This is a genomic window from Streptomyces angustmyceticus (genome assembly GCF_040701845.1).
Lineage (GTDB): Bacteria > Actinomycetota > Actinomycetes > Streptomycetales > Streptomycetaceae > Streptomyces > Streptomyces angustmyceticus_A.
Map to the genome: position 1 here is coordinate 229,147 of NZ_JBFBHQ010000007.1, position 56,922 is coordinate 286,068.

48 protein-coding genes and 2 pseudogenes (2 of these 50 cut by a window edge) are annotated in these 56,922 nt (G+C 71.8%); 25 read left to right on the forward strand and 25 right to left on the reverse strand.

Features of this window, described 5'->3' with window-relative positions; translation table 11 throughout:
• From AB0411_RS18885 to AB0411_RS18905, 5 genes are all read right to left on the reverse strand, one after another.
• Window positions 1-336: the beginning of an FtsX-like permease family protein gene (locus AB0411_RS18885; protein ID WP_437042522.1), read on the reverse strand. 2,124 nt of this gene lie to the left of the window's left edge; 336 of the gene's 2,460 nt are visible here — the first part of the coding sequence; its start codon is at window positions 334-336; its stop codon lies beyond the left edge, outside the window.
• On the reverse strand, window positions 333-1,022 hold the full coding sequence (locus AB0411_RS18890) for an ABC transporter ATP-binding protein (RefSeq protein WP_366418417.1): 690 nt from the start codon (window positions 1,020-1,022) through the stop codon (window positions 333-335). The genes AB0411_RS18885 and AB0411_RS18890 overlap by 4 nt, the downstream gene beginning before the upstream one ends.
• The gene (locus tag AB0411_RS18895; protein ID WP_366418418.1) at window positions 1,019-1,543 is read right to left on the reverse strand and encodes a PadR family transcriptional regulator; all 525 of its coding nucleotides are present in this window, start codon (window positions 1,541-1,543) and stop codon (window positions 1,019-1,021) included. The genes AB0411_RS18890 and AB0411_RS18895 overlap by 4 nt, the downstream gene beginning before the upstream one ends.
• A gap of 134 nt (window positions 1,544-1,677) precedes the next feature.
• Window positions 1,678-1,944 (reverse strand): hypothetical protein, encoded by a 267-nt coding sequence (locus AB0411_RS18900; protein WP_366418419.1) that lies wholly within the window; start codon window positions 1,942-1,944, stop codon window positions 1,678-1,680.
• A gap of 64 nt (window positions 1,945-2,008) precedes the next feature.
• A complete protein-coding gene (locus AB0411_RS18905) occupies window positions 2,009-2,980 on the reverse strand; it encodes an SPFH domain-containing protein (RefSeq protein ID WP_366418420.1) in 972 nt (323 codons plus the stop codon).
• A 308-nt stretch (window positions 2,981-3,288) separates the two neighbouring features.
• On the opposite strand from AB0411_RS18905, the gene AB0411_RS18910 reads away from it, so the two are divergent.
• Entirely contained in the window at window positions 3,289-5,571 is a 2,283-nt protein-coding gene (locus AB0411_RS18910; protein ID WP_366418421.1) for a transglycosylase domain-containing protein, read from the forward strand.
• A 68-nt stretch (window positions 5,572-5,639) separates the two neighbouring features.
• Here the strand turns inward: AB0411_RS18910 and AB0411_RS18915 are convergent, their stop codons facing one another.
• From AB0411_RS18915 to AB0411_RS18935, 5 genes are all read right to left on the reverse strand, one after another.
• Entirely contained in the window at window positions 5,640-7,103 is a 1,464-nt protein-coding gene (locus AB0411_RS18915; protein WP_366418422.1) for a catalase, read from the reverse strand.
• A gap of 200 nt (window positions 7,104-7,303) precedes the next feature.
• Window positions 7,304-9,895 (reverse strand): SpoIIE family protein phosphatase, encoded by a 2,592-nt coding sequence (locus tag AB0411_RS18920; RefSeq protein WP_403147005.1) that lies wholly within the window; start codon window positions 9,893-9,895, stop codon window positions 7,304-7,306.
• A 90-nt stretch (window positions 9,896-9,985) separates the two neighbouring features.
• A complete protein-coding gene (locus AB0411_RS18925; RefSeq protein ID WP_366418423.1) occupies window positions 9,986-10,669 on the reverse strand; it encodes a class I SAM-dependent DNA methyltransferase in 684 nt (227 codons plus the stop codon).
• 211 nt (window positions 10,670-10,880) lie between these two features.
• Window positions 10,881-11,624, reverse strand: a complete 744-nt coding sequence (gene fomD / locus AB0411_RS18930) for a cytidylyl-2-hydroxypropylphosphonate hydrolase (protein WP_366418424.1) — start codon at window positions 11,622-11,624, stop codon at window positions 10,881-10,883.
• Window positions 11,625-11,763: 139 nt separating this feature from the next.
• The gene (locus AB0411_RS18935; protein ID WP_366418425.1) at window positions 11,764-13,176 is read right to left on the reverse strand and encodes a class II fumarate hydratase; all 1,413 of its coding nucleotides are present in this window, start codon (window positions 13,174-13,176) and stop codon (window positions 11,764-11,766) included.
• A 303-nt stretch (window positions 13,177-13,479) separates the two neighbouring features.
• Here AB0411_RS18935 and AB0411_RS18940 point away from each other — a divergent pair, with 303 nt between their 5' ends.
• From AB0411_RS18940 to AB0411_RS18950, 3 genes are read left to right on the forward strand one after another with little or no spacing between them, the layout of a single operon-like run.
• The gene (locus tag AB0411_RS18940) at window positions 13,480-14,238 is read left to right on the forward strand and encodes a hypothetical protein (protein ID WP_366418426.1); all 759 of its coding nucleotides are present in this window, start codon (window positions 13,480-13,482) and stop codon (window positions 14,236-14,238) included.
• A complete protein-coding gene (locus tag AB0411_RS18945; RefSeq protein WP_366418427.1) occupies window positions 14,238-14,918 on the forward strand; it encodes a DUF4166 domain-containing protein in 681 nt (226 codons plus the stop codon). Before AB0411_RS18940 ends, AB0411_RS18945 begins: the two co-directional genes overlap by 1 nt.
• Complete coding sequence (locus AB0411_RS18950) at window positions 14,915-15,559, forward strand: TetR/AcrR family transcriptional regulator (RefSeq protein WP_366418428.1); 645 nt, start codon at window positions 14,915-14,917, stop codon at window positions 15,557-15,559. Before AB0411_RS18945 ends, AB0411_RS18950 begins: the two co-directional genes overlap by 4 nt.
• Before the next feature lie 187 nt (window positions 15,560-15,746).
• Here the strand turns inward: AB0411_RS18950 and AB0411_RS18955 are convergent, their stop codons facing one another.
• Window positions 15,747-16,082, reverse strand: a complete 336-nt coding sequence (locus AB0411_RS18955) for a hypothetical protein (RefSeq protein ID WP_366418429.1) — start codon at window positions 16,080-16,082, stop codon at window positions 15,747-15,749.
• Between the two features lie 265 nt (window positions 16,083-16,347).
• Window positions 16,348-18,021 carry a fumarate hydratase gene (locus AB0411_RS18960; protein ID WP_366418430.1) on the reverse strand — a complete coding sequence of 558 codons (1,674 nt, stop codon included), beginning with the start codon at window positions 18,019-18,021 and terminating at the stop codon, window positions 16,348-16,350.
• 270 nt (window positions 18,022-18,291) lie between these two features.
• Between AB0411_RS18960 and AB0411_RS18965 the strand changes: the two are divergent.
• Window positions 18,292-18,930 (forward strand): annotated as a pseudogene (locus AB0411_RS18965) (DUF1707 SHOCT-like domain-containing protein); the annotation flags it as partial.
• A gap of 379 nt (window positions 18,931-19,309) precedes the next feature.
• Window positions 19,310-19,669: a WhiB family transcriptional regulator gene (locus AB0411_RS18970; RefSeq protein ID WP_366418431.1), complete on the forward strand. Its 360-nt coding sequence runs from the start codon at window positions 19,310-19,312 to the stop codon at window positions 19,667-19,669.
• Window positions 19,670-19,817: 148 nt separating this feature from the next.
• Here AB0411_RS18970 and glpX read toward each other — a convergent pair whose 3' ends face one another.
• Entirely contained in the window at window positions 19,818-20,849 is a 1,032-nt protein-coding gene (gene glpX / locus AB0411_RS18975; protein ID WP_030981453.1) for a class II fructose-bisphosphatase, read from the reverse strand.
• Window positions 20,850-21,112: 263 nt separating this feature from the next.
• Here glpX and AB0411_RS18980 point away from each other — a divergent pair, with 263 nt between their 5' ends.
• On the forward strand, window positions 21,113-21,622 hold the full coding sequence (locus AB0411_RS18980) for a DUF4245 domain-containing protein (protein ID WP_403147237.1): 510 nt from the start codon (window positions 21,113-21,115) through the stop codon (window positions 21,620-21,622).
• A 75-nt stretch (window positions 21,623-21,697) separates the two neighbouring features.
• Here the strand turns inward: AB0411_RS18980 and AB0411_RS18985 are convergent, their stop codons facing one another.
• The 4 genes from AB0411_RS18985 to AB0411_RS19000 form a co-directional block, all read right to left on the reverse strand.
• Window positions 21,698-22,291, reverse strand: coding sequence for a malonic semialdehyde reductase (locus AB0411_RS18985; protein WP_366418432.1), 594 nt, complete (start codon window positions 22,289-22,291; stop codon window positions 21,698-21,700).
• Window positions 22,292-22,485: 194 nt separating this feature from the next.
• On the reverse strand, window positions 22,486-22,779 hold the full coding sequence (locus tag AB0411_RS18990) for an exodeoxyribonuclease VII small subunit (RefSeq protein WP_366418433.1): 294 nt from the start codon (window positions 22,777-22,779) through the stop codon (window positions 22,486-22,488).
• Between the two features lie 29 nt (window positions 22,780-22,808).
• Window positions 22,809-24,044 carry an exodeoxyribonuclease VII large subunit gene (xseA, locus tag AB0411_RS18995; protein WP_366418434.1) on the reverse strand — a complete coding sequence of 412 codons (1,236 nt, stop codon included), beginning with the start codon at window positions 24,042-24,044 and terminating at the stop codon, window positions 22,809-22,811.
• A 109-nt stretch (window positions 24,045-24,153) separates the two neighbouring features.
• Window positions 24,154-25,623 carry an APC family permease gene (locus AB0411_RS19000; RefSeq protein WP_366418435.1) on the reverse strand — a complete coding sequence of 490 codons (1,470 nt, stop codon included), beginning with the start codon at window positions 25,621-25,623 and terminating at the stop codon, window positions 24,154-24,156.
• Window positions 25,624-25,706: 83 nt separating this feature from the next.
• Here AB0411_RS19000 and AB0411_RS19005 point away from each other — a divergent pair, with 83 nt between their 5' ends.
• Window positions 25,707-26,738: a 4-hydroxy-3-methylbut-2-enyl diphosphate reductase gene (locus AB0411_RS19005; protein WP_366418436.1), complete on the forward strand. Its 1,032-nt coding sequence runs from the start codon at window positions 25,707-25,709 to the stop codon at window positions 26,736-26,738.
• Between the two features lie 86 nt (window positions 26,739-26,824).
• The gene (gene ppgK / locus AB0411_RS19010) at window positions 26,825-27,706 is read left to right on the forward strand and encodes a polyphosphate--glucose phosphotransferase (RefSeq protein ID WP_366418437.1); all 882 of its coding nucleotides are present in this window, start codon (window positions 26,825-26,827) and stop codon (window positions 27,704-27,706) included.
• A 61-nt stretch (window positions 27,707-27,767) separates the two neighbouring features.
• Here ppgK and AB0411_RS19015 read toward each other — a convergent pair.
• Window positions 27,768-28,286, reverse strand: a pseudogene (locus AB0411_RS19015) (DUF6542 domain-containing protein); the annotation flags it as partial.
• Window positions 28,287-28,633: 347 nt separating this feature from the next.
• Here AB0411_RS19015 and ychF point away from each other — a divergent pair.
• Window positions 28,634-29,722 carry a redox-regulated ATPase YchF gene (ychF, locus tag AB0411_RS19020; RefSeq protein ID WP_366418438.1) on the forward strand — a complete coding sequence of 363 codons (1,089 nt, stop codon included), beginning with the start codon at window positions 28,634-28,636 and terminating at the stop codon, window positions 29,720-29,722.
• Window positions 29,723-29,903: 181 nt separating this feature from the next.
• Here the strand turns inward: ychF and AB0411_RS19025 are convergent, their stop codons facing one another.
• Window positions 29,904-30,644: a carbonic anhydrase gene (locus AB0411_RS19025; protein ID WP_366418439.1), complete on the reverse strand. Its 741-nt coding sequence runs from the start codon at window positions 30,642-30,644 to the stop codon at window positions 29,904-29,906.
• Window positions 30,645-30,993: 349 nt separating this feature from the next.
• Here AB0411_RS19025 and AB0411_RS19030 point away from each other — a divergent pair, with 349 nt between their 5' ends.
• Complete coding sequence (locus AB0411_RS19030) at window positions 30,994-32,085, forward strand: class I SAM-dependent methyltransferase (RefSeq protein WP_366418440.1); 1,092 nt, start codon at window positions 30,994-30,996, stop codon at window positions 32,083-32,085.
• Between the two features lie 49 nt (window positions 32,086-32,134).
• Here AB0411_RS19030 and AB0411_RS19035 read toward each other — a convergent pair whose 3' ends face one another.
• Window positions 32,135-32,881: a PIG-L deacetylase family protein gene (locus tag AB0411_RS19035; RefSeq protein ID WP_366418441.1), complete on the reverse strand. Its 747-nt coding sequence runs from the start codon at window positions 32,879-32,881 to the stop codon at window positions 32,135-32,137.
• A 335-nt stretch (window positions 32,882-33,216) separates the two neighbouring features.
• Between AB0411_RS19035 and AB0411_RS19040 the strand changes: the two genes are divergently transcribed.
• The 6 genes from AB0411_RS19040 to AB0411_RS19065 all read left to right on the forward strand — a co-directional run bounded on the left by AB0411_RS19040 (window position 33,217) and on the right by AB0411_RS19065 (window position 40,608).
• Window positions 33,217-33,969 (forward strand): GntR family transcriptional regulator, encoded by a 753-nt coding sequence (locus AB0411_RS19040; RefSeq protein WP_152104556.1) that lies wholly within the window; start codon window positions 33,217-33,219, stop codon window positions 33,967-33,969.
• 256 nt (window positions 33,970-34,225) lie between these two features.
• Entirely contained in the window at window positions 34,226-35,917 is a 1,692-nt protein-coding gene (locus AB0411_RS19045) for an APC family permease (RefSeq protein WP_366418442.1), read from the forward strand.
• 229 nt (window positions 35,918-36,146) lie between these two features.
• Complete coding sequence (locus AB0411_RS19050; RefSeq protein ID WP_086721904.1) at window positions 36,147-36,326, forward strand: SPOR domain-containing protein; 180 nt, start codon at window positions 36,147-36,149, stop codon at window positions 36,324-36,326.
• Window positions 36,327-36,378: 52 nt separating this feature from the next.
• Complete coding sequence (locus tag AB0411_RS19055; protein WP_366418443.1) at window positions 36,379-36,819, forward strand: (deoxy)nucleoside triphosphate pyrophosphohydrolase; 441 nt, start codon at window positions 36,379-36,381, stop codon at window positions 36,817-36,819.
• Between the two features lie 491 nt (window positions 36,820-37,310).
• Window positions 37,311-37,772: an ATP-binding protein gene (locus AB0411_RS19060; protein WP_366418531.1), complete on the forward strand. Its 462-nt coding sequence runs from the start codon at window positions 37,311-37,313 to the stop codon at window positions 37,770-37,772.
• A gap of 160 nt (window positions 37,773-37,932) precedes the next feature.
• Window positions 37,933-40,608: a SpoIIE family protein phosphatase gene (locus AB0411_RS19065; RefSeq protein WP_403147026.1), complete on the forward strand. Its 2,676-nt coding sequence runs from the start codon at window positions 37,933-37,935 to the stop codon at window positions 40,606-40,608.
• Between the two features lie 65 nt (window positions 40,609-40,673).
• On the opposite strand, the gene AB0411_RS19070 is transcribed toward AB0411_RS19065, so the two are convergent.
• The 4 genes from AB0411_RS19070 to AB0411_RS19085 all read right to left on the reverse strand — a co-directional run bounded on the left by AB0411_RS19070 (window position 40,674) and on the right by AB0411_RS19085 (window position 44,681).
• Window positions 40,674-41,471, reverse strand: a complete 798-nt coding sequence (locus tag AB0411_RS19070) for a succinate dehydrogenase/fumarate reductase iron-sulfur subunit (RefSeq protein WP_366418445.1) — start codon at window positions 41,469-41,471, stop codon at window positions 40,674-40,676.
• Entirely contained in the window at window positions 41,468-43,411 is a 1,944-nt protein-coding gene (locus AB0411_RS19075; RefSeq protein WP_366418446.1) for a fumarate reductase/succinate dehydrogenase flavoprotein subunit, read from the reverse strand. Before AB0411_RS19075 ends, AB0411_RS19070 begins: the two co-directional genes overlap by 4 nt.
• A gap of 35 nt (window positions 43,412-43,446) precedes the next feature.
• A complete protein-coding gene (locus AB0411_RS19080) occupies window positions 43,447-44,274 on the reverse strand; it encodes a hypothetical protein (protein WP_366418447.1) in 828 nt (275 codons plus the stop codon).
• Window positions 44,275-44,381: 107 nt separating this feature from the next.
• Entirely contained in the window at window positions 44,382-44,681 is a 300-nt protein-coding gene (locus AB0411_RS19085; RefSeq protein ID WP_366418448.1) for a hypothetical protein, read from the reverse strand.
• A gap of 404 nt (window positions 44,682-45,085) precedes the next feature.
• On the opposite strand from AB0411_RS19085, the gene AB0411_RS19090 reads away from it, so the two are divergent.
• The 8 genes from AB0411_RS19090 to AB0411_RS19125 all read left to right on the forward strand — a co-directional run bounded on the left by AB0411_RS19090 (window position 45,086) and on the right by AB0411_RS19125 (window position 55,917).
• Window positions 45,086-47,482 carry an ABC transporter family substrate-binding protein gene (locus AB0411_RS19090; RefSeq protein ID WP_366418449.1) on the forward strand — a complete coding sequence of 799 codons (2,397 nt, stop codon included), beginning with the start codon at window positions 45,086-45,088 and terminating at the stop codon, window positions 47,480-47,482.
• 186 nt (window positions 47,483-47,668) lie between these two features.
• On the forward strand, window positions 47,669-49,573 hold the full coding sequence (gene typA, locus AB0411_RS19095) for a translational GTPase TypA (protein WP_366418450.1): 1,905 nt from the start codon (window positions 47,669-47,671) through the stop codon (window positions 49,571-49,573).
• A 186-nt stretch (window positions 49,574-49,759) separates the two neighbouring features.
• A complete protein-coding gene (locus AB0411_RS19100; RefSeq protein WP_366418451.1) occupies window positions 49,760-50,092 on the forward strand; it encodes an antibiotic biosynthesis monooxygenase family protein in 333 nt (110 codons plus the stop codon).
• Window positions 50,093-50,264: 172 nt separating this feature from the next.
• The gene (locus AB0411_RS19105; RefSeq protein ID WP_366418452.1) at window positions 50,265-51,884 is read left to right on the forward strand and encodes a peptide ABC transporter substrate-binding protein; all 1,620 of its coding nucleotides are present in this window, start codon (window positions 50,265-50,267) and stop codon (window positions 51,882-51,884) included.
• A 27-nt stretch (window positions 51,885-51,911) separates the two neighbouring features.
• Window positions 51,912-52,835 (forward strand): ABC transporter permease, encoded by a 924-nt coding sequence (locus tag AB0411_RS19110; protein ID WP_366418453.1) that lies wholly within the window; start codon window positions 51,912-51,914, stop codon window positions 52,833-52,835.
• Entirely contained in the window at window positions 52,828-53,814 is a 987-nt protein-coding gene (locus tag AB0411_RS19115) for an ABC transporter permease (protein ID WP_366418454.1), read from the forward strand. The genes AB0411_RS19110 and AB0411_RS19115 overlap by 8 nt, the downstream gene beginning before the upstream one ends.
• An 11-nt stretch (window positions 53,815-53,825) precedes the next feature.
• The gene (locus AB0411_RS19120) at window positions 53,826-54,866 is read left to right on the forward strand and encodes an ABC transporter ATP-binding protein (RefSeq protein ID WP_366418455.1); all 1,041 of its coding nucleotides are present in this window, start codon (window positions 53,826-53,828) and stop codon (window positions 54,864-54,866) included.
• Complete coding sequence (locus AB0411_RS19125) at window positions 54,853-55,917, forward strand: ABC transporter ATP-binding protein (protein WP_366418456.1); 1,065 nt, start codon at window positions 54,853-54,855, stop codon at window positions 55,915-55,917. Before AB0411_RS19120 ends, AB0411_RS19125 begins: the two co-directional genes overlap by 14 nt.
• Window positions 55,918-55,976: 59 nt before the next feature.
• On the opposite strand, the gene AB0411_RS19130 is transcribed toward AB0411_RS19125, so the two are convergent.
• Window positions 55,977-56,922 carry the 3' portion of an ABC transporter ATP-binding protein gene (locus AB0411_RS19130; RefSeq protein ID WP_366418457.1) on the reverse strand. Its footprint extends 194 nt past the window's final position, so the window shows 946 of its 1,140 coding nt (coding positions 195-1,140); the start codon falls outside the window, past its right edge — the gene reads right to left on this strand; its stop codon occupies window positions 55,977-55,979.

Here is a 56,922-nt window from a genome sequence, read left to right on the forward strand (position 1 = left end):
CGGGTGGACCTGGCCCAGGTTCTCGCGGGCCTTCTCCCGGCCGTGCCAGGCGTCCAGCAGGGGCGGCACGGAGGAGCAGAGCAGCAGCACGGCCACGCCCAGGGCGACGCCGGTGGCGGTCAGCGCGGTACGGATCCAGCCCTCGCGGCCGCCGCCGGCCGCGAACCGCATCCCCATCACGAGGTCACGGGCCCAGGCCCGGGGACCGGTGGGCGCGGACGGGCCGCGGGCGGCGGACGGGGCAGGGGACGTGGACGGCCCCCGGGCGGCGGACGGGGCGGTGGTGCGGCCGCCGCCACCGGGGTTGCCACCGGTGTGCGGGCGCGGCCGGCTCATATCAGGCCCGCCTGCATGTCCTTCACTCTGCCGTCGCGGACCACGACCTCCCGGTCGGAGTAGGCCGCGACGCGGGCCTCGTGGGTGACCAGGACGACCGCGGCGTTGGTGTCCCGGGCGGCGTCGGTCAGCAGGTTGAGGACGCGTTCGCCGTTGAGCGAGTCCAGGGCGCCGGTGGGCTCGTCGGCGAAGACGACCCGGGGCCGGGTGACGAGGGCGCGGGCGACCGCGATCCGCTGGCCCTGGCCGCCGGAGATCTCCCCGGGCCGCCGGCCGTGCACCGTCTCGACCTCCAGCCGCTCCAGCCACTCGTGGGCCCGGCGTTCGGCTTCCTTGCGCTTGGTGCCGTTCAGCCGCAGCGGCAGCGCGACGTTCTCCAGCGCGGTCAACTCCGGCACCAGCTGCCCGAATTGGAAGACGAAGCCGAAGTCGGTGCGGCGCAGGGCGCTGCGCTGGGCGTCGCTCAGCGCGGTCAGGGAGTGCGGGCCGTAGTGGACGGTGCCGGAGTCCGGGCTGATGATCCCGGCGAGGCAGTGCAGCAGGGTCGATTTGCCGGAGCCGGAGGGGCCCATGACGGCGACGACCTCACCGGGGTGGACGGAGAACTCGACGCCGTCCAGCGCCGGAGTCTGCCCGTAGGTCTTGCCCAGGCCTTCCGCCGCGAGCAGGGAGCCCTCCGGCGTCACGGGCGGACCGCTTCGGCCAGGTTGTCGAGCCGGGCGGCGGTCAGCTCCAGCCAGCGCAGATCGGCTTCGAGGTGGAAGAGCGCGTGGTCGCAGATCAGCTGGTCGGCGAGGTCGCCGGAGCGCTTGCGCTCGGTCAGTCCGCGCATCAGCCGCAGATGCTCGGCGCGCTGGGTGTCCAGCAGCTGGGCGGCGTTGCGGTCGGTCAGCAGGGCCAGGACGATCTTGGTGTAGAGCGTCGACTGGAGGTACGGCTCGGGCTTCTCCGGACGGGCCAGCCACTGGGCGACATCGGTGATCCCGGCGTCCGTGATCGCATACCGCTTGCGCTCGGGTCCGGCACCGGCCTCCACGGCGTCCACCTCGACCAGGCCGTTCTTCAGCAGCCGGGACATCGTGGAGTAGACCTGCCCGTAGTGCAGCGGGCGGTCCTGTCCGAAGTGCTCGTCGAAGGCCCGCTTGAGGTCGTAGCCATGGCGGGGGCCGGACTCCAGGAGGCCCAGCAGCGTATGACCGATTGACATGCGGGTCACTCTACTCGGGGGTGTACCGGTGGTGTATACGTGCCCGGTATAGAGCAGACCGCGTACCGCACGGCCCCGGCCGCCGCCGCGGTGACCGGCACGGATCCGGTGCCCGGCGACAGAGGCCCCGCTGCCTACTCGTCCCTCGGTTCCTTCGGCGGCCGCCCCCGTCGTGGCATCGCCCCCGCCCCGCGGGGCAGCCGGCCCGCGTCCGACAGGGCCTTGCGGAGCAGGAACTCGATCTGCGCGTTGGCGCTGCGCAGTTCGTCGTCGGCCCAGCGGGCCAGCGCGTCGTGGATCAGCGGGTCCAGCCGCAGCAGCACCTGCTTGCGCCGCTGCGGCCGTCGCGCGGGGGCCCGCCCGCTCTCGGCGTCGGGCCCCTTCGGGGTGTCGGCGCTCATGCCGGGGCCCCGCTCCGCCCGGCCCCGCCCGTGCCGGGCGCGCGCCGTGTCACGGTGTGCCCGCTCACTGGTAGAGGGAGCCCGTGTTCAGGACCGGCTGGGCGGCCCGGTCGCCGCACAGCACCACCATCAGATTGCTGACCATGGCCGCCTTCCGCTCCTCGTCCAGCTCGACGATGCCCTGCTCGCTGATGCGTTCCAGCGCCTGCTCGACCATGCCGACCGCGCCCTCGACGATCTGCTGGCGGGCCGCGACCACCGCGCCGGCCTGCTGCCGCTGCAGCATCGCGGAGGCGATCTCGGGGGCGTAGGCGAGGTGGCTGAAGCGGGACTCGATGATCCGTACGCCGGCGGCCTGGACCCGTGCGGTCAGCTCCAGGGCGAGCTTCTCGGTGATCTCCTCGGCGTTGCCGCGCAGCGACAGGGCGTCCTCGTCGTGTGCGTCATAGGGGTACTCGATGGCGATGTGCCGGACGGCCGCCTCGGTCTGGGTGGCGACGAACTCCAGGAAGTCGTCGACCTCGAAGAGCGCCTGGGCGGTGTCCTCGACCTGCCAGACCACGATCGAGGCCAGCTCGATCGGGTTGCCGTAGGCGTCGTTGACCTTGAGGACCGCGGTCTCGTGGTTGCGCACCCGGGTGGAGATCTTCCGGGCGGTGGTGAGGGGGTTCACCCAGCGCAGTCCGTCGGTGCGGATGGTGCCGACGTACCGTCCGAAGAGCTGGATGACCCGGGCCTCGCCGGGCGCGACCATCTTCACGCCGGTCATGCAGAAGAACGAGCCGAGCAGCAGCGCGACCCCGGCGATGATCATCGGCACGCCGGCCGCCTTGTCGCCGCCGTCGCCGAGTATCCCGCCGACGATGATCAGGGCGATGCCCAGTGCCACGCCGAGCACGGTCAGCAGCAGGGCGAGGCCGCCCGGAATGCTGTGCGCCGGGGTCTCGCGGACCTGCGGGCGGGGCATCTCGGGGGCGTCGACGGCGAGGTCGTCGCCGGGTCCCGCGGAGCGGTCGGCCGGTGTCTGATCGGACATGGAATCCCCGTTTCTCCCCGTACGGCACGTGATGTCTGCCGCAATGGGTGATGTCACTGGTCTAGCAAAGTGATAGCACTTTAAGCCCTGGCGCAGCGAGGTGTCCAGTGCTCGTACGGGGGTCCGCCGACGGAAAGATCCCAGGTGGGGGCGTGGCGACGCAGAACACCCACCCCTTGGTTCCGCAAGGCCGGGTGCTGTTTGTCACGTCGGGAAAAGCCTTGATCGATGAGTATTTGTTGACAGATGCGGTGTTAGCTTCAACAGCTGAGTTAGCTGGGGGCGGAACGACTGGAGTTGCTGAAGCGATGGGCCGAGCGGACGCGAGACGGGCGCGACAGGGGAGCGCCCGCCGGGCCAAACAGAAGGACAAGAAGTCCGGCATACGCCGCTTCTTCACCTGGAAGAAGCTCCTCGGGGCCTTCCTCGGGGTGTGCCTGCTGGGCATCCTCGGCTTCATCGGCCTGTATCTGTACGTGGACATCCCCAAGGGGAACAACGACGCCAAGCTGCAGAGCAACGTCTACAAGTACGCCGACGGCAAGGTCATGGCGCGCACCGGTCTGCGCAACCGGGAGAACGTCCCGCTCAGCCGGATACCCAAGGACGTGCAGCGCACCTTCGTCGCCGCGGAGAACAAGACCTTCTACGACGACTCCGGCGTCGACCTGAAGGGCACCCTGCGCGGCGTCCTGAACACCCTGCGGGGCCAGGGCAAGCAGGGTGGTTCGACGATCACCCAGCAGTACGTCAAGAACTACTACCTGAGCCAGGAGCAGACGGTCTCCCGCAAGCTCCAGGAGATCGTCATCTCGCTCAAGGTGGACAACAAGTACGGCAAGGACGACATCCTCGCCGGCTACATCAACACCAGCTACTACGGCCGCGGCGCCTACGGCATCCAGGCCGCCGCCCAGGCCTACTACGGTGTGGACGTCGAGAAGCTGACCGTCTCGCAGGGCGCCTACCTGGCCTCGCTGCTCCAGGCCCCGAACCAGTACGACTGGACCCTGGCGACCGAGGCCGGCCGGAAGCGGGTCAAGGAGCGCTGGGCCTACACCCTCGACAACATGGTCGAGATGAAGTGGCTCTCCCCGGAGGACCGCCGCAAGCAGACCTTCCAGGTGCCGAAGGACCCCAAGCCGCTGAGCGGGGTGAGCGGCCAGACCAACTACCTGGTCGAGCAGGCCAAGCAGGAGCTCTTCGCCCAGGGCGTCGACGAGAAGCAGTTCGCGGCCGGCGGCTGGACGGTCACCCTCGGCATCGACAAGAACAAGCAGAAGGCGCTGGAGCGGGCCGTCAAGCGCAAGCTCCTCGCCGACCTCGACCCCAAGAAGCGCAAGGTCGACGCGGACGCCCAGCTCGGCGCCACCTCGGTGGACCCCAAGACCGGTCGCATCGTGGCGATGTACGGCGGCGAGGGCCCGCCCAAGCACTACCGGAACAACGCCACCCGCACCGACTACCAGGCGGCCTCCACCTTCAAGCCGCTGATCCTGGCCTCCGCGATGGAGAACAACGCGGTCACCCAGGACGGCGTCCCGATCAACCCGGACACGGTCTACGACGGCCGCAACCGCCGTCCGGTCGTCGGCGGCACCATCCCCTTCGCGCCGCCCAACGAGGACGAGCAGCAGTACGGGAAGATCAGCGTCCAGACGGCGACCAACAACTCCGTCAACGCGGTCTTCGCGCAGATGGGTGCGGACGTCGGCCTGGAAAAGGTCAAGGAGACCGCGGTCAGCCTCGGCATGGCCGACACGATGGACGTCAAGCCCGCCATGACCCTGGGCACCATGGGCGCCAGCCCGCTCCAGATGGCCGGGGCCTACGCCACCCTCGACAACCACGGCAAGAAGGTCACCCCGACGCTGGTCACCCAGGCCTCGCACAGCGTCAACGGCGCCGAGACCAAGGTCCCGCTGAAGAACCCGATCGGCGACCAGGTGCTCAGCCGCAAGACCGCCGACACCGTCACCTCCGTGCTGACGGGCGTGGTCAACGACGGCACCGCCTCGCAGGCCGTGAAGAACACCGCCTACAAGGCGGCGGGCAAGACCGGCACCTCCGACGACGACAAGTCGGCGTGGTTCGTGGGCTACACGCCCAAGCTGGTCACCGCCGTCGGCATGTTCGGCGAGTCCCCGCAGGGCGGCCGGCAGGTCACCCTCAAGAACGCCGGCGGCGACGGCCGGGTCAACGGCGGCGGCTACCCGGCCCGGGTGTGGGCGGACTACACCGAGGCGGCGCTGAACGGCAACACCGGCGCGGACTTCGAGCTGGACACGGAGCTGGGCGCCGGGGTCCCGCCGACCATCACCCCGACGCCGAGCCAGTCGACGTCGCCCAGCCCGACCCCGTCCGAGACGCCGAGCGGTTCGCCGTCACCGACCCCGTCGAAGCCGAGCGGCACCCCCTCGCAGTCCCAGAGCGGCCGGCCCAGCCCGCCCGGCCCGTCCGGCTCCAGCTCCGGCCCGCCGAGCGGCGGCGCGGACGGCGGTGCCGGCGGCGGCAACGGCGGCCCGGCCGGTGGCGAGGGCGGCACCGGCGACGGCGGGAACCGCACCGACAGCCTGCCCGGCTTCGACTGACGTGCCCGGCACCGCGGCCCCCACCTCGGCAGAGGCGGGGGCCGCGGTGCGGTACGGAGCGGTGGCGCTCAGCCGCCGTTCACCTTGTGGGCGATCCGGTCGCCCACGTTCTTGTCGATGTTGCGCCAGTACTGCAGCGCCCGGTCCAGCACCGGACGGCTGACGCCGTTGAGCAGGTGGCCGGAGACGTTGCCCACGAGCCGGTCGCGGGCCGCGTCGTCGAGTACCTGGCGGACCATCGTGCCCGGCTGGCCGAAGTCGTCGTCGTCCCGGCGCAGCGTGTAGGCCTCGCGGACCATCTGCCCGCCGGTCTCCCAGCCCGCGGGCTCCCCGTAGCGCAGGGTGTCCGCCGCCGGGCCGCCGTAGCTGTTCGGCGCGTAGGGCCGGGCCGCGCGGGAGGGCTCGTACCGCATCGGGCCGTCCTTCGCGTACGAGTGGACGGGGACGTGCGGCCGGTTGGGCGGCAGCTGCGCGTAGTTCGGGCCGATGCGGTACCGGTGGGTGTCCGCGTACGAGAACAGCCGGCCCAGCAGCATCTTGTCCGGCGACGGGCCGACCCCCGGCACCATGTTGGACGGTTCGAACGCCGCCTGCTCGATGTGGATGAAGTAGTCCTCGGGGTTCTTGTTGAGCGTCATCCGCCCGACCTCGATCAGCGGGTAGTCGCCGTGCGGCCACACCTTGGTCAGGTCGAACGGGTTGAACCGGTAGTCCGGGGCGTCGTCGAACGGCATGACCTGCACATACAGCGTCCACGACGGGGCGTTGCCGCCGTCGATGGCCTCGAACAGATCACGGCGGTGATAGTCGCCGTCCTCGCCGGCGATCCGGTCCGCGTCCTCCTGGGTGAGGAAGTCGATGCCCTGGTCGGTCTTGAAGTGGTACTTGATCCAGAACTTCTCGCCGCCGGCGTTGACCCACATGTAGGTGTGCGAGCCGTAGCCGTTCATGTGGCGGTAGGTCTTGGGGATGCCGCGGTCGCCCATCAGCCAGGTGACCTGGTGGGCGGACTCCGGGGACAGCGTCCAGAAGTCCCACTGCATGTCGTTGTCGCGCATCCCGTTGTCCGGGCGGCGCTTCTGGGAGCGGATGAAGTCCTGGAACTTGATCGTGTCACGGACGAAGAAGACCGGGGTGTTGTTCCCCACCAGGTCGTAGTTGCCGTCCTCGGTGTAGAACTTCAGGGCGAAGCCACGGGGGTCGCGCCAGGTGTCGGGGGAGCCCTGCTCACCCGCGACGGTCGAGAAGCGCGCGAGCATCTCGGTGGTCTTTCCCGGCTGGAAGAGGTCTGCCTTGGTGAACTGGCTCACGTCATTGGTGACTTGGAAGAAACCATAGGCGCCGGCGCCCTTGGCGTGCACCACCCGCTCGGGGACCCGCTCGCGGTTGAACTGGGCCATCTTCTCGATGAGGTAGTGGTCCTGGAGCAGGATGGGGCCGTCCGGGCTCACGGTCAGCGAGTGCTCGTCGCTCTCCACCGGGACGCCGGCGTTGTTCGTCGTGCGCGGGACGTTGTGCGCGGTGCTGGTCATGGAGGAGTGCCTCCTGTTTCGACGACGGGAAGTAGGGGTCGGTCGGTCCCGAAGCGGGGCAGCCCGAATTGGGGCGGTCAGTCCCTTACATCCACCCAAGCAGTCAACTACCCCGACGGCACGTCGGCAAGAGTTGGACCCCGTCCGGTCTCAGACGGGGTCCAACATGTGGGATGCGCGGCGCGCCGGGGCCGCCGGCGTCAGCGGCGCACCGCCCCCGGCGGCATCGACAGCTCGAACCAGACGACCTTTCCCATGCTCAGACGGGTCGCGCCCCAGCGCCGGGCCATCCGGTTGACCAGGTACAGGCCGCGCCCGCCCTCGTCCGACGGCCGGGCCTGGCGCAGCCGCGGCAGCTGCGGGACGTCGTCGCCCACCTCGCAGCGCAGTACGTCCGTTCGCAGCAACCGCAGCGTGATCGGCCGCTCCGCGTACCGCACCGCATTCGTCACGACCTCGCTGACCAGCAGCTCCAGTTGGTCGGTCAGCTCCTCCAGACCCCAGCGCGCCAGCGCCCGCCGGGCCAGCCGGCGGGCCTGCCCGGCCGTCTGCGCCTTCGGGTCCAGATACCAGTACGCGACATCGCTCGGCGCGATCCCGTCGAACCGGGCCGCCAGCAGCGCGATGTCGTCATCGCGGTCGCCGGGGCCCAGCATGTCGAGGACCTCGTCGCACATCGGCTCCAGCGGCGGCGGGTTGGGCCCCGTCAGCCGGGCCGTCTCCGCCAGCCGCTCCCGCAGCTGCTCGATCCCGGTCCACACGTCCCGGATCCGCGACTCGACCAGGCCGTCGGTGTAGAGGACCAGGGTGGCGCCCGCCGGGGCGTCCAGCTCCACCGCCTCGAAGTCCACCCCGCCGACCCCGATCGGCGCGCCCGACGGCACCCGCAGCACCTCGGCGCGCCCGCCGCGGTGCAGCATCACCGGCGGCGGATGCCCGGCGTTGGCGATGGTGATCCGGTGCGCGACCGGGTCGTAGACCGCATACATGCAGGTCGCCATCCGGTCCGTGCCCAGCCGCTGGGCCTGCTCGTCGAGGTGGTGCAGCACCTCCTGCGGCGGCAGGTCCAGCCCCGCCAGCGTCTGCGCGGTCGTGCGCAACTGGCCCATGATCGCGGCCGAGGTCATCGAGTGCCCCATGACGTCGCCGACCACCAGCGCCACCCGGCTGCCCGGCAGCGGGATCGCGTCGTACCAGTCGCCGCCCACCCGCGCCGTCTCGGCGGCCGGCAGATAGCGGCTGGCCAGCCGGACGCCGGTGGGCTGCGGCAGCGAGTCCGGCAGCATGGTGCGCTGCAGCGCGTCGGCGATGTACGCCTCACGGCCGTAGAGCACCGCCTTGTCGACGCCCAGCGCGGTGTGCGTCGCCAACTGCGCGGCCACCAGCAGATCGTCCGGCTCGAACGCCGGGCGGTCCGGGCGGCGCAGGAACACCGCCGCGCCGATCACCCGGCGGCGGCCGCGCAGCGGCGCCAGGATCACCCGGTGGCCGCCGGGCAGCCGCGGATCCGGCCCCAGCAGCTCCGGCAGCGCCGTCCGCGCCGCCTGGGCCTCGCCGAACAGCGGCCGTACGCCCCGCAGCACCTCCGCCAGCGGGCCGCCGGGCTCCACCTCGGCCAGCTCCGCCGCGCTGCCGCCCATCGCCGGGCCCAGATCGGGCTGCGCGGGCAGCACCGGCAGCCGGCCGCCGTTGGTGTCCGGCTCCTCCGGGATCCGGTCGGTGCGCCGCAGCCGCAGCACCACCGGGCCGGTGGGGCGCTCGTCGCCCACCGGCAGCGGATCGCGCAGGTAGACGAGGATGGCGTCGGCGAACGTCGGCACCGTCGCCCGGCACAGCCCGAGCACGATCTCGTCCAGGTCGATACCGCGGGCGATCCGCCGCGTCGCCGCCCCGATGAACCGCAGCCGGTCGCCGCCCGCCTGCCGGGCCGCGGCCACCTCGCCGCTCTCGCCCGGATGCGCCGAGCGGGCCGGCGGCACGGGCGGCGGGCCCTGCGGCGCACCGGCCGGGCCGGGCACCTGGGAGGCGGTGACCTCCCCGGCCGCCGGACGCGACACTTCGCCATGGGCACCCGGCCCGGCGGACCGGCCGCCGTGCGGCGCCGCCGGCTGTCCCGGCACCGTCCCGCCCGGGTCGCCGGCGTGCGGCCGCGACCGCCCGCCGCCGCCCTCCCGCGGCCGTCCGATGCCCTCGCCGCCGTGCCGCGGGCGCTGCCCGTGGTGCGGCTCCTCGCCCGGCTCCGGCGCCTCGGCGCGGCCCACCGCGCCCTGCGCCGTCCGCCGACCGGCACGGGCCGTCTCGCGCCCCGCGTCCGCCGCTCCGCCCGGCCGTCCTTGCGCAGGCATGGCCACCTCCCCGTACGTGTCGCCGTACGCCTCCCCGTACGGGAGCGAGACGTCCCGTGCGGCGGCATGGCCGCTGCTGTGAGCGGCGCTGTGATCACTGGTGCGCCCGCCGGTGTGGCCCGCCGCGGCGCCGTCCGCGTCCGCCGACGGGTCCCGCCGCGCCGCGCCGTGGTCCACGGCCGGCTCGTCCTCGTGGCGGCCCGCCGGCGGACCGGCCGAGGCGGCGACGGCGACCCCGGCGAGGCCTATGTCGTCACCGCCGCGCACCGCGAACCCGGCGCCGGGCGACGGGGCGAACCCCGCCGCCGCGGGCTGCTGCAGGGCGCTGCGCGGGTCGGGGACCGCGCCGAACGACGCCGTCCCTGCCGGCCCCCGCGCGGGGGACGCCGAGGGCGCGGCGGTCGGGGCCGACCGTCGCGATTCGTGGGAGGTGGGGTGCTCCGTCACGCGTGGGATTCCATCCGTCCGGGGCTGTGCGCCGAACGCGCCGCGTTATGAGCGCGCCGCCCGTACGGGACGCGCCCCACGCGCTGCGTCTCAGGCGCGTCGCAGGTGCAGAAAGAGCTGGATCTCGGGTGGTACGTCCGTACTCGACGGGGCGTATGCGTAGGCATCCTCCCCGACGACGTCGAAACCCGCGTCGTGCACGACCCGGCGCAGGTCGTCCCGCAGGTAACCCGATACCCGGATCGAGTTGCCCAGGAACGGAATGGTGAAGTCGTCCACATCCGCCTCGACCATGGACAGGGCCAGCAGCCCCTCCGGTCGTAGCAGATCATGGAGCAGGCCCAGTGCGTAAGGGATTTCCGCACGGGGCAGCATCAGAAGCGAGAAATAGGCGGCGACACCGTCGAAGGAGCCGGGGCCGCCGAGCCGGCCGCCGCGCAGATCGGCGATGTCCAGCCGGTGGAAGTCGGCGCCCGGGACGTTCGCCCGGGCCAGGGCGATCATCGAGGGGGAGAGGTCGATTCCCACGACGCGGTGTCCGGCGTCCGAGAGTTGACGGGCGGTCGGCAGGCCCGTGCCGCATCCGAGATCCAGGACGCGCGAGCCGGCGGGCAGGGTGTCGGCCAGCCAGGTGCCCGAGGCGAGCTGGCCCTCCTTGTGGGGAAAGGCGTCGTCGTACCGGTCGCCGATGGCGTCGAACGCCTCGGCCTGGCCGGCCCGGTCCAGTGCTAACCGGTGCAGCCCTTCGTATTCGTCGTAGTGAGTCGCGCTCACGACCTCGCCCCTCCTGCGACCGCGGTCAAGTTCGTTTTCCCGTTCTGGAGTTGCGCCTGTGCAGTCTTGCGGAGGACGATCCTACGTTTGAAGACCCGGGGCACAGCAAGGGGGCTCGGCCCCGCTCCTCGCCCCGCAGGATCGTGCTGTGCCCATAGGCGCACCTTTCCACGGTTCGCCCCCTTCAGTCGCCCGTTTTCCCTTCGCTCCCTCACGACCGCAAACGATCCGGTGCGCGGTCCCAGTCGTCCGGGAGCCCGGGGACGTCCCAGGCCGGGTCGGGGCGCCAGTCCTCCCAGCCGTCGGCGTACGGCGCCCGCCAGGCCGTGATCTGTGCGATCGCGGCCCGGCCGGCCGATCTGACCTCGGAGGCCTGTGCGTCCGTCATCAGCCCGTCCCGCTGCGCCTGCGCGAACTCGTCCTCGTCCCGCCACTCCCAGTGCCGGTCCGGATAGACGCAGATGTCGAGGAAGTGGTCCTCGGAGTCAATGCCGCCCGACCAACGGCGCCGCGGCTCCTCCAGATTGACGTACCAGTTCTTGAACTGCCAGCCGCGCTCCCAGAACAGCCACACCGACCACGGGTCGCCGGGCCGCGCCAGCTTCAGCACGCCGGTGCCGAACCACTGGTCGTGCACGGTCCGGCGCGGTTTGGTGTAGCGGGTGGACAGCGGCTCGCGGTGCACCGGGGTGCCGTCGGCGAGCATCGGCTTGATGCAGGGCGTGCCCGGCGCCATCCACACCGCGAGCAGCTCGTCGGTGTCCTGGACAACGGTCATCGGGCGGCAGATGTGGAACCGTCCGGCGTCGGCGTTGTCGCGGTAGCGCCACAGGACGTGGTCCCCCGGCGCCCAGTGCGACGCTCCCGTCGCACCACCCGCCGCCTGCCCCGCCCCGGCCGTCCCGCGTCCGCCGGGCGTCTCGCCTTCCGTCGTGTCCACCATGTCCGCTGTCATGCGCAGATCTTAGAGGCGCGGCACGACGCGCGCCGTGACATGAGACGCACCGGGCGTTACGGGCAGGATAATGCGGGCCGCCCCCGCGACCCGCGCCCGCAACAGGAGTGCCGGCGCGGGCGGCGAGGGGCCGGCCGGTTCAAGGACGCGTCATCCGCAGCACGTCCAGCGCCTCGTCCAACTGCTCCTCGCTCAGCAGCCCCCGCTCGACATAGCCGCCCTCCAGGACCACCTCGCGAATGGTCTTCCGCTCGGCGAGCGACCTCTTGGCGACCTTCGCGGCCTCCTCGTACCCGAGGTACTTGTTGAGCGGGGTGACGACCGACGGCGACGACTCGGCGTACTCCCGGGCCCGTTCCGCGTTCGCGGTGATCCCGTCGACCGTGCGGTCCGCCAGCAGCCGCGCCACATTGGCCAGCAGCCGCATCGATTCGAGCACATTGCGCGCGATGACCGGCAGCATCACGTTCAGCTCGAAGTTGCCGGCCGCGCCCGCCGCCGCCACCGTCGCGTCATTGCCGGTGACCTGCGCGGCCACCATCAGCACCGCCTCCGGGATCACCGGGTTGACCTTCCCCGGCATGATCGAAGAACCCGGCTGCAGATCCGGCAGCGCGATCTCCGCGAGCCCGGTCCGCGGCCCCGACGCCATCCACCGCAGATCGTTGGCGATCTTCGTCAGCCCGACCCCGATCGTCCGCAACTGCCCGCTGGTCTCGACGATCCCGTCGCGCGCCCCCTGCGCCTCGAAGTGATCGCGCGCCTCGGTCAGCGGCAGCCCCGTCACCCGCGCCACCTCCGCGATGACCGCGGCCGAGAACCCCGGCGGGGTGTTGATGCCCGTCCCCACCGCCGTGCCGCCCAGCGGCAGTTCCGCCAGCCGCGGCAGCGACGCCCGCAGCCGCTCGACGCCGTACCGCACCTGGGCGGCATAGCCGCCGAACTCCTGCCCCAGCGTCACCGGCGTGGCGTCCATCAGATGCGTCCGCCCCGACTTCACGACCTCGGCGAACTCCGCCGCCTTGCGCTCCAGCGCCTCCGCCAGATGCTCCAGCGCCGGGATCAGATCGGTCAGGACCGCGGACGTCGCCGCGATGTGGATCGACGACGGGAAGACGTCGTTGGACGACTGGCTGGCGTTGACGTGGTCGTTGGGATGGACCTCCCGGCCCAGCCGCTCGCTCGCCAGCGTCGCGACGACCTCGTTGGTGTTCATGTTCGACGACGTGCCCGACCCCGTCTGGAACACGTCGATGGGGAAGTGGTCGTCCCACTGCCCCTCCGCGACGGCCGCGGCGGCCTCCTGCACGGCCTCCGCGATGTCCTTGTCCAGCACCCCCAGCTCGCCGTTCACCTTGGCCGCCGCGCCCTTGATCCGCGCCAGCGCCTCGATGTGCGCCCGCTCCAGCCGCTGCCCCGAGACCGGGAAGTTCTCCACCGCACGCTGCGTCTGCGCCCGCCATTTCGCATGCGCGGGCACCCGCACCTCCCCCATGGAGTCGTGCTCGGTCCGAAAGCCGCCGGAGTCGCCGAATGCGCCGTTGTCACTCATACCTATGTCAGTGCCCGGGAACCCCGATCTGTTCCCGGGCACCGGCCGGATGTCACCTGGCTGCGGGGCAGTGGCCCTTCGGCGGGCCGGATCAGGCGGAGGTGACCGCCCGTCATCCCGGCCGCGCGCCGCCCGCTCCGGCGGCGCGCTCGGTTCCGCTTCACGGCGGCCGGCGCGATGGCCCACCGCCGTGGGAGCCGGTGCGGGGCAACCTGCCTTGCCGTACCCGCGCTTGAGCGACTGCTCAAAACGCTCTACGCTGCGTTTGAGCAGTCGCTCAAACGCGTGGGAGGGGGATGTCGCATGGGGTTGTACGTGGAGGCCCGCATACGTGCCGGGATCGGTGAGGTGTGGGACCGGAGCCAGGAGCCGCAGCAGCATCAGCGCTGGGACCTGCGGTTCGGTGAGATCGACTATCTGCCGTGCGCGCCGGGGGAGCCGCAGCGCTTCCGGTACGCCACCCGCGTGCTGCCGTGGCTCGCGGTCGACGGCACCGGCGTCTCTGCCGGGGAGCGGAACCGGCCCGACGGCACCCGGACTTCAGCCCTCCGCTTCGCCTCGGCGCACCCGCTGTCGCTGATCGAGGAGGGCCGCGGGTACTGGCGGTACGTCCCGGACGGCGAGGCGCTGCGGTTCCTCACCGGATACGACTACCGGCCGCGCTGGGGCCGCTTCGGCCGGGTCGTCGACCGGCTCTTCTTCCGGCCGCTCATGGGCTGGGCCACCGCCTGGTCCTTCGACCGGCTGCGGCTGTGGTGCGAGCGCGGGATCACCCCCGAGCGGTCGCTGCGCCACGCCCTCGCGGAGCTGTTCGCCCGTATCGCCGCCGTCGCCGCCACCGCGGCCCTGGCCCCCATGGCCCCGGTGGCCACGATCTCCGTCCTCGCCGCGACCGTACCCGCCGTGGCGGCCGCCGCCCTGCTGCTGCCGCCCCTCCCCACCACCCCCGCGGCCCGGCGCTGTCTGCGCCGCCCGCCGGAGCGGGCCGCCGGACGCAGCGGGAGCGCCGCCGCCCCGACCGCCGCCGCCCCGACCGCCCTCCTCGACAGCCTGGAGCAGTGATGACCTCGATATTCCAGCGCGCCCTCGGCGCCGACTTCGACCGGCTCCACCCGAACATCCAACGGCGCTTCTCCGTCGGGCTCGACAGCGGTGAGGCGTGCGTCGGGCGGGGCACGATGGACCGGATCTGGCACGGCCGCAGCTTCGTCCGGCCGTTCCTGGCCCTCGGCGGCAGCCGCAACATCCTCGTCCCGCAGACCGGCCGGGACATCCCCTTCGTCATCGAGAACGTCCCCTACACGGACTCCTTCGGGCGCGAGACCGTCACCTTCGTCCGGACCTTCGCCTTCCCGCGCCGCCCCCGCCGCTTCGACGCCACCATGGTCTTCAGCCCCGAGCGCGGCTGCGTCGTCGACTACCTGGGCACCCACCAGCACCTCGCCACCGACCTGCACTTCACGGCCGACGACAGCGGGGCCCTGGTCATCCGCTCCGGCGAGCACCGCTTCCGGGAGGGGCCGGTCGACGTCCGGGTGCCGGACCTGATCGGGGGCGATGCCGTGGTGCGCGAGTCGTACGACGAGGCGGCCGGGTGCTTCCGCATCCAGGTGCGGGTCGGCAACCGGCGGTTCGGCCCGCTCTTCGGCTACGAGGGGTCGTTCCGGGCGGAGTTCACGGACGCCGCCGAGCGCGGGGTGCGCGCCGGGCTGCGGCCGGTGCGCGAGGAGGCGCGGACGTGAGCGCGGAGACCCGTACGAAACTGCTCGCCGGCGCGCTGCAGACGCTCATCGAGCAGGGCATCGCCAAGACCTCCGCCCGCACCATCGCCGCCACCGCGGGAGTCAACCAGGCCCTGGTCTTCTACCACTTCGGCAGTGTCGACGAACTCCTCGCCGCCGCCTGCCGGTACGGCGCGGAGCAGCGTGTCGCGCACTACCGCGAGCGCCTCGCCCGGGTCGGCAGCCTCGCCGAACTCCTGGAGCTGGGGCGGGAGCTGCATGCCGAGGAGCGCGCCGCCGGCCATGTCGCCGTCCTCGCCCAGCTCCTGGCCGGGGCCCAGACCCAGCCCCGGCTCGTGCCCGCGACCGCCGCCGGACTCTCCTCGTGGATCGAGGAGATCGAAGGGGTCCTGGCGCGGGTGCTGGCCGGGACGCCGATCGCCGCGTTCGTGGACGTCGCCGGCCTCTCCCGGGCGCTCGCCGCGGGATTCGTCGGCCTGGAGCTGTACGAGGGCGTGGATCCCGACGGGGCGCTCGCGGCCCTGGACGCGCTGGAGCAACTGTCCGGGCTGGTCGGCGTGCTGGAGGAGCTGGGCCCGGTCGCCCAGCGGGCCGTGCGTGCCCGGGTGCGGCGCAGCGTGGCCCGGCGCACTCAGCCATGAGACCGGGCCCGGCAGTCCGCCGGGGTGCCAGGGCGGACGGCCGGGGTCCGGTGCTCTCGCGGCACCCGCGGAGTGGACCGTGAACCGGGTAGGGCGGCCGGGCTCAGGAGGCGATGGCCCGGCGCTGAGCCGATCACCGCGACCGGATGGGCGGGCCGCGCCCCGAAGGGCGCGGCCCGTCACGCCGCTATGCCGTCGCGTACTTGTCCTTGCTGCACTTCACGTCGATGTTGTGCTTGACGTAGCACACCTTCAACTTCACCTTGCGGCCTTCGACGAAGCCCGCGTCTGCCGATTGCCGAAGGTCGCCCTTGCCGCCCAGGAAGCTCGCGTACTGCCGCCACGTTTCGCCGCCCTTCGGCGAGTACGCAGAGGCGCGGATGCCGTAGCCGTCCTTCCTGGTGTCGTAGCACTCGACCCGGTCCCCGCCGTCGAGGAACGTGCCACTGCCACCCGCGACGTAGATCGTCGCGATTGTCCCCCGGGTCTCGGCGGCATGGCCGGAGCCACTGATTCCAGCCATGAGCGCGAGCGTGGCGCCGGTGACCAGGGTGATACGGGATCCCTTACGTACGTTCAATGGCTCTCCCTCATGAGAATGCCAATTGCTCGTGACGCCAACACGGGGGTACCACAGTCGCCCGCCCTCAACTGCGCGTGCCCTTCTCGACGTTGGCGACGCCATCTGGCGCGTCGTCACCTGGGTCCGCTGCTGCACGGCAAGCGGAGGTGCCACAAGAGCCCCCGGCGGGTGCCGGGGGCTCTTTGGGGGGAGCGGAACGGGCGCGTCAGCTTCCCGAACGCACCGGAATGCTGGTGAACGTCGGCGCCGGCGCCGGGTCCTGGAAGAAGTCGTTGCCCTTGTCGTCGACGACGATGAAGGCCGGGAAGTTCTCGACCTCGATCTTCCAGACCGCCTCCATGCCGAGCTCCTCGTACTCCAGGACCTCGACCTTCTTGATGCAGTCCTGGGCCAGGCGCGCGGCCGGGCCGCCGATGGAGCCGAGGTAGAAGCCGCCGTGCGCGGCGCAGGCGTCGGTGACCTGCTGCGAGCGGTTGCCCTTGGCCAGCATGACCTTGGAGCCGCCGGCCGCCTGGAACTGCTCGACGTAGGCGTCCATCCGGCCGGCCGTGGTCGGGCCGAAGGAACCGGAGGCGAAGCCCTCGGGGGTCTTGGCCGGGCCCGCGTAGTAGACCGGGTGGTTCTTCAGGTACTCCGGCATCTCCTCGCCCGCGTCCAGCCGCTCCTTGATCTTGGCGTGCGCGATGTCGCGGGCCACGACGAGGGTGCCGGTGAGGGACAGGCGGGTCTTGACGGGGTGCTTGGTCAGCTCGGCCAGGACCTCGTCCATGGGGCGGTTGAGGTCGACGGCGACCGCGTCGAGGTCCGCGCCGGCGCCCTCGGTCAGCTCGTCGTCGGTGGTCTCCGGCAGGAAGCGCGCCGGGTCGGTCTCCAGCTGCTCCAGGAAGACGCCCTCGGCGGTGATCTTCGCGACGGCCTGGCGGTCCGCGGAGCAGGAGACCGCGATGGCGACGGGGCAGGACGCGCCGTGGCGGGGCAGGCGGACGACGCGGACGTCGTGGCAGAAGTACTTGCCGCCGAACTGGGCGCCGATGCCGATCTTCTGCGTCAGCTCGAAGACCTTCTCCTCCAGCTCCTTGTCGCGGAAGCCGTGACCGGTGGGGGAGCCCTCGGCGGGCAGCTCGTCGAGGTAGTGCGCGGAGGCGTACTTGGCGGTCTTCAGCGCGTACTCGGCCGAGGTGCCGCCGACGACGATCGCGAGGTGGTACGGCGGGCAGGCGGCCGTGCCCAGCGAACGGATCTTCTGCTCCAGGAACTTCATCATGGAGGCCTCGTTGAGGACCGCCTTGGTCTCCTGGAAGAGGAAGGACTTGTTGGCGCTGCCGCCGCCCTTGGCCATGAAGAGGAACTTGTAGGCGCCGCCGTCGGTCGCGTACAGCTCGATCTGGGCCGGCAGGTTGGAGCCGGTGTTCTTCTCGTCCCACATGGTCAGCGGGGCCATCTGCGAGTAGCGCAGGTTCAGCTGGGTGTAGGCGTCGTAGATGCCGCGCGAGAGCGCTTCCTCGTCGCCGCCCCCGGTCAGGACCTGCTGGCCGCGCTTGCCCATCACGATCGCGGTGCCGGTGTCCTGGCACATGGGCAGGACGCCCGCGGCAGCGATGTTGGCGTTCTTCAGCAGGTCGAGCGCGACGAACCGGTCGTTGGCGCTGGCCTCCGGGTCGTCCAGGATCTTGCGGAGCTGGGCGAGGTGGGTGGGGCGCAGGTAATGCGAAATGTCGTGCATCGCCTCGGCGGCCAGCTTGCGCAGCGCCTCCGGCTCGACCTTGAGGAACGTCCGGCCGTCGGCCTCGAAGGTGCTCACGCCCTCCGCGGTGACGAGGCGGTACGGGGTGGTGTCCTCACCTACGGGGAGAAGGTCGGTGTAGGCGAATTCCGGCATCGAAGGTCATTCCTTACTCGGAGAGGTCCGGCTGGCGTCTACGGCAGCGCCTCCACAGCGTAGAACCCCGGCACGCGGACGCCGCTGTGAGGTAAGGCTCAGTCGGCGCGGGCGCCGCCTTCCGGGGGAGGGCGGGACTTTGCCCTCGCGCCCTAGTCGCGATCTATCGCGTTTCGGTACGCTGGGCCGGTGGATGCAGACAACGGGGGACGACCGGGCCCCGAGAACCCGCCCGGACCGCCGGCGAAGCAGGGCCGGCAGCCGGTGGACATGACCAAGACGGCGACCGCGCCGCCCGCGGTGGCCGAGGGCGATCTCAGGGCCTCCGACGCGGACCGCGACCGCATCGCAGAGATCCTGCGCGAGGCGCTGGCCGAGGGCCGGCTGGACCCGGAGGAGCACGCCGAGCGGATCGACACCGTCTACCGCGCCAAGACCATGGGCGAACTGGAGCCCGTCGTCCGCGACCTCCCCGCGGCCGGCGCCGGCCGTGCGCGGCAGGGCCCGGACGCGTACGCCCACGGCTCCGGCGCCCCGGTCCCCGACCAGAACCTCGTCGCGATCTTCAGCGCCTCCGTCCGCAAGGGCCGCTGGCAGGCGCCCGCGCGGATCAACGCCTTCGCGTTCTTCGGCAGCGTCGAGATCGACCTGACCGAGGCCGTCTTCCCGCAGCGGCAGGTCCAGATCAATGTCACGGCCGTCTTCGGCAGCGTCGAGATCCGGGTCCCGGAGAACATCACGCTGCGCAGCAGCGGCTCCGGCGTCCTGGGCAGCTTCGAGGTCGAGTCGCACGACTCCGAGGAGGCCGACGCCCCGCAGGTCGTCGTCAACGGCTATGCCGTGCTCGGGAGCGTGGAGGCCAGGCCCAAGCGCGGCGCCTGGATCCGCGATCTGCGCGACCGGCTGCGCGACGGGCACCGCGAACTCCGCCACGAGCTGCGCGAGGAGCGGCGCGAGCGGCACCACCAACTGCGCCAGGACCGGCGCGAAGGGCACGAGCGGCTGCACGCCGAGCGCCGTGAGCGCCGCGACCGGTTCCGCAAGGACACGGGGAGCTGAGGCCGGGAACGGCGGGCGGACACCGCCGCGTTGGCGGGTCCCCCGTCAACGGGGGGCGTCACCCGCGATTTTCTCCTTGTCGCACGATCGCCACGGTGTGCATAAGCGTGCGTACAGCGGGTAGGGCTGGTGCATCGTCTCTCGTACGGCTGCGGGGTGCGAAAAGGCCGTGCGCAGCGAGACGGGCAAGGGTGATTTCTCTCGCCGAAGCCGTCGTCAGGAGTAGACCGTGCTGCTACCGCATCAGCCCCTGCAGGATGCCGCTGTCGTCCCGTCCCAGCAAGTGCCTGCTCGTGACGAGGCCGGCCCCTGGCATTCGGAGGCGGTGTGCCGCCGGGACGAAGCCGGGCTGTTCTTCGCCCCGTCCAAGGAGCCGACCGCCGCGCGGCTGGCCAGAGAAGAGGCCGCGAAGCGGGTCTGTGCCCGCTGCCCCGTGATGGTCGAGTGCCGGGAGCACGCGCTGCTCCAACCCGAGCCGTACGGCGTCTGGGGCGGCCTGACCGCGGCCGAGCGCCGGGTCGTCCTGACCCGCCGGCGGCGCCGGGAGAGCGAACTCCAGCACGCTGCTCACCTGCCTGCGGCGGGCTGAACGGCCGCGGGAGGCTTCGGCCCATAGGACGCACCCAGCAGGACGCACCCCCAGGGCGTATGGGCCACTTCGCCCCCGCCGGAGCTTCTCCGGCGGGGGCGAAGTGCGTGGGCGGGCGGGCCGGTTGCACGGGCCGGCCCGCTCCCCGCTAGCTGGGGCGCTCGAAGTCCACCGAGCTGTACGCACGCAGCTTGGACAGCCGGTGCTGGGAGTCGATCTGGCGGATGGTGCCGGACTTGGAGCGCATCACCAGCGACTGGGTGTAGGCGTTCTCGGCGCGGTAGCGGACCCCGCGCAGCAGTTCGCCGTCGGTGATGCCGGTGGCGACGAAGAAGACGTTGTCGCCGCGGACCAGGTCGCCGATCTCCAGCACCTTGTCCAGGTCGTGCCCGGCGTCCAGCGCGCGCTGCCGCTCCTCGTCGTCCTTGGGCCACAGCTTGCCCTGGAAGGCGCCGCCCAGACACTTCAGCGCACACGCCGCGATGATGCCCTCGGGCGTACCGCCGATGCCCAGCAGCAGGTCCACGCCGGTGCCCTCGCGGGCCGCCATGATCGCGCCGGCGACGTCGCCGTCGGCGATGAACTTGATCCGGGCCCCGGCCTCCCGGACCTCCTTGACCAGGCCGTCGTGGCGGGGGCGGTCCAGGATGACGACGGTGACGTCCTCGACAGCGGACTTCTTCGCCTTGGCGATCCGCTTGATGTTCACCGCCACCGGCGCCGTGATGTCGACGAAGTCCGCCGCCTCCGGGCCCGTGGCGAGCTTGTCCATGTAGAAGACCGCGGACGGGTCGAACATCGAGCCGCGCTCGGCCACCGCCATCACGGACACCGCGTTCGCCATGCCCTTGGCGGTCAGCGTCGTCCCGTCCACCGGGTCCACGGCCACGTCGCACTCCGCGCCGGTCCCGTCGCCCACGCGCTCGCCGTTGTAGAGCATCGGGGCGTTGTCCTTCTCGCCCTCCCCGATGACCACGACGCCGTTCATCGAGACGGTGTGGATCAGGGCACGCATGGCCTTGACCGCCGCGCCGTCCGCGCCGTTCTTGTCACCTCGCCCCACCCAGCGGCCCGACGCCATGGCGCCGGCCTCGGTGACCCGGACGAGCTCCAGGGCGAGGTTGCGGTCCGGGGCCTCGGGGCTGACCTCGAGCGGGGACGGGAGATGATGCTCGCTCATCGAGCGCACCTTTCTGGACGGCGAAGGCCGTGAAGGAATGAGGGTGGCTGTGCGGGGGTGCGGGGGTTTCCCCCGGAGGTTCACAGTATCTCCAGGTCGCCAAAATGAGCAGAGGGCCCTACGCATGAGCACCCGCCGCAGAGCCGGTCGCGTGGTTGTCTGCGCAGGTCAGGGCCTTTGCCGGGGGGCCTGTCGGGGCCGCGCCGGGGATGGGGGACCATAGGGGCGTGGCAGGTATGCGAGGCAGACAAACGGTGCGGGACATGGTCCTGTCGCTGGCGGTGATCGGCATCCTCGTCGGGGCGATCTACATCTTCATCCCGCACGACGAGAGCGCGGACGCGGCGAAGAACGCGGTCAAGACGGTCGACTACCGCGTCGAACTGATCACGGCCCGGCGCGCGGCGCCCTACGCGGTCGCCGCGCCCGAGGGGCTGCCCAAGACCTGGCGCGCCACCTCCGTGTCGTACAAGGCGAGCGAGGACGGCAAGGGCGGCGCCTGGCATCTGGGCCTGCTCGACCCGGAGCAGCAGTACGCGGCCGTCGAGCAGAGCGACGCCATGCCGCGGAAGTTCATCCGGGAGGTCACGCTCGGGGCGGCCAAGGCCGAGGGCAAGCAGGCCGTCGGCAGCAAGAAGTGGGACCGCTACAAGGGCGACAAGTACAACGCACTGGTCCGCGAGGAGCCCGGGGTGACCACCGTCGTCACCGGCACCGCGCCCTACGGACGGCTCGCCGACCTGGCCGCCGCGCTGGTCGCCAAGAAGAGCTGAGCGCCGGCGACACCGATGAGGCCGCCGCACCCGGGAGGGGTGCGGCGGCCTCATGCGTGGTGCGGGCGGGTCGGCTCAGACGGTGGCGACGGCCTCGTCGAAGGTGAGCCGCGGGGAGCGCGGGAAGAAGGCGTCGGTGCCCGGCTTGCCGATGTTGATGATGAGGAACGACTTCTGCTTGCCGTCGCCGAAGAACTCCTTGTCGACGCCGGTGAAGTCGAAGCCGGTCATCGGGCCGGCGGCCAGGCCGGCGGCGCGGACGCCGACGATGAAGTAGCCGGCCTGGAGGGTGGCGTTCTGGGTGCCGGCGACCTCGCGGCGCGCGGCCTCGGAGAAGAAGGTGTCCTTGATGCCCGGGGCGTGCGGGAAGAGCTGCGGCAGCTTCTCGTGGAAGTCCAGGTCCACGGAGAGGATCGCGGTCAGCGGCGCGCTGAGCGTCTTCGGGCCGTTGGCGCCCATGGCGTGCGCGACCAGGCGCTCACGGGCCTCCTGGGAACGGACCAGGGTTATCCGCAGCGGCGTCTGGTTGAAGGCGGTCGGGCCGAACTTCACCAGGTCGTAGATGGCCTGGACCTGCTCGTCCGTCACCGGCTCGTCCGTGAACGTGTTGGCGGTCTGGGCCTCCCGGAACAGGAGGTCCTGAGCGGCGGCGTCAAGGGCGAGAGACATAGAGGCACCTCGGTGAGTGAGCTGGGTCGGATTCTGTGGCAGTACAGACAGTAGTGATCATGTAGCCGCCACAGGGGTCATACGGGAAATACTGTAAAGGAAATAGATTAAGTTTCAACTAAAACGTGGGAGCTGTGAGGGGGTTCACAGGCTTCGCCTCGGGGGGCGCCAGGGCTCCCGGCGCGCTCCGTCCGCTAGGCGCGCTCCGCCTCCGGCTCGTCCGGCTCCGCCAGCGCCGCGTCGAGCCGCGCCCGGGCGCCGTCCAGCCAGCGCCGGCAGACCTTCGCCAGCGCCTCGCCGCGCTCCCACAGCGCGAGCGACTCCTCCAGCGTCGTGCCGCCCGCCTCCAGGCTGCGGACGACCTCGATCAGCTCGTCCCGCGCCTGCTCGTAGCCCAGCGTGGAGTCCACCGACTCCACCGGGGCCGCCGCCCCGGCCGCCGCGTCCTGCTCCGCGTCCGCCGCGCCGTCCGTCTTCGCCTTCGCCATGTCTCCCACCCTAAGAGTTGGTCTGTGCACTATTCGGGGGGTGTGCCGGCGCCCGGGGCGCCGTCCACCCGTACCCGGAACTCGCCCTCGGCCACCCGGGCCCGCAGCGTCTCGTCCGCGCCGACCTCGGCCGGTGCGCGCACCGCCGTGCCGTCCGGCTTCTGCAGGACCGCATAGCCGCGCTCCAGCGTCGCCTTCGGGGAGAGCGCGACCACCCGGGCCAGCGTGTGCGACAGCTCGGAGTCGGCGCGGTCCAGCAGATGTCCCAGGGTCCGCCGGCCGCGCTCCAGCAGCGCCGTGACCTGCTCCTCGCGCTCCTCGACCATCCGCTGTGGCCGCTGTATGCAGGGCCGCTGCAGCGCCCCGGCCAGTCCGCGCTCCTCGCGCTGCAAAAAGCCGTCGATCGCGCGCAGCGCCCGCTCCCGCAGCTGCCGGACCCGGGTCAGCTCCTCGCCCACGTCCGGCACCACCTTCTTCGCCGCGTCCGTCGGCGTCGAGGCGCGCAGGTCGGCGACCAGATCCAGCAGCGGGGTGTCCGGCTCATGGCCGATCGCCGAGACGACGGGCGTCACGGCCGCGCTCACGGCCCGGACGAGCTGCTCGTCGGAGAACGGCAGCAGGTCCTCCACGCTGCCGCCGCCGCGCGCCACGATGATCACGTCCACCTCGGGCAGCGCGTCCAGCTCCTGGACCGCGGCGACCACCTGCGGGACCGCATGCACGCCCTGCACCGGCACATTGCGCACCGCGAAGCGGACGGCCGGCCAGCGGTGCCGGGCGTTCTCCAGGACGTCCCGCTCGGCGGCGCTCGCCCGGCCGCAGACCAGCCCGATCAGCTGCGGCAGGAAGGGCAGCGGCCTCTTGCGGTCCGCGGCGAACAACCCCTCCGCCGCCAGCGACTTCTTCAACTGCTCCAGGCGGGCGAGGAGTTCGCCGACCCCCACCGGCTTGATCTCGGCGGCCCGCAGCGAGAGCTGGCCGCGCGGGGCGTACCACTCCGGTTTCGCGTGCACCACCACCCGGGCGCCCTCGCTCACCACGTCGGCGACCTTGTCGAAGACCTGGCGGTAGCACGTCACGCTCACCGAGATGTCGTACGAGGGGTCGCGCAGCGTCAGAAAGACCACCCCCGCGCCGGGGCGCCGCGAGAGCTGGGTGATCTGCCCCTCGACCCACACCGCGCCGAGCCGGTCGATCCAACCGCCGATGAGCCGGGAGACCTCGCCGACCGGGATCGGCGTCTGAGGGGACGTGGAAACAGCCATACGAGCGAGACTAGCGGCGGGCACCGACAGCGGCGGCGCCCCCGCGGTGCGGGGGCGGGCGGCGGCCGGCCCCTGGCCCTCCCCGAGGAGGTGCCCTCCACCGCTCCCCTCAGCCCCGCACCCCGTCCGACCGCCCGCGCCCCCGCCTCCTGCGCTGCGTCACCAGCACCACCAGCCCCGCCGCCAGCCAGGCGCCGCCCACGGCCTGCGCGGCGGCGGACGCCTCGGCGACCACCGCGACCACCACCGCCAGCCCCAGCACCGGGACCACCAGATGCCGCAGCACGCCCGGCGGCCCGCCCGCCCGGCGGACCCAGAACCAGCCGATCACCGACGCGTGCAGCAGCCCGAACGCGGTCAGCGCCCCCACGTTCACGACCGACGACAGCTGGTCGAGCCCGTCGTCCCTGCGGGCCGCCCACACCGCCGCCACCAGCGTCACCAGCGCCGCGCCCAGCAGCGCCCGGCGCGGCACCCCGCTGCCGGTGTCCACCGCCGACATCGCCCCGGGCAGCCGCCGGTCCCTGGCCATCGCGAACAGCAGCCGGCCGGCCGCCGCCTGCCCCGCCAGCGCCGCGAACGCCGCGCCCACGGCCTTGCTCGCCGCCACCAGGTCGTGCAGCCAGCGGCCCACCGACGCGTCGACCGTGGCGTAGAAGGCGCCGCCCTGCTCGCCCGGCCGGGCCGCCAGCTCCGCCGCGCTCATCGGCATCAGCAGCGCCGCCAGATACGTCTGCACCGCGAACAGCACACCGGCGACCGCCAGGCAGGTGAGCACCGCCCGCGCCACCCGGTCCGGCCCGCCGGCCCGCCGGCCGCCCTTCCCGGGGACCGCCGGGTCCCCCGCCTCCTCCGCGAACGACGCGATCGCGTCGAAGCCCAGATACGACAGCACCGCCACCGACACCGCGGCCAGCACCGCCCGCAGCGAGAACCCGCCCGCGCCGGTCAGCGGCTCCGCCCAGCCCCGCGGAGCCCCGTGTGCGACCAGCACGACGACCGCCGACACCACGAACACCGCCAGCACCACGATCTCCATGGCCAGCACCGCGAAGCCCACCCGGGCCGCCGTCCGCACGCCCCACAGGTTCAGCAGCGTGGTCACGGCCACCGCCAGCGCCGTCCACACCCACGGGTGCACCGACGGGACCAGCGCATGCAGCGCGATCCCGGAGAACAGGTACGCCACCGCCGGAACCAGCAGGTAGTCCAGCATCGCCATCCATCCGGCGACGAACCCGGCGCCCTCGCCCAGACCCACCCGGGCGTAGGTGTAGACCGACCCGGCCTGCGGGGCGACGCGCACCATCTGGGCGTACGAGAAGGCGGTGCACGCCATCGCGACCGTCGCGACGAGGTAGACGGTGGTGACCGCGCCGTGCGAGGCGGCCTGGAGGGTGCCGAAGATCCCGACCGGTGCCATGGGGGCGATGAACAGCAGCCCGTAGACGACCAGGTCCCGGAAGGTCAGCGTCCGCCGCAGCGCCCCCGGCGCGCCGCCGCCCGGGCCCCCCTCGGCGGCGGTGTCCGCCCCGCCGCCCGCTCCCGGTCCGCCCGCGCCGCCGCTCGTGCCCGGCATCCTGCCTCCTCGCTCCGTGCCGCCCTCAGTCTGGGACAACGGTGCGATCTTCCGGAGCGGGGCGCGGCTTTACGATGGGACGCATGACTTCCTCGCCCAGCCCGACGCCCGCAGCCACCCCGGGCGACGACGCATCGCGCCGCAGCGGCCGGCGCAAGGTCCTGCTCGCCGCCCCCCGTGGCTACTGCGCGGGCGTGGACCGCGCCGTGATCGCCGTCGAGAAGGCCCTCGAGCAGTACGGCGCCCCCGTTTACGTCCGCCACGAGATCGTCCACAACAAGTACGTCGTGAAAACCCTGGAGAAGAAGGGCGCCATCTTCGTCGAGGAGACGGCGGAGGTACCCGAGGGCAACATCGTCATCTTCTCGGCGCACGGCGTCGCCCCGGTCGTCCACGACGAGGCCAAGCGCGGCAAGCTCGCCACCGTCGATGCCACCTGCCCGCTCGTCACCAAGGTCCACAAGGAAGCCGTCCGCTACGCCAAGGAGGACTACGACATCCTCCTGATCGGTCACGAAGGCCACGAAGAGGTCATCGGCACGAGCGGTGAGGCCCCCGAGCACATCACCCTCGTCGACGGTCCCGACGATGTCGCCAACGTCGAGGTCCGCGACCCGGACAAGGTCGTCTGGCTCTCCCAGACCACGCTCTCGGTCGACGAGACCATGGAGACGGTGGACGCCCTCAAGGGCCGCTACCCCAACCTCCTCTCGCCGCCCAGCGACGACATCTGCTACGCCACCCAGAACCGCCAGACCGCGGTGAAGCAGATGGGCGCCGAGGCCGATCTCGTCATCGTCGTCGGCTCCAAGAACTCCTCGAACTCCGTGCGCCTGGTCGAGGTGGCGCTGGGCGCCGGCGCCCGCGACGCCCATCTGGTCGACGGCGCCGAGGAGATCGACGAGGCCTGGCTCGAGGGCGTCGGCACGGTCGGCGTCACCTCCGGCGCCTCCGTCCCCGAGGTGCTCGTCGACGGCGTCCTGGAGTGGCTCGCCGCGCGCGGCTACGAGGACGTCGAGACCCTCACGGCCGCCGAGGAGTCCATCCACTTCTCGCTGCCCAAGGAGCTCCGCAGGGACCTGCGCGCCGAGGCCAAGGCCGCCACCGAGGCCTGAGGAACCGCCGCTTCCGCTTCGTCGCCCGGGGCACCGGTCGGTGCATCCCGGGGGCGCGCCGCCCCGCCGACGCCTAGCCTTTTCCCATGAAGGTCTTCGGTGTGGACATCGGCGGATCGGGCATCAAGGGTGCCCCGGTGGATCTGGAGCGCGGCGACCTCGCGGAGGAGCGCTACAAGGTGCTGACCCCGCATCCGGCCACCCCGGATGCGGTCGCGGACGGCGTCAAAGAGGTCGTGGACCACTTCGGGTGGTCGGGACCGGTCGGTGCGACCTTCCCCGGTGTGGTCACCGGCGGGACGACCCGTACCGCCGCCAATGTCGACAAGGGCTGGATCGGCACCGACGCCGCGGGGCTGCTCACCGCGCGGCTCGGCGGCGAGGCCGGCGGCAGCCCCGTCACCGTGCTCAACGACGCGGACGCGGCCGGCCTGGCCGAACTGCGCTTCGGCGCCGGCCGCGGCCGGACCGGCACGGTCATCGTGCTCACCCTCGGCACGGGCATCGGCAGCGCCGTCTTCACCGACGGCCGCCTCGTGCCCAACTCCGAGCTCGGCCACCTGGAGCTGCACGGCCACGACGCCGAGAAGCGCGCCTCCACCAAGGCCAAGGAGGACGAGGACCTGAGCTGGCAGCACTGGGCGCACCGGGTCCAGCGCTACCTCGCCCATGTGGAGATGCTCTTCTCGCCCGAGCTGTTCGTGATCGGCGGCGGGGTGAGCCGCAAGGCGGAGAAGTTCCTGCCGCTGATCGAGGGCGTCAGCGCGGAGATCGTGCCGGCTCAGCTTCAGAACAATGCGGGGATCGTGGGGGCCGCGATGGCTGCTTACGCCGCTCGGGCTGGCGAGCCACCTGCCGCGGACGGTTCCCCGGCCGCGGCCGCGGCCGCCCCGCAGGCCGGACCTGCGGACCGCGCGGTGCGCTCCGCGGTCGACTCCCCGGTCGGCTGGCCCGACGGCGGGCGATGACCAGCACCCGCCGGACGATCGCGAGCAGCGCGCAGATCAGCGTGCCGGCGTAGAGCCAGCCCGCGCTCAGCGCGAGGACGGTGAAGACGCCCATCAGCAGCCCGTCGAACCCGCCCGTGCCGCGCTGGATCGGCAGCGCACCGAGCGTGAACGCGATCGGCAGTGTCACCGGCGCGATGACCAGGTCGTACGGCCTGACCCAGAGCGCCGCGGCGGCACCGACCAGCAGATAGCAGACGCCGTACGGGGTCGGGGCGCCGCCGAGCAGCAGCCGGTCCAGGAAGCCGAAGGCCAGCAGCGCCAGCGTCGCCAGCAGCCAGCAGCCGAGGCCGGTGAGCTTGGCCGCCGGCATCCGCCGTTGCAGCGCGGGCGGCGCGGACGGCAGGGGGCGCTGCGGGCGCGCCCGGTACACGGTCGCGGTCTCTCTGCCCTCCGGCGGGGCGGGGGCGCTTCCGGGAGCCGGGGGCGCGGTCGCCCGCGCCGGCGCCCGGGCCGTCCCGGCCGGCGCGGGACCGCGCCCCGCAGGATGGACGACCGCCGGCGCGGAGGCCGGTACGGACGCGAACCCGGAGGCCCGCATCGCGGTGAGGAAATCGTCGTCGGGGTCGGGGGCCACGGCCTCCGCGGGGCGCGGGAGCCGGGCGTCCTGGCCCGCGGGCGGTCGTACGGACCGCGGCGGGCTGTGCTGGGGGGTGCGCGCTTCGTGTTGCTCCACCCGGCAACGGTAGGCCGCTAAGTGGGATTAACCGGTTACGGGACACGCGCTTTGGGCCGAGCCCGTTGCGATTCGTCCGGCGCCCGGGGCCGGGCCGGGCGCTGCCGGTACCGGTGGCGGCGGCCCGGCCCCGGCCGCGCCCCGTAGACTGGTGGATCGGCCCTCCGGGGCCGTGCCCACCCCACCACCTCGCTCGGAAGTCGAGTCGCCACGTGTCGCTCACGATCGGAATCGTCGGTCTGCCGAATGTCGGCAAGTCGACCATGTTCAACGCCCTGACCAAGAACGACGTGCTGGCGGCCAACTACCCGTTCGCCACCATCGAGCCGAACGTCGGCGTCGTCGGCGTCCCCGACCCGCGTCTGGCCAAGCTGGCCGAGATCTTCTCCTCCCAGAAGATCCTCCCGGCGACCGTCGACTTCGTCGACATCGCGGGCATCGTCCGCGGCGCCTCCGAGGGCGAGGGCCTGGGCAACAAGTTCCTCGCGAACATCCGCGAGTCCGATGCGATCTGCCAGGTCATCCGCGCCTTCAAGGACGAGAACGTCGTCCACGTCGACGGCAAGATCTCGCCCAAGGACGACATCGAGACCATCAACACCGAGCTGATCCTCGCCGACCTCCAGACCATCGAGAAGGTCCTGCCGCGCCTCCAGAAGGAGTCGCGCATCAAGAAGGACGTGGCCCCGAAGGTCAAGGCGGTCGAGGAGGCCAAGGCGATCCTGGAGAAGGGCGACACGCTCTTCGCCGCCGGCATCGTCCAGGGCTCCGGCAACGAAGAGCTCCTGCACGACCTCCACCTCCTCACCACCAAGCCCTTCCTCTACGTCTTCAACGTCGACGAGGACGAGCTGACCGACGAGGACTTCAAGAACCAGCAGCGCGCCCTGGTCGCCCCCGCCGAGGCCATCTTCCTGAACGCCAAGCTGGAGGCCGACCTCGCCGAGCTCGACGAGGACGAGGCCCTCGAACTCCTCCAGTCCGTCGGCCAGGACCAGCCGGGCCTGGCCACCCTCGCCCACGTCGGCTTCAACACCCTCGGCCTGCAGACCTACCTGACCGCCGGCCCCAAGGAAACCCGCGCCTGGACCATCAAGAAGGGCGCCACCGCCCCCGAGGCCGCCGGAGTCATCCACACCGACTTCCAAAAGGGCTTCATCAAGGCCGAGGTCATCTCCTTCGGCGACCTGGTGGAAACCGGCTCGGTCGCCGACGCCCGCGCCGCGGGCAAGGCCCGCATGGAGGGCAAGGAGTATGTGATGCAGGACGGGGATGTGGTGGAGTTCCGCTTCAACGTGTAGCCGCACTCCTGCCACGTGCGGCGTGCGTCGCCGTACGTGCGGAGCAAGAGCAAAGGGGCCGGACGCGGATGTCCGGTCCCTTTCGCGTTCCCTCGGGCAGCGCGGGCATGGCTGAACCGTAGCGGCTCGGCGGGGGTGGAGGTACGAGATCACCGGTGCCGGAGCGGGTCCGGCCCGCCGGTCAGGACGGTGCCCCCGCCAGCGCCTCCACCTTGCCGCTGTCCAGGGAGTAGTAGGCGCCCACCACGGCGAGGCGGCCCTTGGCGACGAGGGGAGCCAGGTCGCGGTTGGTGCGGAGGGCGGCTGCGGTCAGTTCGACCTGGGCGCGGGCCATGGTGTCGACGGGGTCGTCGCCGCCGCCCTTGCGGACCGTCTGCTCGTACGCCGGCCGCAGGGCCCTGGCGATCGCCTCCAGGTTGCCGGGCAGGGGCTTGCCGTCGCGGAGGGACTTGTAGGACGCCTCGACGGCGCCGCAGCGCTGGTGCCCGAGGACCACGATGAGGGGGGTGCCGCTCGTCATGGGGCCGTACTCCACGGAGCCGGTGACGACCGGGTCGATCGCTTCCCCGCCGGTGCGCATCACGTAGAGGTCGCCCAGGCCGGTGTCGAAGAGGAGCTCGGGCGGCACCCGGGAGTCGATGCAGGCGAGGACCGAGCCGAAGGGCACCTGCTTCTGGGCCACGAACTCGCGCCGGCTCGGGTCCCGGTCGGGGTGCTGGAGGTCGCCGCTCACCCAGCGGGCGTTGCCGTCCATCAGCCGCTCGAACGCCGCGGCGGGGGTGGTCGGCCGCGGCGACGGTGAGGGCGATTCCTCGTCCGCCACCGGGGCGGCGCTGGTCGAGGCGCAGCCAGCCAGAGTGGCGGCGGCCGCGACGCCGCCGGCGAGCACCGTTCTGCGATCCGGATGTCCCGCTGCGTCCATGGGCCGTTCTCCTCTGTCCGCCGAGATGCTTCCGTACGTGGTGACCGGGGCGATTGTGCGGCGCGGGGGCGGCGGGCGGCGGCAGGCGCAAGCGGGCGGGGGCCGCTTTGCCACCGACGGCCCACAGCAATCGGCCGGGACGGCGGCGCGAGCGCTGAAGACTCCGGGGCCGCCGCGTAGCATCGAAATGAGGCGAAAAGCGGGCAAGGTGCGCTGAAGGGGTGGTGTGGTCGAGGGGGGAGGCACGGCACGGGGTGTGCCGCGCCGCGACCCCGCGGTCTGTGGGCGGGGGAGTCGCACCGGGCTCCGGGCGGGGCGCACCGTACTCCGGCATCAGGAGGAGGCGGCGATGAGCGAGCGGACCCCGGCGCGCCCGGATCCGGTGCGGCAGGAGGAGTTCACCGGACGGATGCTCCAGGTGCTCAACGACTCCTGCCTGGGGCATCTGTGCAGCGTCGGCCACCGCGCGGGGCTGTTCGACGTGATGTCGGCTCTGCCGCCCGCGACCAGTGCGCGGATCGCCGGGGAGGCGGGGCTGGACGAGCGCTATGTGCGGGAGTGGCTGGGCGGGATGACGGTCGGGGGCATCGTCGAGTACGCGCCCGGGGACGGGTGCTACCGGCTGCCGCCCGAGCGCGCCGCCGTGCTGTCGCGGGCCGCGGGGCCGGACAACATGGCCGCGTTCATGCAGTACTTGGCGATGATGGGCGACGTCGAGGACGAGGTCCTCGCGGCGTTCCGGGACGGCGGCGGGGTGCCGTACTCCGCGTTTCCGCACTTCCAGGACGTGCAGGCCGAGGAGACGGCGCGGGTGTACGACGCCGCGCTGACCGGCACGATCGTGCCGCTGGTGCCGGGGCTCACCGGTCAACTGCGGTCCGGGATCGACGCCTTGGACATCGGCACCGGGCAGGGGCATGCCGTCAACCTGCTGGCACGCGCCTTCCCCGGGAGCCGCTTCGTGGGGGTGGACATCTCCGACGCGGGCATCGCCGCGGCACGCGCGGAGGCCGCGCGGTGGGGGCTGGCCAACGCCCGCTTCGAGGTGGCCGACACGGCCGAACTCACCGGCTCCTACGACCTGATCACCGCCTTCGACGTGATCCACGACCTGGCCCGGCCGGCGCGCACCCTGGCCGCCGTCGCCGGCGCGCTGCGGGACGACGGCGTCTTCCTGATGGGCGACATCGCGGCCTCCAGTGAGCTGTCCGAGAACATCGGCCATCCCCTGGGGCCCACCCTCTACGCCCTCTCGGTCTTCTACTGCATGACCGTCTCCCTCGCGGAGGGCGGCGCGGGGCTGGGCACGGCCTGGGGGCGGCAGACCGCGCTGCGGATGCTCCGGGAGGCCGGGTTCGGCGATGTCGTGACGCGGGAGGTGCCGGGCGACATCCTGAACGTCTACTACGTCGCGCGCAAGGACGGGAGCGGGCGGGAGTGAGGGGTGAGCAGGGGCCGGCCGGCTCTTCCGCCGGTCTTGCCGGCACCCCTCACCGGGGGAAGAGCTGGAAGAGCGTGGCCGGGTGGCCGCGGTAGCGTTCGCCGCCGCTGCGCAGCATCTGCTCGATGAAGCCGCGGGCGTAGGTGTGCGGGTCCTGGTCGGCGCCGCGCAGGCCCTTGATGTACGCGGCGTGTGCCGCCAGGGAGGCGACCGCGCGGTCGATGCCGGGGCCGACCTCGGCGGCGTGCGTGGGGTGCGGGGAGCCCGCCACGGCCACCCAGCGGACGCCGTTCCACGGTGCCAGGCCCTTCGCGCCGGCCAGCTCGGGGAAGATCCAGCGGTTGCCGGCGTCGCCCGCCGCGTCCAGGACGGCGCGGCCGACGACCCGGTGGTCGGGGCTGTTCCAGTGGCCGCCGTCCCAGGTGTCGTGGTGGTTGAGGGTGAGCAGCAGCTCGGGGCGGTGGCGGCGGATGGCCGCTGACAGGTCGCGGCGCAGCGCCGGGCCGGGCTCGATGACGCCGTCGTGGTGGTCGAGGAACTCGACGGTGTGGACGCCGACCAGCGCGGCGCCGGCCCGCTGCTCGGCCTCGCGGACCGTGGCGGCCCGGGCCGGTGCGACGCCGTCGATACCGGCCTCGCCGCGGGTGGCCAGGAGGTAGCTGACCTCGCGTCCCGCGGCGGTCCATTCGGCGATGGCGGCCGCGGCGCCGTATTCCAGGTCGTCGGGGTGCGCCACGACGGCGAGCGCCCGCTGCCAGTTGCCGGGCATGGGGGTGAGGTGGCGATCGGCGGGCATGGGATCCCTTCCTTCCGGTCCTGATACCGCGTCCCGCGCTCCGGGGTGCCGGGGTGTGTGCCGCCCTCCTCCTGCCGTGCGCCCCGTGCCGCGCGGGCCCGGCCCGGATCGTGCTCCCTTTCCGATCGTGACATGCATGGGCGGCGGCTACCGGGTGGAAGGAAGGGGTGGGGTGGCGCGGGGTGGGGGTGCCGGCGCCCGCCGTCCCCGCTCTCGGTCGTTTACACCGGCTGAGCTGGGTTTCATCACATCAGGTGAATACTTGGCCCAAGCTTGCGGTCGGCGACGCGCGGTTGCCACGCTGTTGCTGACTGTCAAGCTGTTGGGAGGGGCACGTGCCTTTCGGTGAGCAGCCCGCGTACCTCCGCGTCGCCGGCGACCTGCGTCAGAAGATCGTCGACGGGGTGCTGCCACCCCACACCCGCCTTCCCTCTCAGGCGCGCATCCGCGAGGAGTACGGCGTCTCGGACACCGTCGCCCTGGAGGCGCGCAAGGTCCTGATGGCCGAGGGGCTCGTCGAGGGCCGTTCGGGGTCGGGCACCTACGTCCGCGAGCAGCCCGTTCCGCGTCGGATCGCCCGGGTCGGGTTCCACTCCGCGGGCGGCTGTACGCCGTTCCGGCAGGAGCAGACCGACGAACGGGTGCGGGGCACCTGGGAGTCGCACAGCGAGCAGGAGCCGGCCGCCGCGCCCATCGCGGCCCGGCTGCGCATCTCGCAGGACGCCAAGGTGATGCGGACGCGCTACGTCTTCCGGGCGGAGGGGGAGCCGTCGATGCTCTCGACCTCCTGGGAGCCCCTGGAGGTGACCGGGCGGACGCCCGTGATGCTGCCGGAGGAGGGGCCGCTGGCCGGGCGCGGGGTGGTCGAGCGGATGGCGGCCATCGACGTGGTGGTGGACAACGTGGTCGAGGAGGTCGGGGCCCGGCCCGCGCTGGCGGAGGAGGCCATGACGCTGGGCGGGGTGCCGGGCCATGCGGTGCTGGTCGTCTCGCGGACGTACTACGCGGGCGGCCGGCCGGTCGAGACGGCCGATGTCGTCACCCTCGCCGACCGGTACCGGGTCGCCTATCACCTGCCGGTGAAGTAGCCGGGGACCGCTTTTTGTCCCCTTCGTGCCCGCCTGTGCGCGTGCGCGAGACGCAAAGAGTCCGCCCCTGGTTCTCGGCCAAGCGTCCGTTTCGAGGTGGTTTGTTGGCAAAAAATGGCTGAAACCTTGTGTTGGATAAGTCACAGAGCCTCAACTGGGCGCCTTTTTCGGGCTGCTGTGGGAAGCCGTCGCTCCGATTCGCTCTTACGATGGCGAAGTTTGTGCACGGCACGGGGGAAGACCAGGAGACCAGCACGTGAGCACGACGAAGACCCCGAGCGCGGAGCAGGGCTCCCACTCGAATTACCGTCGGTCCCTCGGGACCATCGCCCTGACCGCCACGGGTCTCGGGTCCATCATCGGCTCCGGCTGGCTCTTCGGGGCCGAACGCGCCGCTGCCATCGCCGGCCCGGCCGCGATCCTCGCGTGGGTCATCGGCGCGCTCGTCGCCCTGACGATCGCCCTCACCTACACCGAGCTCGGCTCGATGTTCCCCAAGGCCGGCGGCATGGTCCGCTACGGCCAGTACTCGCACGGCTCGCTCGCCGGATACCTCGCGGCCTGGGCGAACTGGATCGCGATCGTCTCGGTCATCCCGGGTGAGGCCACCGCCTCGGTCCAGTACATGAGTTCCTGGGACTTCGGCTGGGCGCACGCGCTCTACGACGGCAAGGAGCTGACCGGCACCGGCGTCGGGCTCGCCAGCGTCCTGCTGATCTTCTACTTCTTCCTCAACTGGTTCGCGATCACGCTCTTCGCGAAGACCAACACCGCGATCACGGTCTTCAAGGTCGTCGTCCCGGTGCTGACCGCGAGCGCGCTGATGGTGGCGCACTTCGACACCGGCAACATCGTCCACCACGGCGGCTTCACGCCCAACGGCTGGAGCTCGGTCTTCACCGCCGTCGCCGTCTCCGGCATCGTCTGGGCCTACAACGGCTTCCAGTCCCCGCTGAACATGGCCGGCGAGGCCCGCAACCCCGGCAAGTCGCTGCCGAAGGCCGTCGTCTGGTCGATCGTGATCGCGCTGGTCATCTATGTCGCCCTGCAGGTCGCGTTCCTGATGGCGGTGCCCGGTGACAAGCTGAGCGCCGGCGGTGGCTGGGCCGGGCTCGGCTTCAACTCGCCGCTCGCCGACCTCGCGGTGGCCTGGGGCCTGAACTGGCTGGCGCTGCTGCTGTACGCGGACGCCTTCGTCTCGCCGTCCGGTACGGGCATGATCTACGCGGCCACCACCTCGCGCATGATCCACGGCGTGCAGGAGAACGGCCATCTGCCGGGCATCTTCGGCAAGGTGGACAAGAAGACCGGTGTCCCGCGCCCGGCGCTGCTGCTCAACCTCGCGATCGCCTTCCTGTTCCTCGCGGTCTTCCGCGGCTGGGGCTCGCTCGCCGAGATCGTCTCGGTCGCCACGGTCATCTCGTACATCACCGGCCCGGTCGCCGTGATGTCGCTGCGCCGTCTGTCGCCGGACCTCACGCGCCCGGTCAAGCTGCGGGCGATGCCGGTCATCGCGCCGATCGCGATGATCTTCGGTTCGCTGGTGCTCTACTGGGGCCGCTGGCCGCTGACCGGCAAGGTCATCCTGATCATGGCCGTGGGACTGCCGGTCTGGGCCTGGTACGAGATCGGCAAGCCGCTGACCCAGGGCCGCAAGCCGTGGGCCGAGCTGCGTCCGCACCTCAAGGCCGGTGCCTGGATGGTGGCGTACCTGCTGGTCATGGCCGCCGTCTCGTACCTGGGCGGCAAGGACTTCGGCGGCAAGGGCTACCTGCCGGAGGGCTGGGACATCCTCCTGGTCGCCCTGATCGGCCTCGCCTTCTACTACTGGGGCGTGCGCAGCTCCTGGCGCAACCCGTCGCTGGTCCACGCCGAGGCCGAGATCGAGGCGGCGCAGCAGGAGGAGGCCGCACAGGCCGACGAGGCCAAGGCGTCCGTCGGCGCCTGAGCCGCCCGCCCTTTCGTTCCCTGCCCGAGCCCCTCGGGCCCACCGGCCACTCGCAGGCCGCTTCCGGTACGCCGGCGGCCCGCGGGTGGCCGGTTCGGTACCTCTTTGTGAAAATCCATATCCGGTGAGTAAAGGTCGGGCGTAGGGTCGGGCATATGCGGATTGCGATTTCGGCATCAGCAGACCAGGGGCGTGCGACGGCGCGCTACGCGGCGGACGGAGGGGCGCAATGACCGAGGGTGGAGCCGTGCTCCCCTGGCTCGTCATCCGCCAGGACGAAGGTGGCAACCGGTATCGCGTGGGCCGCTATGCCACCCGAGCGGAGGCGGAGCGGGTGGCCGACCGGCTCGGCTCGCGCGGTCACCAGCAGCTTTATGTGGTCGAGAAGGCCGACCGGGCGGTGACCTGAGGGGCGGTGAGCGGGGGAGCGGGACGCGAGCGGGGGACGTAGGCTGCCGCGCATGAGGACCGTGCGCGTAGTGGTGGGCGGAGCGGTGTGCGAGCGCGGGCGGCTGCTGGCCGCCCGGCGCAGCGCACCGCCCGCACTGGCCGGCCGCTGGGAGCTGCCCGGCGGCAAGGTGGAGGACGACGAGACACCCGAGCAGGCGCTGGAGCGCGAGCTGCGCGAGGAGCTGGGTGTCGAGGCGGCGGCCCAGGAACGGATTCCCGGGGAGTGGGTGCTGCGACCCGGCTATGTCCTGCAGGTGTGGACGGCCCGGCTGGTGTCCGGGGCGCCGCGCCCCCTGCAGGACCATGACGAGCTGCGCTGGCTGCTGCCGGGCGAGGAGTCCCAGGTCGACTGGCTGGACCAGGACCGCCCGGCGGTGGCCGAGGCGATGCGCCGGCTGGCGGGGACCGCCAGGGTGCCGGGGAGCGCCGGAGTGCCGGGCGCACGGCCGTAGCCGCCGTCCCTCCGCCCACTTCACCCACGGGCCGTCCGCGGCCCGCACAGCGCCGGTTCACGCCCCCGCACGGCCCGTTGTGCGGCCCGCGCCGGTCCGTGCGCCCCCGAAGGCCGGGACCGCCCGCCGTCGCGCCCGCCGCCCGTACGGCCGCCTTCCGTGCCCCTGCCGCCCCCATGGCCTTCGCGGCCCTGCCGCGCCCTCCCTGCCGCCGGCGCCCTGCCGGGTCCTCCCGCACCGGAACTCTGCCGCCCGCTCCCGCCGTCGGCACCCGGCCGCACCCTCCCGCCGTCGGCGCCTCTTTCCGCACGACAGCTCCCGGCGCCCCTGCCTGCCCCGCCCGTCGCGACCCCTCCGCCCCGGCGCAGCAATTTGTTTCATTTGTGCCACAGTGCACCGCTGCAGGCGGTACTGAGGGATAGATACCGGGTATGTCCATGATTGACCCCTTCGGCGCAGACAAGGCGACGGGGATGCCATCGGGCTGGGATGTGATCGGCGTGAGCGACAGCGCAGCGGCAGGGGTCCCGGAGCCGGGCTCCGGGAACGTCCGCAAGCGCGGCAGGGCTCCCGGCTCGCCCACTGCCGAATGGAGCTTTCCCGCCGACCCCGGTGCGGTGCGCACGGCCCGTACGGCGGTCCGGCGGGTGCTGGCCGACTGGGGGCTGAACGGCGCCGCCGACATGGCCGTACTACTCGTGAGCGAGCTCGTCACCAACTCCCTGCGGCACGCCAGCGGACCGATCGGGGTCCGTATGGTGCTTTTGAACACCGACGGGCTGCTCGTCGAGGTCTCCGATCCGCTGCCCGATCCGCCACAGGAGCGCGACGCCGCTCCCGACGACGAGGGAGGTCGTGGATTGCAGCTGGTCGCATGCAGTTCGCGGCGCTGGGGGACCCGTCGTGGAAAGAGTGGCAAGACAGTGTGGTTCGAGCTGTCGGTGGCTGGTTAGGAGACAGGTGGGTCTGATCGTTGCCAATTCATCGACATTCTGTCGATGGCCTGCGATCGAGACTGTGCTGTGATCGTGAAGACCGTGTTCCGGATAGTCGAGGTGCTGGATACTCAGGCGGGTCCGGTCCGGGCACGATGAGCTGGAGGGGACGGGGCTCGTGAGCGAGTTGTCATCTGGCGGGACAGAACCCGCGCAGGCCGATGGTCAGGGCGGTGCGGACGGCTCCGGCGAACCAGGTGGCCGCCCCCGCGCGCGCGAGCTGCAAGGTCCGCCCGTGTGGCAGAGCAGCCGGCCCGGATCGATCTATGACTACATCCGCGTGGCCTCCTTCTCGCTCGGCCCCGACGGGCGGATCGACCAGTGGAGCGAGCGGGCCGAGCACATGCTCGGGATCCCCGCGCGCCACGCCCTCGGCAAGGACCCCGTCGAGGCGTTCGTCCCCCGTGAGTTGCGGGCGACCGGGCGCCGCAAGGTGTCCGAGATACTCGACGGCCGGGAGTGGACCGGCCTGGTGCCCTACCGCAAGGAGGAGGGGGCGGACGCCGACGGGCTCGCCGAGATCTATGTGATGCCCTCGCGCGACGAGAACGGCGAGCGGGCTGCGGTCTGCCTCGTCGTCGATGTCCGTGCGCTGCGCGGCATCGAGACCGACCTCGCCGCTTCGCAGGCCGTTTTCGGTCAATCTCCCATGGGCTTCACCCTGTTCGGCACGGACCTGAAGCTGCTGCGGGTCAACGAGCGGTTCGCCACGGTCTTCGGCGGCCCCGCGAGCAAGTACCGCGGCTGCGGCCCGCACGACTTCCTGCCGCGCTCCGAGGCCGAGCGGATGACCGTCGCGCTGCGCCGCGTCCTGGAGACCGGCGAGCCGGTCACCGAGATGCAGCTGGTCGGGATGGCGCCCGGCGAGGAGGACCGCCGCCGCTGGTCGGTGTCGCTCTACCGGCTGCACGGCGCCAGCGGCCGCCCCATCGGCGTCGCCGCGCTGGCCGCGGACGTGACCGGCCGCCGCCGGGCGGAGCGCGAGGCCGCCAGCGCCCGCCGCAACCTCGCCCTGCTCAACGAGGCCGGCGCCCGGATAGGCAACTCCCTCGACCTGGAGACCACCGCCCGCACCCTCCTGGACGTCGCCGTACCGCAGTTCTGCGACCTGGCCTCGGTGGACCTCTACCAGGGCCTGCTGTCGGGCGACGAGGCCCCGCCCGGCATGAGCGACGGCAGCGCGGAGCTGCGCCGGGTCGCGTTCGCCAGCGCCGTGTCGGACGCCCCGCTCCCCACCGCCCCGGGCGACGCCCCCGGGCCGGTCGCGGTCGGCGCCGTCCACCGCTACCCCTTCAACTCCCCCTGCGCGGGCGCCCTGCGGACCGCCCACGCGCAGATCATCCCGGGCCGGGAGAGCGACGAGGGGCCGGAGCTGGGCGCGGTGGTGCAGTCCACGCTCGCCGTCCCGATGGTCGCCAGGGACACCGTCGTCGGACTGGTGCAGTTCTCCCGTACGAAGGGCAGCGAGCCCTTCGGGGAGCGCGACACCGCGCTCGCCGTCGAACTCGCCGCGCGCGCCGCGGTCTGCATCGACAACGCCCGCCTCTACCGCCGCGAGCACGAGCGCGCCCTGATATTGCAGCGCAGCCTGCTGCCGCCCGGCGACCCCGAGGCCGCCGGCCTGGACATCGCCTGCCGCTACCTGCCCGGCACCACCGCCACCGAGGTCGGCGGCGACTGGTTCGACGTCATCGAACTCCCGGGCCACCGTACGGCGCTGGTCGTCGGCGATGTCATGGGACGCGGGCTGCGCGCCGCCGTCGCGATGGGGGAACTGCGCACCGCCGTAAGGACCCTGGCGCTGCTGGACCTGGAGCCGGCCGAGGTGCTCTCGGCCCTGGACGAGATCGCCCGCGGGCTCGGCGGCGACGGCGAGGGCAGGTCGTCCTCGGCGCGCTCCGCCCGCGGCCGGTCCGCGGCCGCCGAGGGCACCGGGGAGCCGCGCCGCTCCGCCCGCACCGCCGACCTCTCCGAGGTCTACCTCGCCACCTGCGTCTACGCCGTCTACGACCCGGTCACCCGGCGCTGCACGTTCGCCAACGCCGGGCATCTGCCGCCGGTCCTCGTCGAGGACGGCGAGGACGCCCTGCTGCTGGACGTGCCGCCGGGGATGCCGCTCGGCGTCGGCGGCGAGCCCTTCGAGGAGATCGAGGTCGAGCTGCCGGACGGTGCGCTGCTGGCGCTCTACACCGACGGTCTGGTGGAGTCCCGCCACCATCCGCTGGAGGAGGGGCTGCAGGCGTTCCGGACGGCCCTCTCGCATGCCGACCGCCCGCTGGAGGACGCCTGCGACCAGGTGCTGAGCGCGATGGACACCTCGCACGGCGAGGACGACATCGCACTGCTGATGGCACGGGTGCACGGGCTGCCCAAGGACGCGGTGGGCGACTGGAACCTGGCGCCGGAGGCCCGTTCGGTGGCCCGCGCCCGCGAACTCGCCCGCGACCAGCTGACGGACTGGGGCCTGCAGGACCTGGTCGACACCACGGAGCTGCTGGTCAGCGAGCTGGTGACCAATGCGCTGCGGCACGGCCACGGCGAGATCCGGCTGCGGCTGCTGCTGGACCGCACCCTGGTCTGCGAGGTCTGGGACGCCGACCTCGCCCAGCCGCGCCGCCGCCGGGCCCGGGACACCGACGAGGGCGGCCGCGGGCTGCAGCTGGTCGGCCTGCTGAGCCAGGGGTGGGGCAGCCGCCGCACCCCGCGCGGCAAGACCGTGTGGTTCGAACTCGCGCTGCCGGACGGGGAGTCGGCGGCGGTGGACCCGGCGGAAGCGCTGCTGAGCCTGTTCTGAGCGCGGGGCGGGGCCCGGGGCACGCGCCCCGGGCCCCGCCCCGTCCGGTCATGCCCGGTGCCCGGTCATTCGCCGCGACGCCGGATCTTGTTCCCGAGCCACACCAGTGGGTCGTACTTGCGGTCCGCCGCGCGCTCCTTCAGCGGGATCAGCGCATTGTCGGTGATCTTGATGTGCTCGGGGCAGACCTCGGTGCAGCACTTGGTGATGTTGCAGTAGCCCAGTCCGTGGTCGTCCTGCGCGGTGCGCTTGCGGTCGATGCCGGACTCCGGGGCCGCGTCCAGCGGATGCATGTCGAGCTCGGCGATCCGCATCAGGAAGCGCGGCCCGGCGAAGGCCTCCTTGTTCTCCTCGTGGTCCCGGACCACATGACAGGTGTCCTGGCACAGGAAGCACTCGATGCACTTGCGGAACTCCTGAGACCGGCCGACGTCCTCCTGCCGCATCCGGTACTCACCGGGGCCCAGCTCCGGGGGCGGTACGAACGCCGGGATCTCGCGGGCCTTGGTGTAGTTGAAGGACACATCGGTGACCAGGTCGCGGATGACCGGGAAGGCCCGCATGGGCGTGATGGTGAGGGTCTCCGTGCGGTCGAAGACCGACATCCGGGTCATGCACATCAGCCGCGGCCGCCCATTGATCTCCGCGCTGCACGAACCGCACTTGCCGGCCTTGCAGTTCCAGCGGACGGCGAGATCGGGTGCCTGGGTCGCCTGGAGGCGGTGGACGATGTCCAGCACCACCTCGCCCTCGTGCACCTCGACCGTGAAGTCCTCCAGCTCCCCGGAGTCCGCGTCGCCCCGCCACACCCTGAAGTGCGCCTGGTAGACGCCGGACTGCTGCTCTTCCTGCGACACGCTCACCGGCTCAGCTCCTCGTCGGTCAGATACTTCGCCAGCTCGTCCTTCTCGAACAGTTCCAGGAGGTCGCGGCGGATCGGCGGGGTCTCGCGGCGGGAGAGGCGGATCTGGCCCAGCGCCGCGTCGGCGGCCCGTGCGTCGCCCTGCGGGTCGGCGAGTTCACAGACCAGGTTGATGTTGCGCCAGGTGCGGTCCATCGCCGGATGGTCGTCGCGGGTGTGCCCGCCGCGGCTCTCCTCGCGCTCCAGCGCCGCCCGTGCCACACACTCGCTGACCAGCAGCATGTTCCGCAGGTCGAGGGCCAGGTGCCAGCCGGGGTTGTACTGCCGGTGCCCCTCGACGCCGGCCCGCCGGGCCCGCACCCGCAGCTCGGCCAGCCGCTTCAGGGCCTCGAACATCTCGCTTTCCTTGCGGATGATGCCGACCAGGTCGTTCATCGACTGCTGGAGCTCTTGGTGCAGGGTGTACGGGTTCTCCGCCGGGCCCGGTTCGCGGCCGGTCTCCGCCTCCACGAGCTCGGCGCTGAAGGGGCGCAGGGCCTCCGCCTCCGCCGCGTCGATCTGCAGCGGGTCGACGGCCGGGCGCTCGGGCCGCGAGGCCGCGTACTCGGCCGCGTGCAGCCCCGCCCGGCGGCCGAAGACCAGCAGGTCGGACAGGGAGTTGCCGCCGAGCCGGTTGGAGCCGTGCATCCCGCCGGCCACCTCGCCGGCCGCGAACAGGCCCGGTACGCCGGTCGCCGCCGCGGTGTCCGGGTCCACGTCCACCCCGCCCATCACGTAGTGACAGGTCGGGCCGACCTCCATCGGCTCGGCGGTGATGTCCACATCCGCCAGCTCCTTGAACTGGTGGTGCATCGACGGCAGCCGGCGTTTGATCACCTCCGCCGGCATCCGGGTGGAGACGTCCAGATAGACGCCGCCGTGCGGGGAGCCGCGGCCCGCCTTGACCTCGGAGTTGATGGCGCGGGCGACCTCGTCGCGGGGCAGCAGCTCGGGCGGGCGGCGGTTGTGGTCCGGGTCCTCGTACCAGCGGTCGCCCTCGTCCTCGGTCTGGGCGTACTTGTCCTTGAAGACGTCCGGGATGTAGTCGAACATGAAGCGCTTGCCCTCGCTGTTGCGCAGCACCCCGCCGTCCCCGCGGACGGACTCGGTCACGAGGATGCCCTTCACCGACGGCGGCCAGACCATGCCGGTGGGGTGGAACTGCACGAACTCCATGTTGATCAGCGGCGCCCCGGCCAGCAGCGCCAGCGCGTGCCCGTCGCCGGTGTACTCCCAGGAGTTCGAGGTCACCTTGAAGGACTTGCCGATGCCGCCGGTGGCCAGCACCACCGCGGGGGCCTCCAGCACGAAGAAGCGACCGGACTCCCGCTCGTAGCAGAAGGCGCCGGCGACCCGGCCGTCCGTCTTGAGGACCCGGGTGACCGTGCACTCCTGGAAGACCTTCAGCCGGGCGTCGTACGCGCCGAACTCCCGCTCGTCCTCCTGCTGCAGCGAGACGATCTTCTGCTGGAGGGTGCGGATCAGCTCCAGTCCCGTACGGTCGCCGACGTGCGCGAGGCGCGGATACTCGTGGCCGCCGAAGTTGCGCTGGGAGATCCGGCCGTCCGCGGTGCGGTCGAAGAGCGCGCCCCAGGTCTCCAGCTCCCACACCCGGTCCGGGGCCTCACGGGCGTGCAGCTCGGCCATCCGCCACTGGTTGAGGAACTTCCCGCCGCGCATGGTGTCGCGGAAGTGGACCTGCCAGTTGTCGTGCTCGTTGGCGTTGCCCATGCTGGCGGCGATGCCGCCCTCGGCCATCACCGTATGCGCCTTGCCGAACAGGGACTTGCAGATCACGGCCGTTCGCATGCCGGCCTCGCGGGCCTCGATGGCGGCACGCAGTCCGGCGCCGCCGGCGCCCACCACGACCACGTCCCATGCCTGCCGGTCCACATGCGCCATCAGAGGGCACACCTTTCCTTAGGAGATGCTGTCGTCTAGAAGAAGCGCGGGTCCACGATGGCCCCGCTGGCCAGCAGGAAGACATAGAAGTCCGCGACGGCCACGCTGATCAGCGAGGACCACGCGAGCAGCATGTGCCGTTCGTTGAGCTTGCCGACCCAGCCCCACAGCCGGTAGCGCACCGGGTGCTTGGAGAAGTGCCGCAGCCGGCCGCCGACGATGTGCCGGCAGGAATGACACGACAGGGTGTACGCCCAGATCAGCGCGATGTTGACGAGGAAGACCAGGGTGCCCAGGCCCATGTGGCCCCAGGCGTAGTGCGCGTCGCGGAAGGTCAGCGCCGTGTCGTAGGTCAGCACGCCCGCGACCAGCACCGCGAAGTAGAAGAAGTAGCGGTGGATGTTCTGCAGGATCAGCGGGAAGCGGGTCTCACCGGTGTACTTCTTGTGCGGCTCGGCGACCGCGCAGGCCGGCGGCGACGCCCAGAACCCGCGGTAGTAGGCCTTGCGGTAGTAGTAGCAGGTCAGCCGGAAGCCCAGCGGGAAGATCAGGATGAGCAGCGCGGGGGACAGGCCCCACCAGCTGCCGAAGAGCTCCCAGTTGGGGCCGCCGCGCATGGTGCGGCAGTTCTCCGCCAGGCAGGGCGAGTAGAACGGCGAGACATAGGGCGCGTGGTAGTAGTCGGCGTTCGCGAACGCCCGCCAGGTCGAGTAGACGATGAACGCGAACAGTCCGGCGGCGGTGCCGGCCGGTGCCAGCCACCAGCGGTCGGTGCGCAGGTGACGGGCTGGGATGGCGGCGCGCGAGGCGGTGTGCACACCGTTCGCGGGCGCTGGTGGGGAGGGTTCGGTGCCAGTGGCCAACGTCGGTCTCCGTGAAGGGCGCTCCGTCGGGGCGGGGGCGGCGAAGGCACCGCCGGGGCGGGGCGGGACGGGTTGAGGGGCGGTTGAGCGGGATTCCTGTCAGGTCGTCAGGGCGCGTGGCCGTTCCTGGAGCCGAGCCCCTCGTCCTCGGCGTCGGTCCACAGCGCGGAGTCGTAGGGGGCGTCGGGGATCGTCACCATCTCCTCGACCGCGACGCCCGGACGGCGGGGCGGACCGGCGGCCACGCTCTGCTTCAGCAGGGTCAGGCTCTCGCGCAGGTGGTCCGTGTCGCTGCGCAGGCGGCGGATGTCCAGGCAGGCGTCGAGCTGCGCCTCCAGTCGTCCCACCGACCGGACCAGGCCGTCCAGGCTGCGTTCCACCGCCGTCAATTCGTCCTGAAGGGACATGCGTGCCCTCACTTTTGAAGGTGTGGTGGGCGATCTCATGCGCCCGAGAGTGTCGCGCGTCACAGTAGGCGTTGGGAAGGGGGCAGGCACGATTACGACTCGAACCGGTGCGTTTCGGCAACCATGCGCCCCGGTGCGGGTCGAACGCGGATACGAGAACCGCCTGGTGGGCGGGGCTGTCCGCACCCCTGTACGCCCTGTTTCCGGCCGCTGCCGAGGTGCGGGGTTGGGCCGGGCGGGTGGGGTTGGTGCCCCGGCCGACGTGTCGGGCGGCCGGGCCGCACGGGGTCGCTTTCAGTAGGGGGGCCATAGATGTGATGAGCCCCAAAGTCGGCCGAACGTGGTGCGCCGTCAGGTCCCCGGCGGCGCGCGGCGCGGCGCGGGCGAGCCCGGAGGTAACCGTCATGACCGACCACGACCATCCCTCAGGCCGTCGCGCGGCGTGCCGCGGACGCCGCTGTGCCGCGCTCGTCGCGGTGGGGGCGCTGCTCCCGCTGCCGGCCCTGGCCGGATGCACGGACGAGGCCCGGGAGACCTCCGTCGCCACGTCCCAGGACATCGCCCGCGCGCCCCGCGGCGAGCTGAAGGAGGGCGGCACCCTGCGCTGGGCCGTCGACGGGATGCCCGGCACCCTCAACGCCTTCCAGTCCGACGCCGACGCGACCACCACGCGGATCGCCGGCGCGGTGCTGCCCAGCATGTTCACCATCGACGAGAGCGGCAGGCCGCAGCGCAACGCCGACTACCTGGACGCCGCGGACATCAGCGCCCGCGACCCCAAGCAGGTCGTCACCTACAAGATCAATCCCAAGGCGCGGTGGAGCAACGGCGCGGCGATCACCGCCGCCGACTTCATCGCCCAGTGGAACGCGTTGCGCGGCAGGGACAACGCCTTCTGGACCGCCCGCAACGCCGGGTACGACCGGATCGGCAAGGTCGAACAGGGCGCGGACTCCCACGAGGTCAAGGTCACCTTCGCGCGGCCCTACGCGGACTGGCGGTCCCTGTTCACCCCGCTCTACCCCCGGAGCGTGATGGGCAGCGCCGACGCCTTCAACGACGGCGCCCGCGAGCAACTCAGGGTCGGCGCGGGGCCGTTCCTCGTCCAGAAGCGGGACGCCAAGGAGGGGCGCGTCGTCCTCGTGCGCAACCCGAAGTGGTGGGGCGACCGCGCCAAGCTCAAGAAGATCGTGATGGTGTCGCTGCCCGGCGGCAAGCGGGCCGCCGCGCTGGCCGACGGGAGCATCGACGTCGCCGCGGTCGACCAGGTCGCCGCGAAGCGGGTCGCCTCCGCCCGGCGCGCCTCCTCCGGGGCGCCCCACACGTCCGGCGAGGGCAACGCGGGCCCGCAGGGCGACGGGAAGCGGGCCGCCCGGTCCGGCGCCAAGGCCGCCGCCGCCGAGAACACCGTCCTGCGCGGCTACACCATCCGCAAGGCCCTGGAGCCCGCCTACACCCAGCTCGCCCTCAACGGCAGCAGCGGGCCGCTGACCGACGACCGGGTGCGGCGCGCGGTGGCCCGCGCCATCGACCGCCAGGCGCTCGCCGACACCGTCCTCAAGCCGCTCGACCTGCCCTCCAGGCCGCTCGGCAGCCATCTGCTGATGGCCGAGCAGTACGGCTACCAGGACCACAGCGACGCGCTCGGCGACCAGGACACCGCGGCGGCCACGGCGCTGCTCGCGGACGCCGGCTGGAAGAGCGACGGCGCCGACCGCCAGCAGGCCGGCGAGAAGGCGGGCGCCCCGGCGCCGGGCGCCGACCGCGCCGACCGGGACGAGGACGGCGACGACCCGTCCGACGACCGCTACGGGGACGCCTCCGCCGACGACGGCCCGGACGGCGACGGCGACGGCGACGACCGCAACCCGGCCCGGTCCGGCCACGGCGCCCCGCCCGCCAGGGGCGGGCAGGAGGCGGGTGTCCGGCCCGCCGCCGCCGAGGCCCCGCTGTCCTTCACCGGCGCGGTCGGCTCCGAGGTCCAGCAGGCCGCCCTGCTGCGGCAGAGCGCCTCGTTCTACAAGCAGGCGGCGGCCCGCGAGAAGGACGCGGCGGACGGCGACACCGGGTCCGCGGCGTACGCCCGGTACAAGCAGTACCGCAAGCGCGCGGCGCAGTCGCTCGGCGCGGCCGAGCGGATCGAGACCGGGCAGGCCCCCGACCTGCCGGGATCCGGCGGGCACCCGGGCCTGCGCACGGCCGCCGAGCGCCCCGCCGACGCGGCCGCCGCGCCGCTGCCGGCCGGCCACAAGGGGGCGAAGGTCGCCGCCGTCAAGAAGGACGGCAGGCCGCTGACCCTGCGCTTCGTGGTCCCCGACGGCGGCGGCTCGGTGCAGCTGCGCACCGTCGGACGGCAGATCGCCACCATGCTCGGCAGGATCGGCATCCAGACGTCCATCCAGCGGGTCTCCGACGCCAGCTACTTCCAGGACCACATCGCCTCCGGCGACTACGACCTGGCGCTGTACTCGTGGCCCGGCACCGCCTACCCGGCGACCGATGCCCGGCCGATCTACGCCAAGCCGCAGCCCGCGCCCGACGGCTCGCTGACCGTCGAGCAGAACTACACCCGGGTCGGCACCGACCGCATCGACCAGCTCTTCGACCAGGCGGCCTCCGAGCTGGACGAGGGCGCCGCGCGCACGCTGGTGGCACAGGCCGACGCCCGGATCTGGGCGGCCGCCGGATCGATTCCGCTCTACCAGCGGCCCGAGCTGGTGGCCACGAAGAAGACGCTGGCCAACGTCGGCGCCTTCGGCTTCGCCACGCCCCGCTTCCAGGACATCGGCTACCAGATGTAGCGGGGCGCGGTCCCGGCGGTCATGAGGAGCGAAACCGCAGGTCAGGTGGCATAAGTACGGGCTGCGGCGGCCAATGCCGCCGCAGCCCCGTACGATGGGGTGAGGCCGTGGCTTCGTTATGCCCGGCAGGTGCGCGTACCGAATGGACGTGCCGCCACCCACGATTCCGGGAGAAGCGCCGCCAGTATGCCCACGCGCCACGACATTCGTAACGTAGCCATCGTCGCCCACGTCGACCACGGGAAGACGACCCTCGTCGACGCCATGCTCAAGCAGGCCGGCGCGTTCGCCGAACACGCCGCCGAAAAGCTCGACGACCGGATGATGGACTCCAACGACCTGGAGCGTGAGAAGGGCATCACGATCCTCGCCAAGAACACGGCGGTGAAGTATCACCCCAAGGACGGCGGGGACCCGATCACGATCAACATCATCGACACCCCCGGCCACGCCGACTTCGGTGGCGAGGTCGAGCGCGGTCTGTCGATGGTCGACGCGGTCGTCCTGCTGGTCGACGCCTCCGAGGGTCCGCTCCCGCAGACCCGCTTCGTGCTCCGCAAGGCCCTCGCGGCCCGGATGCCGGTCATCCTGTGCATCAACAAGACCGACCGCCCCGACTCCCGGATCGACGAGGTCGTCAACGAGACCTACGACCTCTTCCTGGACCTGGACGCGGACGAGGACCAGATCGAGTTCCCGATCGTCTACGCCTGCGCCCGTGACGGCGTCGCCTCGCTGACCAAGCCGGAGGACGGCACCGTCCCCGCCGACAGCGAGAACCTCCAGCCGTTCTTCACCACGCTGCTGGAGCACGCCCCGGCGCCGGAGTACGACGCCGAGGCCCCGCTCCAGGCCCACGTCACCAACCTCGACGCGGACAACTTCCTCGGCCGTATCGCGCTGCTCCGGGTCGAGCAGGGCGAGCTGCGCAAGGGCCAGAACGTCGCCTGGATCAAGCGTGACGGCTCGATCCAGAACGTCCGCATCACCGAGCTGATGATGACCGAGGCGCTCACCCGCAAGCCCGCCGAGGTGGCCGGCCCGGGCGACATCTGCGCGGTCGCCGGTATCCCCGACATCATGATCGGCGAGACCCTGGCCGACCCGGAGAACCCGATCGCGCTGCCGCTGATCACGGTCGACGAGCCGGCCATCTCCATGACCATCGGCACCAACACCTCGCCGCTGGTCGGCCGCGGCGGTACCGGCAAGGGCGCGGACGCCAAGAACGCGGTCAAGGACCGCAAGGTCACCGCCCGCCAGGTCAAGGACCGCCTGGAGCGTGAGCTGATCGGTAACGTCTCGCTGCGCGTGCTGGAGACCGAGCGCCCCGACGCCTGGGAGGTGCAGGGCCGCGGCGAGCTGGCGCTGGCCATCCTGGTCGAGCAGATGCGCCGCGAGGGCTTCGAGATGACCATCGGCAAGCCGCAGGTGGTCACCAAGGAGGTCGACGGCAAGACGCACGAGCCCGTCGAGCGGATGACCATCGACGTGCCCGAGGAGCACATGGGCGCCGTCACGCAGCTGATGGGTGTCCGCAAGGGCCGGATGGACAACATGTCCAACCACGGCTCCGGCTGGGTCCGCATGGAGTTCGTCGTCCCCTCCCGCGGCCTGATCGGCTTCCGTACCGAGTTCCTGACCAACACCCGCGGCACCGGTATCGCGCACTCCATCCACGAGGGCCACGAGCCGTGGTTCGGCCAGCTCTCCACCCGTAACAACGGCTCCCTGGTCGCCGACCGCTCCGGCGCGGTCACCGCCTTCGCGATGACCAACCTCCAGGAGCGCGGTGTGCTCTTCACCGACCCGGGCACCGAGGTGTACGAGGGCATGATCGTCGGCGAGAACTCCCGCTCCGACGACATGGACGTCAACATCACCAAGGAGAAGAAGCTCACCAACATGCGCTCCTCCTCGGCCGACTCGTTCGAGGCGATCGTGCCGCCGCGCAAGCTGTCGCTGGAGCAGTCCCTGGAGTTCTGCCGCGACGACGAGTGCGTCGAGGTGACCCCGGAGGCCGTGCGCATCCGCAAGGTCGTCCTGGACCAGAAGGAGCGCGGCCGCACCGCGTCGCGCGCCAAGCGGTAACACCGGCAACGACCCTGGCCGGGGCACCGGCCGGGGGTGACGGGGCGTCCCTCCGCGTGAGGGGCGCCCCGTTTTCCGTACCCAAAGGGCGGTGGGGCGGTCCGGGCGAGGGGGCGCGGCCGGGCTCCGCGGCGGTGGCGCCCCGGCCGCGGCCGCGTTGTCAGTGGCCGGCGGCAGACTGTCGGTATGGCAGCTGCAACGAAGATCGAGACCGGGCGCACGATCGCCACGCTCATCAATGTGTTCACCGTCCTGCCCGAGCGGCAGGCGGAGCTGGTGGCGGTGCTCAGCCGGGCCACCGAGGAGACGATGCAGGACCGGCCGGGGTTCATCTCGGCGAACATCCACGCCAGCGCCGACGGCGAACGGGTCGTCAATTACGCGCAGTGGGAGAGCGAGGAGCACTTCCGGGCGATGCTGGCCGACCCGAGTGCGCAGGAGCACATGACGCAGGCCGCGGCGCTGGCGGAGGGGTTCGATCCGCGGCTGTTCGCGGTGGAGTCCGTGCACCACATATAGGGACCTCCGAAGGGGGCGCCGCCGGGCCCCCGCTCCGTTCCCGCTCCCTCCCCGCTCGGGCATCCGAGGGGTTTCTCCGGTCTTCGGAGCAGGGTCGGTCGCCGTCGAAGTGCGGTACGTCCCCCTTTGCGCTCTGATGTGGCTAGGCATGATCCGGACCTGAGGAGACGTCATGCGGAGAGCCACGCGCGCGAAGTGGTGCGGCTGCGCCCTCGTCGTCGCCCTCGTGGCCACGGCATGCGGGGGCGGGGCCGGGGCAGGCCGATCCGGGGTGGTCAGCTCGTCCTGGGGCGATCCGCAGAACCCGCTGGAGCCGGCCAACACCAACGAGGTCCAGGGCGGCAAGGTGCTGGAGATGCTGTTCCGGGGCCTCAAGCGCTACAACCCGAAGACCGGCGCGGCGGAGAACGTCATCGCGGACCGCATCGAGACCGCGGATTCACGGAATTTCACGGTGACGCTGAAGAAGGGCTGGACCTTCAGCAACGGCGAGAAGGTCACGGCCAGGTCTTTCGTGGACGCCTGGAACTACGGCGCGCTGCTGACCAACAAACAGAAGAACGCGGCGTTCTTCCAGTACATCGACGGCTTCGCGCAGGTGCATCCGGACAGCGGGACCCCGCGGGCCAAGACCCTGTCGGGGCTGGTGGTGAAGGACGACCACACCTTCACCGTCAAGCTCAACCAGAAGTTCTCCAGCTGGCCGGACACGCTGGGCTACTCGGCCTTCATGCCGCTCCCGCAGGCGTTCTTCCGGCATCACGCCGACTGGATCGCCAAGCCGGTCGGGAACGGGCCGTACCTCGTGGACTCCTACGAAAAGGGGTCCGTGCTGCGGATGCGGAAGTGGCAGAAGTACCCCGGCGACGACCCGGCGCGAAACGGCGGGATCGACCTGCGGGTCTACACGGACAACAACACCGCCTACACCGATCTGCAGGCGGGCAACCTCGATCTGGTCGACGACGTGCCGGCCGCGCAGCTGAAGCATGTGAAGGCGGACCTCGGGGGCCGCTACCTCAACCAGCCGGCCGGGATCATCCAGACCCTGACCTTCCCCATGTACGACAAGCGGTGGAACCACCCGGGCGCGGAGAAGCTGCGGCGCGGCCTGTCTATGGCGATCGACCGGGCCCAGATCACCCGGGAGATCTTCCAGCGGACCCGCACCCCCGCCACCGACTGGACCTCGCCGGTGCTGGGGGCGAACGGCGGCTACAAGGCGGGGCTGTGCGGCGACGCCTGTGTGTTCGACCCGGCCAGGGCGAAGCAGCTGATCAAGGAGGGCGGCGGCATCCCGGGCGGGACGATGATGCTCGCGTACAACGCCGACACGGGCTCCCACAAGGACTGGATCGACGCCGTCTGCAACAGCGTCAACAAGTCGCTGGGGGACGACAACGCCTGCGTCGGCAACCCGGTCGGGACGTTCGCCGACTTCCGGAACAAGATCACCGCCAAGCGGATGACCGGGCCGTTCCGGGCCGGCTGGCAGATGGACTACCCGCTGATCCAGAACTTCCTGCAGCCGCTGTACTACACCGACGCCTCGTCCAACGACGGCAAGTTCAGCAACCACGCCTTCGACAAGCTGGTGAACGAGGCCAACGCGGCCACGGACACCGGCCGGGCCGTCGCGACGTTCCAGGACTCGGAGAAGATCCTCGCCCAGCAGATGCCGGCCATTCCGCTCTGGTACCAGAACGGCAGCGCCGGCTATTCGGAGCGGATCGGCAATGTCTCGCTGAACCCGTTCAGCGTGCCCGTCTACAACGAGATCAAGGTCAACTGACGACGGTGCGAGGGAGGTTGACGCGTCATGGGACGCTACACGGTCCGGCGGCTGCTCCAGATGATCCCGGTGTTCATCGGCAGCACGTTCCTGATCTTCTTCATGGTCTACGCGCTGGGCGACCCCGTGGCCGCGATGTTCGGCGACCGGGCCCCCGACCCCGCCACCGCCGCGCAGATCCGCCGCGACCTCTACCTCGACGAGCCGCTGTGGAAGCAGTACCTGCACTACATGGGCCAGATCTTCCACGGGAACTTCGGCACCGCGTTCAACGGCCAGTCGGTCACCGAGCTGATGGCCTCCGCCTTTCCCGTCACGCTCCGGCTGACCATCGTCGCCGTGGTGATCGAGATGGTGGTGGGCATCGTGCTGGGGGTGTTCAGCGGGCTGCGCCGCGGCCGGGACATCGACACCACGGTGCTGGTCCTCACCCTGGTCGTGGTCTCCATCCCGACGTTCGTCAGCGGCTATCTGCTGCAGTTCGTCTTCGGGGTGCAGTGGGGCTGGGCCGCGCCGTCGGTCGCCCCCGAGGCGCCGCTGAACGAACTGCTGCTGCCGGGCCTGGTGCTGGCGCTGGTCTCGCTGGCCTACGTCACCCGGCTGACCCGTACCTCCATCGCGGAGAACGCCCGCGCCGACTACGTCCGTACGGCCCTCGCCAAGGGCCTGCCCCGGCGCCGGGTCATCACCCGCCATCTGCTGCGCAATTCGCTGATCCCCGTGGTGACCTTCATCGGCACGGACATCGGCGCCCTGATGGGCGGCGCGATCGTCACCGAGCGCATCTTCAACATCCACGGCGTCGGATTCCAGCTCTACCAGGGCATCCTGCGGCAGAACTCACCGACCGTCGTGGGCTTCGTGACGATCCTGGTGCTGGTCTTCCTGCTGGCGAACCTCCTCGTCGACCTGTTGTACGCCGTCCTCGACCCGAGGATCCGCTATGCCTGATCCCTATGTCCCCAAGGAAGCCATCGGCCACGGCGACGGCGGCTCCGCCGCGCTGGCCATCGGCGAGGCGGAGTCGCTGGAGCGGCGGCCCGGCGCGCCGGGCGCCGGACCGCCCGGACCCGAGCCCCTCGGCAAGCCCCGCAGCCTGTGGAGCGACGCCTGGCACGACCTGTACCGCAACCCCGTCTTCGTGATCTCCGCGCTGGTCATCGTCTTCCTGGTGATCATCGCGATCTGGCCGCAGCTGATCGCCACCGGCAACCCGTACCGCGCGGACCTCGCCAAGGCGCAGCAGGGCTCCCAGCCCGGCCACCCCTTCGGCTTCGACACCCAGGGCCGGGACGTCTACACCCGGGTGGTCTACGGGGCCCGCGCCTCCATCACCGTCGGCGTCTGCGCCACGACCGGCGCGGCCCTGCTCGGCAGCCTGCTGGGCGGGCTGGCGGGCTTCTTCGGCGGCTGGGGCGACACCCTGCTCTCCCGGCTCGCCGACATCTTCTTCGGCATCCCGGTGATCCTCGGCGGCCTGGTCTTCCTCTCCGTCGTCACCAGCACCACGGTCTGGCCGGTGGTCGGCTTCATCGTGCTGCTCGGCTGGCCGCAGATCTCCCGTATCGCCCGCGGCTCCGTCGTCACCGCCAAACAGAACGACTACGTCCAGGCCGCACGGGCCCTGGGCGCCGGCAACGGGCGGATGCTGCTGCGGCACATCGCCCCGAACGCCGTCGCCCCGGTCATCGTCGTGGCCACCATCGCGCTCGGTACGTACATCGCGCTGGAGGCGACGCTCTCCTACCTCGGCGCGGGCCTGAAGCCGCCCACCGTCTCCTGGGGCATCGACATCTCCACGGCGTCCACGTACATCCGCACCGCGCCGCACATGCTGCTGTGGCCCGCGGGTGCGCTGAGCATCACGGTGCTGGCGTTCATCATGCTCGGCGACGCGGTGCGCGACGCCCTCGACCCCAAGCTGCGCTGAGGAGCCGGACGATGACGAACGAGGACGCGGACCGCAGGCCCGCGGGCGGTGGCACGGCGCTCGCGGACGCGCCGCTGCTCGACGTGCGCGACCTGCGGGTCGAGTTCCGCACCCGCGACGGCGTGGCGAAGGCCGTCAACGGCGTCAGCTACCACGTGGCGCCGGGGCAGACGCTGGCGGTGCTCGGCGAATCCGGCTCCGGCAAGTCCGTCACCGCACAGGCCGTGATGGGCATCCTCGACTCCCCGCCCGGGTTCGTCACCGGCGGCGAGATCGTCTTCCAGGGGCGCGATCTGCTGACCCTGGGCCGGGAGGAGCGGCGCCGGATCCGCGGCGCGAAGATGGCGATGATCTTCCAGGACGCCCTGTCCGCGCTGAACCCGGTCCTCACCGTCGGCGCGCAGCTCGGGGAGATGTTCGAGGTCCACGAGGGGATGTCCCGCAAGGAGGCCCGCGGCAGGGCCGTGGAGCTGATGGAGCGGGTCGGCATCCCCGCGGCCCGGGAGCGGGTGGGCGACTATCCGCACCAGTTCTCCGGCGGGATGCGCCAGCGCATCATGATCGCGATGGCGCTGGCCCTCGGCCCCGACCTGATCATCGCGGACGAGCCGACCACGGCGCTGGACGTCACCGTCCAGGCGCAGGTGATGGACCTGCTGGCGGAGCTGCAGCGCGAACTCACCATGGGGCTGATCCTGATCACCCACGACCTCGGGGTGGTGGCGGACGTCGCCGACACCATCGCGGTGATGTACGCGGGCCGGATCGTCGAGACCGCCCCCGTCCACCAGCTCTACCGGGCGCCCGCGCACCCGTACACCCGCGGTCTGCTGGAGTCCATCCCGCGGCTGGACCAGAAGGGGCAGCGGCTCTTCGCCATCAAGGGCCTGCCGCCCAACCTGACCGCCATTCCGCCGGGTTGCCCCTTCCATCCGCGCTGCCCGCTGGCCCGGGACGTCTGCCGCACCGAACTCCCGCCGCTCCACGAGGCCGGACCCGGCCGGACCAGCGCCTGCCACTTCTGGAAGGAGACGCTCGATGGGGCCCGGTGAGGACGGCAGCCCGGCGGCCGGTGCGGCGGCGCCGCTGCTGGAGGTCCGCGATCTGGTCAAACACTTCCCGCTCACCCGTGGGGTGCTCTTCCACAAGCAGATCGGCGCGGTACGGGCCGTCGACGGCGTCTCCTTCACCCTCCGCCAGGGCGAGACGCTCGGTATCGTCGGCGAGTCCGGCTGCGGGAAGTCCACCATCGCCAAGCTGCTGGTCGGCCTCGAACGCCCGACGGCGGGTCGGATCCGGTACCGGGGCGAGGACATCAGCGCCCTCTCCGGGCGGGCGCTGCGGGCCGTACGGCGCAACATCCAGATGGTCTTCCAGGACCCCTACACCTCCCTGAACCCGCGGATGACCGTCGGCGACATCATCGGCGAGCCGTACGAGATCCACCCCGAGGTGGCCCCCAAGGGGGACCGCCGCAGAAAGGTCCAAGAACTCCTGGACGTGGTCGGGCTCAACCCCGAGTACATCAACCGCTATCCGCACCAGTTCTCCGGCGGGCAGCGCCAGCGCATCGGCATCGCCCGCGGCCTCGCCCTGCGCCCGGAGATCATCGTCGCCGACGAGCCGGTCTCGGCGCTGGACGTCTCGGTCCAGGCCCAAGTGGTCAATCTGCTGGAGCAGTTGCAGGACGAGTTCGACCTGTCGTACGTCTTCATCGCCCACGACCTGTCCGTCGTACGGCACATCTCCGACCGCGTCGCGGTGATGTACCTGGGCCGGCTCGCCGAGACCGGCACCGAGGACCAGATCTACGAGCACCCCACCCACCCGTACACCCAGGCCCTGCTGTCCGCCGTGCCCGTCCCCGATCCCGAGGCGCGCACCCGGCGCGACCGCATCCTGCTGGCGGGCGACGTCCCCTCGCCCGCCCACCCGCCCTCCGGCTGCCGCTTCCGCACCCGCTGCTGGAAGGCACAGCAGGTGTGCGCGGACGTGGTACCGCCGCTGGAGGTGCCGGCGGGGCTCCTGGAGGCGGCGGGACCGGCCGCCCACGCCTCGGCCTGCCACTTCGCCGAGGAGCGGCAGGTGGTGGCGAGCGAGTGAGACGCGCCGGAGCCCGCCTCCCTCCGGGGAAGCGGGCTCCGGCGTGGTGCGGGGGTGCGTCAGTCGTCCGTGCCGGTCCCGCCGGCCGGCTCGACGTCCTCCATCGCGGCCAGCGCCGGGTCGAGGATGATGTCCTCGTCCCGGGCCGCGGTGGTCGGATCCTCGGGGAAGTGGCAGGCCGTCAGGTGTCCCTCGGCGTTGCCGCCGATCCGGACCAGCGGCGGCTCCTCGGTCGCGCACTTGTCCTGCGCCTTCCAGCACCGGGTACGGAACCGGCAGCCGGAGGGCGGGTTGACGGGGGAGGGGACGTCACCGGCGAGGCGGATGCGCTCGCGGTCCTCCTCCTCGCTCTCCACCAGCTTGGCCTCGGGCACCGCCGAGAGCAGGGCGTGGGTGTACGGGTGGCGCGGCCGGCGGTAGATCTCGTCGCGGGTGCCCACCTCGACGATCTTGCCGAGGTACATCACCGCGACCCGCTCGCTGAAGTGCCGCACGACCGCCAGGTCGTGGGCGATGAAGAGGAACGCGATGCCCAGTTCGCGCTGGAGCTTCTGGAGCAGGTTGACGACCTGCGCCTGGATGGAGACGTCCAGCGCGGAGACCGGCTCGTCGGCGATGATCAGCTTCGGTTCCAGGGCGAGCGCCCGGGCCACGCCGATGCGCTGGCGCTGGCCGCCGGAGAACTCGTGCGGGAAGCGGTTGTAGTGCTCCGGGTTGAGACCCACGGTCTCCAGGAGCTCGCGGATCCGCTTCTCCCGGCCACCGGGCGGGTTGATCCCGTTGATCTCCATCGGGCCGCCGATGATGGTGCCCACCGTCTGCCGCGGGTTCAGCGAGGCGTACGGGTCCTGGAAGATCATCTGGATCTCGGAGCGGATCGGCGCCAGCTCCTTGCGGCCCGCGTGGGTGATGTCCCGGCCCGCGTACGTGATCTTGCCGGCGGTCGGCTCCATGAGCCGGGTGAGCAGCCGCCCGGTGGTGGACTTGCCGCAGCCCGACTCGCCG

Bases quoted from the DNA above. Each gene is read 5' to 3' on its own strand.
- AB0411_RS18895 (WP_366418418.1), bottom strand. From the start codon at position 1,543: ATGTCAATCGGTCATACGCTGCTGGGCCTCCTGGAGTCCGGCCCCCGC.
- AB0411_RS18900 (WP_366418419.1), bottom strand. From the start codon at position 1,944: ATGAGCGCCGACACCCCGAAGGGGCCCGACGCCGAGAGCGGGCGGGCC.
- AB0411_RS18905 (WP_366418420.1), bottom strand. From the start codon at position 2,980: ATGTCCGATCAGACACCGGCCGACCGCTCCGCGGGACCCGGCGACGAC.
- AB0411_RS18910 (WP_366418421.1), top strand. From the start codon at position 3,289: ATGGGCCGAGCGGACGCGAGACGGGCGCGACAGGGGAGCGCCCGCCGG.
- AB0411_RS18915 (WP_366418422.1), bottom strand. From the start codon at position 7,103: ATGACCAGCACCGCGCACAACGTCCCGCGCACGACGAACAACGCCGGC.
- fomD (WP_366418424.1), bottom strand. From the start codon at position 11,624: ATGACAGCGGACATGGTGGACACGACGGAAGGCGAGACGCCCGGCGGA.
- AB0411_RS18935 (WP_366418425.1), bottom strand. From the start codon at position 13,176: ATGAGTGACAACGGCGCATTCGGCGACTCCGGCGGCTTTCGGACCGAG.
- AB0411_RS18940 (WP_366418426.1), top strand. From the start codon at position 13,480: ATGGGGTTGTACGTGGAGGCCCGCATACGTGCCGGGATCGGTGAGGTG.
- AB0411_RS18945 (WP_366418427.1), top strand. From the start codon at position 14,238: ATGACCTCGATATTCCAGCGCGCCCTCGGCGCCGACTTCGACCGGCTC.
- AB0411_RS18955 (WP_366418429.1), bottom strand. From the start codon at position 16,082: ATGGCTGGAATCAGTGGCTCCGGCCATGCCGCCGAGACCCGGGGGACA.
- AB0411_RS18960 (WP_366418430.1), bottom strand. From the start codon at position 18,021: ATGCCGGAATTCGCCTACACCGACCTTCTCCCCGTAGGTGAGGACACC.
- glpX (WP_030981453.1), bottom strand. From the start codon at position 20,849: ATGAGCGAGCATCATCTCCCGTCCCCGCTCGAGGTCAGCCCCGAGGCC.
- AB0411_RS18980 (WP_403147237.1), top strand. From the start codon at position 21,113: ATGGTCCTGTCGCTGGCGGTGATCGGCATCCTCGTCGGGGCGATCTAC.
- AB0411_RS18985 (WP_366418432.1), bottom strand. From the start codon at position 22,291: ATGTCTCTCGCCCTTGACGCCGCCGCTCAGGACCTCCTGTTCCGGGAG.
- AB0411_RS18990 (WP_366418433.1), bottom strand. From the start codon at position 22,779: ATGGCGAAGGCGAAGACGGACGGCGCGGCGGACGCGGAGCAGGACGCG.
- xseA (WP_366418434.1), bottom strand. From the start codon at position 24,044: ATGGCTGTTTCCACGTCCCCTCAGACGCCGATCCCGGTCGGCGAGGTC.
- AB0411_RS19000 (WP_366418435.1), bottom strand. From the start codon at position 25,623: ATGCCGGGCACGAGCGGCGGCGCGGGCGGACCGGGAGCGGGCGGCGGG.
- AB0411_RS19005 (WP_366418436.1), top strand. From the start codon at position 25,707: ATGACTTCCTCGCCCAGCCCGACGCCCGCAGCCACCCCGGGCGACGAC.
- ppgK (WP_366418437.1), top strand. From the start codon at position 26,825: ATGAAGGTCTTCGGTGTGGACATCGGCGGATCGGGCATCAAGGGTGCC.
- AB0411_RS19025 (WP_366418439.1), bottom strand. From the start codon at position 30,644: ATGGACGCAGCGGGACATCCGGATCGCAGAACGGTGCTCGCCGGCGGC.
- AB0411_RS19030 (WP_366418440.1), top strand. From the start codon at position 30,994: ATGAGCGAGCGGACCCCGGCGCGCCCGGATCCGGTGCGGCAGGAGGAG.
- AB0411_RS19035 (WP_366418441.1), bottom strand. From the start codon at position 32,881: ATGCCCGCCGATCGCCACCTCACCCCCATGCCCGGCAACTGGCAGCGG.
- AB0411_RS19050 (WP_086721904.1), top strand. From the start codon at position 36,147: ATGACCGAGGGTGGAGCCGTGCTCCCCTGGCTCGTCATCCGCCAGGAC.
- AB0411_RS19055 (WP_366418443.1), top strand. From the start codon at position 36,379: ATGAGGACCGTGCGCGTAGTGGTGGGCGGAGCGGTGTGCGAGCGCGGG.
- AB0411_RS19075 (WP_366418446.1), bottom strand. From the start codon at position 43,411: ATGGCGCATGTGGACCGGCAGGCATGGGACGTGGTCGTGGTGGGCGCC.
- AB0411_RS19085 (WP_366418448.1), bottom strand. From the start codon at position 44,681: ATGTCCCTTCAGGACGAATTGACGGCGGTGGAACGCAGCCTGGACGGC.
- AB0411_RS19090 (WP_366418449.1), top strand. From the start codon at position 45,086: ATGACCGACCACGACCATCCCTCAGGCCGTCGCGCGGCGTGCCGCGGA.
- typA (WP_366418450.1), top strand. From the start codon at position 47,669: ATGCCCACGCGCCACGACATTCGTAACGTAGCCATCGTCGCCCACGTC.
- AB0411_RS19100 (WP_366418451.1), top strand. From the start codon at position 49,760: ATGGCAGCTGCAACGAAGATCGAGACCGGGCGCACGATCGCCACGCTC.
- AB0411_RS19105 (WP_366418452.1), top strand. From the start codon at position 50,265: ATGCGGAGAGCCACGCGCGCGAAGTGGTGCGGCTGCGCCCTCGTCGTC.
- AB0411_RS19110 (WP_366418453.1), top strand. From the start codon at position 51,912: ATGGGACGCTACACGGTCCGGCGGCTGCTCCAGATGATCCCGGTGTTC.
- AB0411_RS19115 (WP_366418454.1), top strand. From the start codon at position 52,828: ATGCCTGATCCCTATGTCCCCAAGGAAGCCATCGGCCACGGCGACGGC.
- AB0411_RS19120 (WP_366418455.1), top strand. From the start codon at position 53,826: ATGACGAACGAGGACGCGGACCGCAGGCCCGCGGGCGGTGGCACGGCG.
- AB0411_RS19125 (WP_366418456.1), top strand. From the start codon at position 54,853: ATGGGGCCCGGTGAGGACGGCAGCCCGGCGGCCGGTGCGGCGGCGCCG.